Below are 56,577 nucleotides of genomic sequence, written 5' to 3'. Positions count from 1 at the left end.
GGCCGCCCCCGCCCCCCCCCTGGGGCGCGCGGTTGGGGGGGGGGTGGGGCGCCCCGGGCGATGGGCCGCAAAGCGGCCCCAGTGTTTTCCCCGATATAACCGAGACCAAGCAATGCCGCTGTCCAACATCCAGATCCTGCACGAAGACGCCGCCATCCTGGTGATCAACAAACCGACCCTGTTGCTGTCGGTACCCGGCCGCGCCGAGGACAACAAGGACTGCCTGATCACCCGCCTGCAGGAAAACGGCTACCCCGACGCCTTGATCGTGCACCGCCTGGACTGGGAAACTTCCGGCATCATCCTGCTGGCCCGGGATGCCGACAGCCATCGCGAGCTTTCGCGCCAGTTCCACGACCGCGAAACCGAAAAGGCCTACACCGCGCTGTGCTGGGGCCAGCCGGCGCTGGACAGCGGCAGCATCGACCTGCCGCTGCGCTACGACCCGCCGACCAAGCCACGGCATGTGGTGGACCACGAGCAGGGCAAGCATGCGCTGACCTTCTGGCGCATCGTCGAGCGCTGCGGTGACTACTGCCGGGTAGAGCTGACACCGATTACCGGGCGTTCGCACCAGTTGCGCGTGCACATGCTGTCGATCGGGCACCCGCTGCTGGGCGACCGGCTGTATGCCAACCCCGAGGCATTGGCTGCCCACGAGCGGCTGTGTCTGCATGCCTCGATGCTGAGCTTTACCCACCCGGTGTCCGGGGAGCGGATGAAGTTCGAGTGCCCTGCGCCTTTCTGAATTTGTACAGCCTGTACCGGCCTCTTCGCGGGCGAGCCTGCGAAGAGGCAGACACAATTTGTCGACCTAATACGCTAAACTCGCGCCACTGCTGTCTGGAGTGAGCTATGCGCGACGCACTGAATTCTGGCCTTATCGACTTCCTCAAGGCCTCCCCCACGCCCTTCCACGCCACCGCCAGCCTGGCCCAGCGCCTGGAAGCTGCCGGCTACCAGCGCCTGGACGAGCGCGACAGCTGGGCCACAGTGCCTGGCGGTCGCTACTACGTCACCCGTAACGACTCGTCGATCATCGCCATCAAGCTGGGCAAGCAGGCACCGTTGCTGAACGGTATCCGCATGGTCGGCGCCCACACCGACAGCCCGTGCCTGCGGGTCAAGCCGCAGCCCGAGCTGCAGCGCCAGGGCTTCCTGCAACTGGGCGTCGAAGTGTATGGCGGCGCCCTGCTGGCGCCCTGGTTCGACCGCGACCTGTCGCTGGCCGGCCGGGTCACCTACCGCCGTGACGGCAAGGTCGAAAGCCAGCTGATCGACTTCAAGCTGCCGATCGCAGTCATCCCCAACCTGGCAATCCATCTCAACCGCACCGCCAACGAAGGCTGGGCGATCAACCCGCAGAACGAGCTGCCGCCTATCCTGGCCCAGGTAGCGGGTGACGAGCGCATCGACTTCCGCGCCCTGCTCACCGAGCAACTGGCCCGCGAGCACGAGCTGATCGCCGATGTGGTGCTGGATTACGAGTTGAGCTTCTACGACACCCAGGACGCCGCGCTGGTCGGCCTGAACGGCGACTTCATCGCCGGTGCGCGCCTGGACAACCTGTTGTCGTGCTACGCCGGCCTGCAGGCCCTGCTGGCCGCCGACAACGACGAAACCTGCGTTCTGGTGTGCAACGACCATGAAGAAGTCGGCAGCTGCTCGGCCTGTGGCGCCGACGGCCCGATGCTGGAGCAGACCCTGCAACGCCTGCTGCCGGATGGCGACGCCTACGTGCGCACCATCCAGCGCTCGCTGATGGTGTCGGCCGACAACGCCCACGGCGTGCACCCCAACTACGCTGACAAGCACGACGGCAACCACGGGCCCAAGCTCAACGCCGGGCCGGTAATCAAGGTGAACAACAACCAGCGCTACGCTACCAACAGCGAAACCGCCGGGTTCTTCCGCCACCTGTGCATGGCCGAGGAAGTGCCGGTGCAGAGCTTCGTGGTACGCAGCGACATGGGCTGTGGCTCGACCATCGGGCCGATCGCGGCCAGCCACCTGGGCGTGCGTACGGTGGATATCGGCTTGCCGACCTTTGCCATGCATTCGATTCGCGAGCTGTGCGGCAGCCATGACCTGGCGCACCTGGTGAAGGTGCTGAGCGCCTTCTACCGTTGCCGCGAGTTGCCTTGATGCCTTGATGCAAGCAGGCCTGGCCTCTTCGCGGGCTCGCCCGCTCCCACAAGATCATCACAGCATTCAAGGTCTGTGCAGTAACTGTGGGAGCGGGCATGCCCGCGAAGAGGCCGGGCCTGCTCAAGGTCAATCCCGCTTCGCCTGCTACCCGCTATGCTTGTTACATGGCCCCTCTGCAAAAGGATTGCTGTCCATGTCCCCGTTCCTGTCCCTGTTCGTGCCGGTGTTCCTGTTCCTGATGCTGCTGACCATCGGTTTCAGCCTGCGCGAACGCAATATCGGCGTTGTGATGATGTGGGTCGGCACACTGGGTATCTTTGGCCTCACCTGCTGGAAAATCCTGGAGCAACTGCCGTCGTGAACCTCTACACTCGGCCAATCGTTTGACCTGAGGTAGTTTTGCCAGTGCCTGCCCTCCTGCGTTGCCTGCTCCTGCTGCTGTTTCTGTTTGTCACCCCGCTACAGGCTGCGGGCCTGCCAGGTCTGCTTGGTGGCAGCGCGCCCGCGCAGCCAGAGGCCAGCGAACCGCTGGGCAAGTCGCTGGACGAGGTGATCAAGAACCTGGAAAACGACCAGCAGCGCGCCAAGCTGCTGGCCGACCTGAAAAAGCTGCGCGACGCCACCAGGCAATCGCAACCCACCGTCGAGCAGGGCGTGCTCGGCCTGATCGGTGGCGCCCTGCATGACTTCGAAAAACAGTTCAGCGGCGATGCCAGCCCGTTCCATCGCTGGGCCGCGGAAATCGAACAGGCCCAGGCCGAATTGACCGAGTTGATGGTGCCAGTGCACCAGTGGCCGGCCATTCTGTTCGGCTTTGCCGCCGTCATTGCCGTCTGGAGCGTGCTGGCCTACGCCTTCAACTGGGTCGGCCACCGGGTACGCCTGCGCTTTGGCCTGAGCGAAGAATTGCCGCAACACCCGCGCACCTGGGACCTGGTGCGCTTTGCCCTGCGCAAGCTGGGCCCGTGGCTGGTGGCGCTGGTGTTCACCGTGTACCTGAGCTTCGTGCTACCGCCATCGCTGGGCAAGTCCCTGGCCATGGTGCTGGCCTACGCACTGGTGGTCGGCACCTGCTTCTCGGCCATCTGCGTGATCGCCTTCTCGCTGCTCGACGGCCCCCACCGCCACCGCGCCCTGTACATCCTGCGCCACCAGGCATTCCGCCCGCTGTGGCTGATCGGCAGCTTCGCCGCGTTTGGCGAAGCGATGAGCGACCCGCGCCTGATGGTTGCCCTCGGCACCCACCTGGCCCACGCCCTGGCCACCCTGGCCAACGTAATTGCAGCGCTGTGCACCGGGCTGTTCATCCTGCGCTTCCGCCGCCCGATCGCCCACCTGATCCGCAACCAGCCGCTGTCACGGCGCCTGACCCGGCGCACCCTCAGCGACACCATCGAGATCCTCGGCAGCTTCTGGTTCGTGCCAGCACTGATCCTGGTGGCGATTTCGCTGTTCGCTACCTTCATCTCGGCCGGCGACACCAGCACCGCCCTGCGCCAGTCGCTGATGTGCACGGTGCTGGTGGTGGTTTGCATGGTGCTCAATGGCCTGGTACGCCGTCACGCCGCCAACCCCAAGCGCGCCAACAAGCGCCAGGCTGTGTACGCCGAGCGCCTGCGCAACTTCGGTTACCTGCTGGTGCACCTGTTCATCTGGCTGGTATTCATCGAGCTGGGGCTGCGCGTGTGGGGCCTGTCGATGATCAGCTTCGCCGAAGGCGAAGGCCACGACATAAGCGTGCGCCTGCTGGGCCTGGCCGGTACGCTGATCGTCGCCTGGCTGGTGTGGATCCTTGCCGACACCGCCGTGCACCACGCACTGGTGCGTTCGCGCCGGGGCCTGGCCAACGCCCGCGCGCAAACCATGATGCCGCTGATCCGCAACGTGATGTTCGTGGTCATCTTCATCATCGCGGTGATCGTCGCCCTGGCCAACATGGGCATGAACGTCACCCCACTGCTGGCGGGCGCCGGTGTGATAGGCCTGGCCATCGGTTTTGGTGCACAGTCACTGGTGGCCGACCTGATCACCGGGTTGTTCATCATCATCGAAGACTCGCTGGCCATCGACGACTACGTGGATGTGGGCGGGCACCTGGGCACGGTGGAGGGGCTGACCATCCGTACCGTGCGCCTGCGTGACATCGACGGCATCGTGCATACCATCCCGTTCAGCGAAATCAAGAGCATCAAGAACTACTCCCGAGAGTTCGGCTACGCGATCTTCCGCGTGGCGATCCCGCACAGCATGAACATCGACCAGGCGATCACGCTGATTCGCGAAGTGGGGCAGAAGCTGCGCAACGACCCGCTGATGCGCCGCAACATCTGGTCGCCGCTGGAGCTGCAGGGGGTGGAGAGCTTCGAGTCGGGGTCGGCGATCTTGCGGGCGCGGTTCAAGACTGCGCCGATCAAGCAGTGGGAAGTGTCGCGGGCGTTCAACCTGGCGCTGAAGCGGCAGCTGGATGAGGCCGGGCTGGATTTGGCGACGCCGCGGTTGTCAGTGCAGGTAGTGACTGCCAGTTCCTCCAGTTAGGGCCTCTTCGCGGGTGAACCCGCTCCCACAAGTACTATGCAAAGGCTGAAACCTGTGCGATCCCTGTGGGAGCGGGTTTACCCGCGAAGAAGCCAACATTTCATCCAGCCTGGGCGCGGATGCGGATGGCATCATGCCGCCAATACTCCAGGTCACAGTCGATCAGGTGCCCATGCTGGTCACTGTTGACACGGGTGATATGCAACCCCGGGCTTCCCGTCGACACCTTCAAGGCACTGGCCGCCTCCACCGGCAACGCCGTCGGCAAGATCTCGAAGCACACCTGCCCATACTGGATGCCATACACCCGTCCATAAATCTCGGTCAGCGACTGGGCCAGGTCCTGTTCGAGTATCTCCGGGAAGTACCGGGGGTTGAGGTAGTGCTCGGCATACAGCACCGCCCGCCCATCGATCCGCCGTAACCGGCAGATACGTACCACGCTGGACAACGCAGGCAACTGCAAGCGCGCACAGATGGCCGCCGAGGCCGGCTGCAGCCGCGCCGACAACAGTTCGGTACTGGGCACCCGCCCCTGGTCGCGGACCATGGCATGGAAGTGGCTGCGCTCGATCAGGTCGTAGGTCAACCGTTCGGGCGCGACGAACCAGCCGCGACGCTCTTCGCGGTAGATCAGCCCCTGCGCTTCCAGCTGCACCAGCGCCTCACGCAGGGTAATGCGCGTGGTATCGAACACATCGCTGAGCTTGCGCTCGGCCGGCAGCTTGCCGCCCGGCGCCAGCAGGCCGTGCTCGATCTGCTCCTGCAGGGCGTGACAGATGGCTGTTACCGCACGCGGTGGCATCGACTGCATCAAAGGTTACCTATCTGGACTAGTCCAGCCCCAGAACAGGGCACTTGGAGAATAGTGCAAGCCTAGGCAGGGCTGATGAACATCCTGTGACAAAGGCTCTCGCCAGACACTGCCAGAAACGCGCCAAGCCAGCAGAACCGGGGCGGCTCCGTGGTCTACGCTGTAGCTTCAGAGCCTTCACCGGCCCTTCCTTACATCAAACTGTCACGCAAGCAGCCTACCTTGGCTCAAGGTTTGCTGACCTAGACCAACGGTCACCAGTCAACGGCTTCACTCATAACAACCATCGCTAAAGGCACCCACCCAAGGAGCTTCGGATGAAAAAGTTGTTCATGGCGTCACTGCTCGGTTCGGCCATCGCTCTGTGTACCACGGCCATGGCCGCCGACACCGACCTCAAGGCCCTGGAAGAAGCCGCCCGCAAGGAAGGCAACGTCAACAGCGTGGGCATGCCAGATGCCTGGGCCAACTGGAAAGGCACCTGGGAAGACCTGGCCAGCAAGTACGGCCTCAAGCACAGCGACACCGACATGAGCTCGGCCCAGGAAATCGCCAAGTTCGAAGCCGAGAAGGACAACGCCAGCGCCGACATCGGCGACGTGGGTGCCGCCTTCGGCCCGATCGCCGTGAGCAAGGGTGTGAGCCAGCCGTACAAGCCGAGCACCTGGGATCAGGTGCCGGAATGGGCCAAAGACAAGGACGGCCACTGGGCGCAGGCCTATACCGGCACCATCGCCTTCATCATCAACAAGGACCTGGTCAAGGAAGGCGAGCGGCCAACGACCTGGCACGACCTGGAAAAAGGCAAGTACAAGGTTGCCATCGGTGACGTCGGCACCGCTGCCCAGGCCGCCAACGGCGTGCTGGCAGCGGCTATCGCCTACAAGGGTGACGAGAGCAACCTGGCACCGGGCCTGCAACTGTTCACCAAGCTGGCCCAGCAGAAGCGCCTGTCGCTGGCCAACCCGACCATCCAGACCCTGGAAAAGGGCGAGGTAGAGGTGGGCGTGGTGTGGGACTTCAACGGCCTGAGCTACCGTGAACAGATCGACCCCAAGCGTTTCGAAGTGCTGATCCCGTCGGATGGCTCGGTGATCTCCGGCTATACCACCATCATCAACAAGTACGCCAAGCACCCGAATGCGGCCAAGCTGACGCGTGAATACATCTTCAGCGACGCCGGGCAGATCAACCTGGCCAAAGGGCATGCGCGGCCGATCCGTGCCGAGCACCTGAAGCTGCCGGCCGATGTGCAGGCCAAGCTGCTGCCCAACGAACAGTACAAGGCTGCACTGCCGATCAAGAATGCCGAGGCCTGGGAAGCGAGCTCGAAGAAACTGCCGCAGATGTGGCAGGAGCAGGTGATCATCGAGATGGAGTAAGGGGCTATCTTCTGTAGCGCCTGAACAGGCCTCATCGCCGGCAAGCCAGCTCCCACAGGTACCCCACTGGGTCTGAATCCTGTGGTAGACCTGTGGGAGCTGGCTTGCCGGCGATGAAGGCAACGCGGTTTATGACTGGAGCCACCATGCAACACAACGTCATCCTGGTCCTGCTCGACGGCCTCAACTACCAGGTCGCCCACCACGCCATGGGCCACCTGCACGCCTACGTCGAGGCCGACCGTGCCGCGCTGTACCGCGTGGAATGCGAACTGCCGTCGCTGTCGCGGCCGCTGTACGAGTGCATCCTCACCGGTGTGCCGCCGATCGACAGCGGCATCGTGCACAACAACGTCAACCGCCTGTCCAACCAGCGCAGCGTGTTCCACTACGCTCGCGAGGCCAACCTGGGCACTGCGGCGGCGGCCTATCACTGGATGAGCGAGCTGTACAACCGCTCGCCCTTCGACCCGCAGCGCGACCGCCATACCCACGCACCGAAGCTGCCGATCCAGCACGGGCTGTTCTACTGGGACGACCGTTACCCCGATTCGCACCTGCTGGCCGATGGCGAATACCTGCGTCGCCGCCATGCACCCAACTTCCTGTTGGTGCACCCGATGAGCATCGACGATGTCGGCCACCACCACGGCCTGGACAGCAGCCAGTACCGCAACGCCGCGCGCAGCGCCGACATCCTGCTGGCCGATTACCTGCCGGGCTGGCTTGAAGAGGGCTACCAGGTACTGGTCACTGCCGACCACGGCATGAACAACGATCGCTCGCACAATGGCCTGCTGACCGAGGAGCGCGAAGTGCCGCTGTTCGTCTTCGGCGATGCCTTCAGCCTCGACCCTGCGGCCAAACCGCTGCAGACCGAGTTGTGCGGGACCATCTGCGAGCTGCTCGGCGCGCCGCATGACAAGAGCGTCTGCCGGGAGCTGCTGAAGTGACCACACCCAAGAGCAGCAGCGCCCGCGGCCGCTACCTGGCCCTGCTCTGCCTGCTACCGTTCGCCGTGTTCTTCGTCATCTTCCAGATCGCCCCGCTGGCTTGGGTGGCGATCAACAGCCTGCAATCGGAAGCAGGTTGGGGCGTGGACAATTTCAGCAAGGTATTTGCCTCGAAGTTCTACCTGCAGGCCCTGCAACGCAGCCTGGAGATCAGCTTCTGGTCGAGCCTGTTCGGCATCGTCATCGCCACCCTCGGCGCCTATTCGCTACGCCAGGTGGACTCGAAGCTGCGCGACTTCGTCAGCGCCTTCGCCAACATGACCAGCAACTTCGCCGGGGTGCCGCTGGCCTTCGCCTTCATCATCCTGCTCGGTTTCAACGGCGCGCTGACCCTGCTGCTGAAGCAGGTCGGCCTGCTGGAGGACTTCAGCATCTATTCCAAGAGCGGGCTGATCCTGGTGTACACCTACTTCCAGATCCCGCTTGGCGTGTTGCTGCTGTACCCCGCGTTCGACGCCCTGCGTGAAGACTGGCGCGAGTCGGCCGCACTGCTGGGCGCCAACCACTGGCAATTCTGGCGGCACATCGGCCTGCCGGTGCTGACCCCGGCCCTGCTGGGCACCTTCGTCATCCTGTTGGCCAACGCCCTCGGTGCCTATGCCACCGTGTACGCGCTGACCACCGGCAACTTCAACGTACTGCCGATCCGCATCGCCGGCCTTGTGGCCGGTGACATAAGCCTCGATCCCAACCTGGCCAGCGCCCTGGCGATGGTACTGGTGGGGCTGATGACGCTGGTCACGGTGGTGCATCAATGGCTGCTGAAAAGGAGCTACCATGCGCGCTGACGCCCGCTCCGGCGGCTGGTACCACCGCGCCGTGGTCTACCTGCTGTTCCTCATCCTGCTGCTGCCGCTGGCCGGCACCCTGCTCTACTCGCTGGCCACCAGCTGGTCGGCCAGCCTGTTGCCCAGCGGCCTGACCTTCAAGTGGTACATCGCGCTGTGGAGCGAGCCGCGTTTCCTGGCTGCCTTCGGCCAGTCGCTGCTGGTGTGCGTGGGCGCACTGCTGCTGTCGGTGGTGCTGATCCTGCCGCTGCTGTTCGTGGTGCACTACCACTTTCCAAGGCTCGACGCGCTGATGAACATCCTCATCCTGCTGCCCTTCGCGGTGCCGCCGGTGGTGTCGTCGGTGGGGCTGCTGCAGCTTTATGGCAGCGGGCCCATGGCCATGGTCGGCACGCCTTGGATCCTGATCGGCTGTTACTTCACCATCGCCCTGCCCTTCATGTACCGGGCCATCACCAACAACCTGCAGGCGATCAACCTGCGCGACCTGATGGATGCCGCCCAACTGCTGGGCGCCAGCACCTGGCAGGCGGCGCTGCTGGTGGTGCTGCCGAACCTGCGCAAGGGCCTGATGGTGGCACTGCTGCTGTCGTTCTCGTTCCTGTTCGGCGAGTTCGTGTTCGCCAACCTGCTGGTCGGCACCCGCTACGAGACCCTGCAGGTGTACCTGAACAACATGCGCAACAGCAGCGGCCACTTCAACAGCGCGCTGGTGATCTCGTACTTCGCCTTCGTGCTGGTACTGACCTGGGTCGCCAACCGCCTGAACAAGGACAAGACCTGACATGAGCTTCGTCAGCGTACAGAAACTGCAAAAAAGCTACGCCGGCAGCCCGGTGTTCGAGAACATCGACTGCCGTATCGAACGCGGCGAGTTCGTTACCTTGCTTGGCCCGTCCGGTTGCGGCAAATCCACGCTGCTGCGCTGCATCGCCGGGCTGACCCCGGTGGACAGTGGTCAGATCCTGCTTGACGGCCACGACATCGTGCCGTTGAGCCCGCAAAAGCGTGGCATTGGCATGGTGTTCCAGAGCTATGCACTTTTCCCCAACATGACCGTGGAGCAGAACGTCGCTTTCGGCCTGCGCATGCAGAAGGTGAAGGCTGACGAAAGCCAGGCCCGGGTGCGCGAGGCGCTGGAGCTGGTGGAGCTGGGCAACTTCGCCGGGCGCTACCCGCACCAGTTGTCCGGCGGCCAGTGCCAGCGCGTGGCCCTGGCCCGCTCCCTGGTCACCCGCCCGCGCCTGCTGCTGCTCGACGAGCCGCTGTCGGCGCTGGATGCGCGTATCCGCAAGCACCTGCGCGAGCAGATCCGCGCCATCCAGCGCGAGCTGGGGCTGACCACCATCTTCGTCACCCACGACCAGGAAGAGGCGCTGACCATGTCCGACCGCATCTTCCTGATGAACCAGGGGCGCATCGTCCAGAGCGGCGATGCCGAAACCCTCTACACCGCGCCGGTGGACCTGTTTGCCGCCGGCTTCATCGGCAACTACAACCTGCTCGACGCCGACAGCGCCAGCCGCCTGCTGCAGCGCCCGGTGGCCAGCCGCCTGGCAATCCGCCCCGAGTCGATCACATTGGGCACCAATGGCGAACTGGATGCCGAGGTGCGCAGCCACAGCCTGCTGGGCAACGTGATCCGCTACCGCGTGCGGGTGCGCGAGGTGGAACTGGTGGTCGACGTGCTCAACCGCTCACCGTCCGACCTGCACGCAGACGGGCAACGGGTAAGCTTGTCGATCGACCCCACGGCGCTACGGGAAGTGGCCTAAGGAGAATCAACACCATGGCACTGGCAATTTTCGATCTGGACGAAACCCTGATCAACGGCGACTGCGCGTCGCTGTGGAGCGAGCAGATGGCCCGGCTGGGCTGGGTCGACGGCAAGGACTTCCTGCGCCGCGACCATGAGTTGATGGAGGCCTATGGCAAGGGCCACCTGCGGATGGAGGAGTACATGGCCTTCAGCCTGGAGCCGATTGCCGGGCGTACCCTGGAAGAGGTCGAGCACCTGGTGGAGCCGTGGGTCGAAGAGGTGATCGAGCCGATCATCTACGGCGACGCCTGCCGCTGCATTGCCGAGCACCGCAAGCGTGGGGATCGCATCCTGATCATTTCGGCGTCGGGTACGCACCTGGTCGGGCCGATTGCGGCGCGGCTGGGAGTGGACGAGTACCTGGCGATCGAACTGGAGGCGGTGAACGGGGTTTATACCGGCAAGACCCATGGGGTGCTGACCTATCGCGAAGGGAAGATCACGCGGTTGCTGGAGTGGCTTGACCAGGAGCAGGAGAACCTGGAGGGGGCGAGTTTCTATTCTGATTCGCGGAACGATTTGCCGTTGTTGCTGAAGGTGGATCATCCGCATGTGGTGAACCCCGATGCGGTGTTGCGGGAGCATGCCGAGATCAACAAGTGGCCGATCCTGAGCTGGACTTGAGGGCCATGGGGGCGCTTTGCGCCCCTTTCGCGACACAAGGCCGCTCCTACAGGAGATCGCATTACCTTGTAGGAGCGGCCTTGTGTCGCGAGGGGCTGCAAAGCAGCCCCGGCAATCTCAAGCCAGGCCTGGGTCGATCACCATCACCAGCTTGCCCGACACCTGGTTGGTCTCAAGCTCGGCATACGCCGCCTGGGCGAACTCCACCGGGTAGGTATCCACCAGCTGCGGCGACAGGCGCCCTTCGGCAAACAGCGGCCACACCTGCAGCTGCAAATCGCGCAGCAGCTCGGCCTTGAAGCCGTCATCGCGGTTGCGCAGCGTAGAGCCGGTAATCTCCAGGCGCTTGCCCAGTACCTGTGCCAGGTCCAGCTCGAACTTGCGCCCGCCCATCAGGCCGATGATCACCCAGCGCCCGTCACGCGCCAGCAACTTGAGGTTGAGCTCGCCGTAACTGGCACCCACCGGGTCGAGAATCACATCGAACGGGCCGAAACCTTCCAGCGCTTCCAGGTTTTCGTTACGTACCACACCACCGGCGGCGCCCAGCGCCTCGCAGTAGGCCAGGCGGTCCTGCGAACCGACGCTGACCCACACCGGGCTACCGAATGCCTTGCACAGCTGGATGGCGGCCGAGCCAACGCCGCTGGCGCCAGCATGTACCAGCACCTTCTCGCCAGCTTTCACGCCACCGAGCTGGAAGATGTTCAGCCAGGCAGTGGCGTACACCTCCGGCAACCCCGCCGCCTCGTGCAGGCTCAGGCCTTCGGGCACAGGCAGCACGTGGCGGGCATCCACCACCACTTCCTCGGCCATGGCGCCGCTGGCCAGCAGCGCGCAAACACGGTCACCCACCCGCCAGTCGGCACCGGCGCCGACTTCTTCGATCACGCCGGAACACTCCAGGCCCATGTATGGGCTGGCGCCTGGCGGTGGTGGGTACAAACCTTTCATCTGCAGCAGATCGGCGCGGTTCAGCCCCGCAGCAGCCACGCGAATGCGCACTTGGCCCGCGTCACAGGTCGGGCGTTCGGCCTCGACCCAGGCCACATGTCCGTCAACGCCTTGCAATGCCTTCACAGTGCCTCCATAGTTGAATCATATGACCGAGCCTGGGAACGCCAAGTCCCCAGGCTTTTTGCAGTATGCATCCGGTTTTTTGCAACCGGTGAACAGAAAAGACGGCCTACTATGCGTGATCAATTGTCTCCACGTCGAATCAGCATGAAGCATTTCCTCCCAAGCACCGCCCTGGCGCTGATGGTCGGCCTGGGCAGCCTCACGCTCGGCGGCAATGCGGCGGCCGCCAACAAGTGGGACAGCCTGCAGCCGGACCGCGACGAGATCGTAGCCAGCCTCAACGTGGTGGAATTGCTCAAGCGCCACCACTACAGCAAGCCGCCGCTGGACGACGCCCGTTCGGTCATCATCTATGACAGCTACATCAAGCTGCTGGACCCGGCGCGCAGCTACTTCACCGCCGCCGACATCGCCGAATTCGACAAATGGAAAACGCAATTCGACGATTTCCTCAAGAGCGGTAACCTGGACCCGGGCTTCACCATCTACAAACGCTATCTGGACCGTGTCAAGCAACGTCTGGACTTCGCCTTGGCCGAGCTGAACAAGGGCGTGGACAAGATCGACTTCAACGCCAAGGAAACCTTGCTGATCGACCGCAAGGACGCCCCGTGGATGAAGAACCAGGCCGAGCTCGACGATTTGTGGCGCAAACGCGTCAAGGATGAAGTGCTGCGCCAGAAGATCGCCGGCAAGGAACCCAAGCAGATCCAGGAAACCCTGACCAAGCGCTACAAGAACCAGCTGTCGCGCCTGGACCAGACCCGTGCCGAGGACATCTTCCAGGCCTACATCAATACCTTCGCCCAGTCCTACGACCCGCACACCAACTATCTGTCGCCGGATAACGCGGAAAACTTCGACATCAACATGAGCCTGTCGCTGGAAGGTATCGGCGCAGTGCTGCAAAGCGACAACGACCAGGTCAAGATCGTGCGCCTGGTGCCGGCAGGCCCGGCGGCCAAGACCAAGCAGGTGGCACCGGCCGACAAGATCATCGGTGTGGCCCAGGGCAACAAGGAAATGGTCGACGTGGTCGGCTGGCGCCTGGACGAAGTGGTGAAACTGATTCGCGGCCCGAAAGGCTCGGTGGTGCGCCTGGAGATCATCCCGGCCAGCAACGCCCCTAGCGACCAGACCAGCAAGATAGTGTCGATAACCCGCGAGGCGGTGAAGCTCGAAGAGCAGGCAGCGAAGAAGTCGGTGCTCAAGCTCAAGCAGGACGGGCGTGACTACAAGCTGGGCATCATCGAAATCCCGGCCTTCTACCTCGACTTCAAGGCCTATCGCGCCGGTGACCCGGAGTACAAGAGCACCACGCGCGACGTGAAGAAGCTGCTCACCGAACTGCAGAAGGAAAAAGTAGACGGCGTGGTCATCGACCTGCGCAACAACGGCGGCGGCTCGCTGCAGGAAGCTACCGAGCTGACCAGCCTGTTCATCGAGAAAGGCCCGACCGTGCTGGTGCGCAACAGCGACGGCCGTGTCGACGTGCTGGAAGACGAAAACCCGGGGGCATTCTACAAGGGCCCTCTGGCGCTGCTGGTCAACCGCCTGTCGGCCTCGGCTTCGGAGATTTTCGCTGGTGCCATGCAGGACTACCACCGTGCGCTGATCATCGGTGGCCAGACCTTCGGCAAAGGCACCGTGCAGACCATCCAGCCACTCAACCATGGCGAGCTGAAGCTTACCCTGGCCAAGTTCTACCGGGTTTCCGGGCAGAGCACCCAGCACCAAGGCGTACTGCCGGACATCGATTACCCGTCGATCATCGACACCAAGGAAATCGGCGAAAGCGCCCTGCCCGAGGCCATGCCATGGGACACCATTCGCCCGGTGGTCAAGCCGGTAGCCGACCCGTTCAAGCCGTTCCTGGCCCAGCTCAAGGCGCAGCATGAAGCGCGCAGCGACAAGGATGCGGAATTCACCTACATCCGCGACCGCCTGGCCCTGACCCAAAAGCTGATGAACGAGAAGACCGTCAGCCTCAACGAACAGGACCGCCGTGCACGCCACGACGAAATCGAGGCCAAGCAACTGGCGCTGGAGAACATTCGCCGCAAGGCCAAGGGTGAAGAGCCGCTGAAAGAACTGAAGAAAGAGGACGAGGACGCGCTGCCGACCGAGGATGAAAACACCAAGCCAGAGGACGATGCCTATCTGTCGGAAACCGGCCGCATCCTGATCGACTACCTGAGTGCAAGCACCAAGGTGGCCAAGAAGTAAGGCACTGTGGCAATGATGGCAAATTAGTCACACATGTCATCAAACAGTCATCGCGCTGTCGTGAAATAGAGGGGCCGGGCGTGGAAACGCCCGGCCCTTTCATTTTCAGGAATACGTCATGACCGTCGCCGAACAGCTCAGTGCCTTGAGTGCCATCCTGGCTCAACGCAGTATTCACAGCCTGTTCCAGCCGATCATGTGCCTGAGCGAGCAACGGGTTTTCGGCCATGAAGCATTGAGTCGCGGGCCGTCCAACAGCCCGCTGCACGCACCGCTGAACCTGTTTACCATCGCCCGCCAGGCCGGCCGCCTGACCGAGCTGGAGGCTGCCTGCCGGGAAAGCGCCTGCCGGCGTTTCAGTGAACAGCAGTTGCAGGGCAAGCTGTTTCTCAACATCTCGCCGGAATCGCTGCTCGAGCCGCACTACCCCTCCGGACAAACCCTTAAACTGCTCGAACAGGTCGGCCTGCCGCCCAGCCGGGTAGTGATCGAGCTGACCGAACATACCCCGACCGACGACTTCCAGCTGCTGTCCAATGCCCTGCACCACTACCGGGACATGGGCTTCTCGATTGCCATCGACGATCTGGGGGCCGGTTATTCGAGCCTGCGCCTGTGGTCGGAGCTGCGCCCCGAATACGTGAAGATCGACCGCCATTTCATCGACGGCATCCACCGCGACCCGCTCAAGCGTGAATTCGTCGGTTCGATATTGCAGATTGCCCGAGCGTCGAAGGCGCAGGTGATTGCCGAAGGTATCGAGCTGGTGGAAGAGCTGGCGGTATTGCTGGAGATGGGCGTGGACCTGGTGCAGGGCTACCTGCTTGGGCGGCCGCAGGAGCTGGGGGCGCGCGAAAGCCGGCCACTACCAGCGCTGATGAACGCTCCGCAAGCCGAACAGCCGACGGTTGGGCTCAATGCCACGATTGGGCAGTTGCTGGAGTTGTTTGGCCGGCACCGGCACCTGGAGGTATTGGAGGTGGTGGATGCCGATGGCAGGGCTTGCGGGCTGATCCACAGGGATGCTTTGCCCGTTGTTCCGGCCTCTTTGCGGGTAAACCCACAGGTAGAACACAAGGCTCAAGACCTGTGGTGAACCTGTGGGAGCGGGTTTACCCGCGAAGAGGCCGGAACAGGCAACGAATCAGGCTGTTTCAGGGTAGCTGTACTCAAACACCCGGACGACTTCGGAGGCATGCCACGACGCCGCCTCCATACCATCCACGGGCCCGGAGAAACGCCCCAGGCGCTCCACGCACTCGAAAAAACCGGTACGCGGCAAACGGCTGGCACCTTGGCTGATTACCAGCGAGCTGCGCAATGGCTGCTCGGCGCGGGCATCCAGCACCGCCAGGTACTCCAGCGCGGCTGTGAGCGTCTGCATGGCCGGGCTGGGCAACTGCAAGCGCTCGATCAGCGCTCGATACGTCAGCAAGTGACGTTGACGACGGGCCAGGTCAAGCTCGCCCAGCAGGTTATCCCAGTGCTGACGGCTGATCCTGACCTGGCTCATGATGGCTCGCTCCAGCCAGCCACCCCCAGATGCCAGGCCAGAGCACGGCGGATAGCAGCATCTGGCTGGCGTTCGCCCGATTCGATCATGGCCAGGTACGCCGGGCTTACCCCGACATTGCGCGCCAGTTGCTCAGGGGCAATGCCCTTGGCCTGGCGAATCTGTGCCACTTCGCTGAAGGCCGGCAATGGCGCACTGGCCACATCGCCCTGCGCTTCACTGGCAAGCACCTCGGCTGGTGCCTGCCCAGCGGCCTTGAGCAGTGCCTGGTACTGTTCCCAGGGAACGACGGCGTACTCGGGTTGACCGTCCCGGCTGATGACCTGAATACCCATTACAAACCCCTTTAAAAAGGATTACAGCATGTAATCCGTAGGCATAACCCTTATGCCAATTATATTACCAACTCTGGGGTCTGTGCAGTTGCGCTGCGGTTGCGGCCGGTTTCACTGGGTGTTGCGTTCCAACCGCAGGGCTTCAGGGGTGGCCGGCAGGCGCTCGACCACGCGCAGCCGTTCGGGCGCCTGGGAGTCACGCCAGGCCTTGAAGCGTGCCAGTTCGTCGGCCACGGTCTTCAGCACCCAACCCAGCACCGCGATGTCGTCGAGGAAACCCACGCCCAGCAGCCAGTCTGGGATAGCGTCGATGGGGCTGACGAAATACAGCAGCCCAGCGACGACAGTGACCAGCGCCTTGGGGCTGATGGCGCGGTACTCGCCGCGCCACCAGGCCAGGCATAGCGACTGCAGCAGCTTCACATCTTCACGCAACTGGCCAATGCGCGGGCCTTTGCGGGCGACCGCAAACAGCAAGGCCGGCAACCGGCCACGGCTGAGCAGGCGCTCGGCCAAGGGCAGGAAACGGGCGAAATTCCAGGGTGCGCTCATGAAGCCTCCAAGAGGAAAAGGTTATCCACATTTATTGTGGATAACCTTGTGAACAGGGCGACGTTTCCGACCCCAGGTGCCTGCCAGGCAAGGGCCCCGGTCAGATCGGGCGTTTTTTACACAGTCATTTCATACCGTGGGGTGCGTACGCCGCAAACGGTTTGCGCCAAAAGCATCCTGCTTCCTGACGCTGCATTTCCTCGGACAGTATCAGCAGTTGCAGGTTCGTCCAACCACCCGGCACAAACGAAAACGCCCCGTCAGGACGGGGCGTTTTGCGTGGGCCAGCCAGTGTTACTTGGCAGGCGCTTCGGCCGGGGCCTCGGCAGGAGCTTCCGCTTCCGGCTCGGCGCCTTGCAGCTGGGCCGGATCCTTGATGGCGATCAGTTCCAGGTCGAATACCAGTACCGAGTTGGCCGGGATCAGCGGGCTAGGGCTCTGCGCACCGTAGGCCAGTTCAGCCGGGATGAACAGCTTGTACTTCTCGCCGACGTGCATCAGCTGCAGGCCTTCGACCCAACCCGGGATCACGCCGCTGACAGGCAGGTCGATCGGGCTGCCGCGCTCGACGGAGCTGTCGAACACCTTGCCATCGATCAGCTTGCCTTCGTAGTGGACGGTAACCACGTCGGTCGCCTTGGGCTGCGGGCCGTCGGCCTTCTTGACCACTTCGTACTGCAGGCCCGAGGCAGTGGTGACCACGCCTGGCTTCTTGGCGTTTTCCTCGAGGAACTTCTTGCCGGCGGAGGCGGCTTCTTCGCTGGCCTTGGCCAGGCGCTCTTCGGCACGCTTCTGCAGCGCGGTGAAGGCCTCAACCAGCTCTTCATCCTTGATGCGCTGTTCCTTCTTGCCAACGGCGTCTTCGATGCCGAGGGCTACTGCTTTCGAATCAAGGTCTTCCATGCCTTCCTGAGCCAGGCTCTTGCCCATGTTCAGGCCGATACCGTAGGAGGCTTTCTGTGCCGGAGTCTTCAGCTCGGGGCTGCTGGTCTGTTGATCACAGCCAGCCAGTACCAGGCCAACCAGGGCAACCGCAGCCGCCAAACGATGCTGTTTCATGTAATTTCCTTGTTCATGCGCCATAAGGGCAATCAGGGTAGAAGCCGCGAGCTTATCAGGCGCCCCCAACCCATGGCTACCGGCATAAGAGCCAGTAAAGCCGGATTAGTTCCACAACCTTGCACTCGGCAGAAAAGCCATAATTGCAACGACAGATCATTCGTTACGCTTTGTGTCGACCAAGATATACCATAACGCTATCATCTGCCGCTTTCAGGATACTGGCCCGGATGTGGCCAAGCTATCTAGAACAGGCTTCAGGGATGCACAATGAGATGGGACGGAGCAGTAACCTTCGGTGACTACTGGTTGGGCTACACCGGCAAAAGCGACCAGACCGAAGCCCATGCCCATGTCGCCATCCAGCTGTGCATCGGCCTGCGCTACGACATCACCGTGGAGTTCGGCAAGCAGGTCCTCACCGCGCCTGGGGTTCTGATAGGGCCATCGGTCGACCACCGTTCACTGCCCAACCCGGACCGCGTCGCCTTCCTCTACTTGTATCCGGATGCGCCACTTGGCCGCGCGCTCAAAGCCCTGCTCGACGACAGCGGCAAGGCGGCTGTCAGCCAGGATATCGTCGATTGCGTGCGCCAGGCCGCCAACTTCCACGAGGTGGTGGCAGCCCTGGAGCTCAAACTGGTCCCCCCCGAAAGCTTCGACCCACGCCTGTCCAATGCCCTGAACCTGCTGCGCCAGGACTGGGCCGGCATTGGTGCGGTCTCGCGTGCAGCCAGCGCGGTGGGTCTTTCCAGCCCACGCCTGCGCTTTTTCGCCACGCGACAGATGGGCGTGCCCCTGTCGCAATGGATCATCTGGCGCAAACTCGAACGCGCCTGCCACGCCCTTGCACATGAAGCCAGCCTCAGCGATGCCGCTGTCGCCGGCGGCTTCGCTGACCAGGCCCACCTCACCCGCACGATGCGACGGATGGTCGGCATGTCGCCCAGCCGCGTCGCCATGGTGCTGCGCAATACAAGCGATTCATTCAAGAATCCACAGTTCTAAATCGCCATCATCCCCTCCAGCCCGCGCCAACCGGGGTCTCCACCATCAGGCGCAGGGCCACTTGCCGGCCATGTGATCACAGGTCGGCTTTTTTAATCGTTCCGGTTCCTTGGCCCCCTTGCGGCGGCCAGGCAGACGGGCGCTATGGCACATGCCAGTTCATCAACCTAGCGAGCAAGGAGTGCTAGCCCATGTCAGGACCCTCGCGGCTGACCGTTTTCCTTACCGGCGGTGCCGGCGTACTGGGTGATACCCTGATCGGCCAACTGGCCGAGCGCTATCACCTGGTCTGCCTGACCCGTCGCAGCAGCATCCGCCATCCAGGGGTAGAAACCCTGCGCGGTGATATCTGCCAACCGCGCCTGGGCCTGTCCGACGCGGACTACCTGGCACTGACCAGGCGCGTCGACTGGGTCATCCATTGCGCGGCTATCACCCGCCTGGATGGCCACGCCGAAGCGGTGTTCTCGGTCAACTACCAAGGCACCGAACAAGTGCTGGAGTTTGTCCGCGACGCCGATGTGCCGCTGTACCACATCAGCACCGCTTTCACCCACCCGTGCGACTATCACCCCGGCGTGATGCCTTCGACCCCGTACGAAGTGGTCAAGCGCCAGGCCGAAAGCCTGGTTCGCGATGCAGGCGTGCCGGTGTCGATTTTCCGCCCGTCGATCATCATCGGCGACAGCCACAGTGGCCACATGCCCATGCTTCAGGGTTTTCACCTGACCATGGGGCTGATGATGTCCGGCTACCTGCCGATCATCCCGTGCCCGGAGAACGGACGAGTCGATGTGATCGCCCGTGATGTTGCCGCGGCCGGCATCGCCAGCGCACTGGACCAGCGCCTGATCGGCGACGACTACTTCCTCAGCAACGGCCCGCAGGCGCTCGATATCCGCACCCTGCTCGACCTGATGTGCGCGGAAATGCAGGACCAGGGCAAGCCGTTCCAGCGCCCGCGCTGCATGAACCCGGATATCTACGAACGCCTGGTGCGCCCGGTGTTCCTGCCAGCCCTGGAGGAGAACATCCGCGCAGCCCTCGGCCGCGCCACCCAGCTGTGCCGCTACGCCAGCCTGCTGCAGCCATTGCCAAGCTCGCTGGAGCAGCTGTTGCCAGCCCGGCGCCTGGCCATGCGTTCGCCGCGCCAGGAGCTGGCACTGACGCTGGCCCGCCTGTCCCCCAAGCTTTCGGCCATGCAACGCATGCTGAGAACACCGGCCTCAGGTGAGCGCCACGGCGAACTGGCCATGGAGGCCTGAGACGATGAACAGCTTCACTCCCCTGCCTGAAGGGCTGGACGCCGAGCACGTACGCGCCCAGTACCGTGACCATGTCAATGCCGGCTATGCCCGCCTTGCGTCGATGATGAACCTGCCGATCGAGGTAGCCGGCGAAGGCGTCTACCTGTTCGACATGGACGGCAACCGCTATCTGGATGCCGGCGGCTACGGCGTGTTCCTGCTCGGGCATTCGCACCCGCAGGTGGTTGAAAAGGTCAGCCACCAGCTGCACAGCCACCCGATGGCCAGCAAGCTCATGCTCAACCCGTTCCAGGCCCAGGCCGCTGCGGCCTTGGCCGCGGTATGCCCGGCGCCCCTGCAGTATGTGTACTTCTGCAACTCCGGTACCGAAGCCACCGAGGCGGCGCTGAAACTGGCCTGGCTAAACGGTTGCCAACAGGTGATCTCGACCCAGGGTGGATACCACGGCAAGACCCTGGGTTCGCTGGCGGTCACTGGCCGGACGCTGTATCGCTCACCCTTTGCCGACCGCCTGGGCGACAGCCACTTCGTACCGTTCGGTGATGCCGATGCCCTGCGCCAGCAGTTGCAGGCGCAGCCCGAACGCGCCTGCGTCATCCTCGAGCCGGTACAGGCCGAGGCCGGGGTGATAGTACCTCCAGCCGGCTACCTGCAGCAGGTGCGCCAACTCTGCGACCAGTACGGCGCTGTGCTGATTGCCGACGAGATCCAGTCGGGCATGGGCCGTACCGGGCGCTGGTGGGCCTGCGAGCACGAGGGCGTGGTACCGGACATCCTGCTGGTCGGCAAAAGCCTCTCCGGCGGCTGCGTGCCAGTAAGTGCCATGGTTTGCACTGCCGACATGCAGGCACCGCTCAATCGCAACCCGCTGATGCACACCTCCACCTTCGGCGCCAACCCGCTGGCCATGGCTGCGGTAATGGCGACCTTGCAGGTGATGCAGCACGAACAGCTGGTACCCCGTGCCGAAGCCTTGGGGCAACGCCTGCGCCAGGGCCTGCAGAACGTGCTGCGGCAACACCCTTGCGGCACCCAGGTGCAACTGCGTAGCACCGGGCTGTTGCTGGGGGTCGAGTTCGCCGATGCCGGCCTGGCGGCCAACATGGTCATGCACCTGATCGACCAACGCATCGTGGTCAACCACTCCCTCAACGATCACCGGGTGATCCGCCTGACGCCGCCTGCCCTGTACAGCGACAGCGACGTTGAATGGCTGCTCGGCGGTTTCGCCCGCGCCCTTGCCCGTACCTTTGAATAGGACACCGAAATGAACGAAGTCAGCCTGAACGCCCATGTACCCAGCCAGAGCGCCGAACAGGTCTACGCCGCCATCAGTAACTTCAGCGCCTATCCACAGTTTTGCGAGTCGGTGCGCAACATCGAAATCGAAGCCGTGCATGAACATGAGGTGCTGAGCAACTGGGAGGTGAACTTCCACAGCGGCATCCTCAAATGGCAGGAGCGTGATGTGTTCGACCCGGCCAACCTGCATATCCATTTCCGCCAGACCGCTGGTGATATCGACCACTTTTCCGGCTCGTGGCAAGTCAGCGAAACCGCCGAAGGCGCCAGCATTGCCTTCCGTTCGAACTTCGACCTGGGTCTGCCGATGCTGGCCGACATGCTTGACCCGGTCGCCCGGCAAGCGATCCGCGACAACATCAGCGCCATCATCCATGGCCTGTTCCCGAACAGCCAGATCAAGGATTGAGCCATGCCCCTGTCACTCCTGCACAACGCCAGGCAGACCTTGCAACGCTTTGCCCCGGACTTTGCCAAACTGCTGACGGAGTTGCCCTTCGAACAGCGCGAAGCCGCTGACAGCCCGGTTGTGGACTGGTTCAAGCATACCGGCCCGGTTGCCTTGCTGGTGCCGAAGGCTGGTGGTGGCCTGGGCGCCAGCGCATGCGAGGCGCTGCAGGTGCAGCTGGCCCTCGGTGCGTTGTCACCTTCACTGGCCGTGGCCAGCACCATGCATCAGTTTTCCGTGGCCAGCCTGGTTGCCGTCGCCGCCCGGGGCGCAGGTGCCGAAGGCCTGCTGTTGTCGGCCATTGCCAAGCAGCGTCTGCTGCTGGCCTCTGGCTTCGCCGAAGGCGTACCGGGAGGCGGCATCCTGGATGCCGGCATGGAAGCCGTGCAGCTGGCTGACGGAGTCCGCCTGAGCGGCAGCAAGCAACCGTGCAGCCTGAGCAGCTCGATGGACCTGCTGACTGCCAGCTACAGCCGCACCAGCGAGGACGGCGAGGAGCTGATGATCGCGCTCATCCCCGCCTCCGCCCCCGGCATCAGCCGCCACCCGTTCTGGGGCAACAGCGCGCTGGCCGCCGCACAGAGCCAGGAGCTGCGCCTGGAGGACGTCTACGTCAGCGACAAGATGATCTTCTCCGCCGGGCTGAAATCGCAGCTTGGCGATGTGCAGACCATCGGTTTCATCTGGTTCGAGCTGTTGATCAGCGCCAGCTACCTGGGCGCCTGCATGGGCCTGGTCGAGCGGGCGATCGACGAGCGCCGCTGGAGCGACCAGCAGCGCGTGCAGCTGGCCTGCCAGCTGCAACTGTGCCTGAGTGCGCTGGAAGGCCTGGCGCACGAGGTGGAACACCTGCAAGGCAACGCCGACGACCTGCTGGCGCGCCTGCTGCTGACCCGCTACGGCATCGAACAGCAACTGGCCAGCGCGTCCGACCTGGCCCACCAGATGCTCGGCGGCCTGTCGTTCATCCGCTCGAACCAGGGCTGCGACTGGCTGGCCAGTACCCGCGGCCTGCAGTTCCACCCGCCCGGACGCTTCAGCATGACGGCCAACCTCGACCGCTACCTGCAAGGCGCCACCTTCAGCATTGCCAATGGAGTCACCCCGTGAAACTGCACAACAAGATCGTCGTCATTACCGGCGCGGCACGCGGCCTGGGCCTGGAAACCGCACGCAAACTCAAGCATCAAGGGGCAACCGTTATCGGCATCGACCGGCTCGAGCCGCATGGGGCACTGAACTTCGATGCCTACTACCTGCTCGACCTGTGCGACCGCGAACGCCTGGACGAAGCTGCTGCCTCCATCCTGGAGCGCTTCGGCGACATCGACATCCTGATCAACAATGCCGGGGTGCTGACCCTGGAACGGGGCGAAACAGGGGTGAACGATGATGTGCGTCGCGCACTGGAAGTCAACCTGCTGGCTCCGTGGCAACTGACCTCGCGGTTCTTGCCGGCATTGCTGCGCAAGCGTGGCAAGGTGGTCAACGTGTCTTCGCTGTTCGCGCTGGTCAACGCCCCGTACGTGGCCGCCTACGCCACCAGCAAGCGAGCCTTGAGCGCCTATTCGGATGTGCTGCGCATGCAGTACCCCGGGCAACTGGATGTGGTCACGGTGTTCCCCGGGTTCATCGACACGGCCATTCACGACCCGGCCGAACGGGTCGGTCTGTCGGTGAAGCGCCTGGTCAGCTTCAAGCGCGGCGAGCGCGTGCTGCTGTCGCTTGAGGAAAAACTCGATGACGCCAGCAATGGCCTGGTGCGTGCCTGCACCCGCCACGACCTGCGCAACCGCGGCCTGACCTTCCTCGGCAGCGTGGCCATGTACACCGCACGCTGGCTGCCAAGCCTGGTGGATGCCTTCATCGGCCTGCGCTTGCGCAGCCTGAGCAAGGCCGGGCAGCTGTCGCTCAAACCCGAACTGATCGACTGAGGCCAGGCCGATGACGCAACTGGCACTGGACAAGCCCCTGCTGCGCCCTGAGCGAAGCCTGCTGACGCCGTCAGCGCTGGAAACCACCCTGGTGATCGGCTACGCGTTGCTGCTGTTCGCCGCACCGCTGGCACTGCTTGTGGCCATCGTCGACCGCGCCCCCCAGGCATGGCCGCTGGCTTTGCCATTGCTGCTGCTGGCGGGCTACGGCCTGTTTCTGCAGGGCATCCTGGGCCACGAGGGTTTCCACTTCAACCTCAGCGACAACCGCCTGTACAGCTGCATGCTGGCGGTGGCGCTGAGCTCGATGCTCACGGGCTTCTGCGTCACCGGCTACTTCGTCGACCACTGGCAGCACCATCGCTACAACGGTAGCCCCCAGGACCCGGACTGGCGCCTGTTGCGGCGCTATCGCCTGGCCGCCACCCGGTTGCTGGTGTCACGCCTGCATGCCACCGCCTGGTATCTGCTGCAAACCGTGCGCCTGGCCCTGCCCGGCGCCAAGGTCAGCGGCACATTGCCACTGCCCGACCGGCAGATCCGTTTGCTGGCCAGAGCCAACCTGGCCTGCCAGCTGCTGTGGCCGGCACTGTGGCTGCTGCTGGCGGCAAAGTGGCCACCGCTGCTGCCTGCCGTGGCGGGCTGCCTGCTGCTGGCCTTGTTGATTTCTGCCCTGAACGCCTACCAGGAGCATGCCTTCGAAACCGATGTAGCGCTGCCGGTGGCCCGCTCGCGTACCGCAGCACTGAGCACCCTGCTGCACCTGGGCTCCAACTACCACCTGGAGCACCACCTGTATCCGCGCGTGCCGTGCTGGCGCCTGCCTCGCCTGCACCGCCAACTGCTCGCCAGCGGTTGGTACGAAGGCCGACAGGCGCTGATCGAACCGCGTTTCTTCGGAGCCTTGCGCTACTGCAAGGCACGTTTCCCCTATGCCGGCGCCTGGCAGACGATGCCACCGCCAGGTAGCCCCGGGCTGTGATGTACGCCTGGCGAGCCCCAAAACTCAAGGAGCCGAGTATGTCTTTTGACGTCGATGAACTGATTGAAAACGAACGCCGCACCCTGCTGGCACACCCACTGTTCGCCCGCATCAGCACTCTGGATGATGTACGCCTGCTGATGGAGAACCACGTCTTTGCCGTGTGGGACTTCATGACGCTGCTCAAGCGCATCCAGCGCGACCTGACCTGCGTCTCCCTGCCCTGGCTGCCACCCAGGCATATCCTTGCCGCGCGGCTGATCAACGAGATCGTCACCGGCGAGGAAACCGACGAACACCCCGACGGCGGCTTCATCAGCCATCTGGAGCTGTACCTTGGCGCAATGGACGAGATCGGCGCCGATACCGGCCCGTTCCGCCAGTTCCAGGCACTGCTGCAAGCAGGCGTGCCCCTTGCCCAGGCGTTGACCAATGTCGACATTCCGCTGCCGGCCAAGGTGTTCGTCAGCAAGACCCTGGAAGTTGCCCTGCACGGCTCGACCGAGCAGGTGCTGGCGTATTTCTTCTTCGGCCGCGAAGACATCATCCCGGACATGTTCGGCGGCCTGCTGCAACGCTGGGCCATCGATGAAGCCAGCGTGCCGATGCTGACCTACTACCTCAAGCGCCACATCGAAATGGACGGCGACGATCACGGCCCGGCAGCCAAACGCATCATCGCCGAGATCGTCAGCGAACCGGCGCAACAGCAGACCCTGGCGAAAAGCGCCGCCGACGCGCTGGTAGCCCGCACCGTGCTGTGGGATGGCGTGCTGGAGCAACTGCATCAGCGCGCGGCAGCACAGGCCACGTGCGCGCCAGCAACCAGCTGAGCATCATCCCTTGCCTGCGCCCGACGCAGGCAAGGGGTTCTGGCCCCCAACGACATGGACGAGAGCGTGTGACATGGTGAAAGGCAAGTACGCCAAGTTGGCAGTATCGGTGCTGGTCATCGCAGGCCTGGCAGCACTCGGGCTGCAGCGCTGGCAATACGCACGGCAGTACGTCAGCACCGACAATGCCGAAGTGGAAGGCGTGATCATCCCTATCAGGGCGCGGCTGAGCGGCGTGGTGGTGGACGTGCCTGTGCACGAAAACACGCGCGTGAACAAAGGGGACCTGCTGTTCCAGGTGCGCGATGACGAATATCAGCAGCGGGTTGAACAGGCGCGGGCCAATTACCTGAGCGCGCTGGTGGCCACCGGGCAAGGCGGCATGCCCGGCCTGGTGGACAGCCAGGTCCGCAGTGCAGCTGCGCGCAGTCAGGCAGCACAGGCCACCATCGGTCAGTTGGCGGCCAATGTCGAACAGGCCCGCAGCGACTATCAACGCACCCGGCGCCTGGCCGACCAGGGCGTTGTAAGTACCCAGGACCTGGAAGCCGCCCGCGCACGCTTCAGCGCCCTGAGCCACCAGCTGCAGGCGGCCCGCGACAACTCCACCGCAGCCCGCGAAGGTACCCTGGCCAACCAGGCCGCGCTGAAAGTTGAAGAGTACCGGATCAAGGCCGCTGAGTCGGCCCTGGCACTGGCCCGCATCGAACTGCAGGACACCCGGCAGGCATCCCCGCAGGGTGGGGTGATCGTGCACAAGGATGTGCAGCCCGGGCAATTCGTGGTGGCCGGTCAAAAACTCTTGAGCCTGGTCAGTACAGAACACATGTGGGTAGTGGCCAACTTCAAGGAAACCCAGATCGGCAGGGTTCGTGTCGGCCAATCTGCACGCATCAGCGTCGATGCCTTTCCGGGGCAGCAGCTGGAGGGCGTGGTACATAGCCTGGTGCCGGCCACTGGCGCGCGTTTCTCGCTGCTGCCACAGGAGAACGCCAGCGGCAACTTCACCAAGGTGGTGCAACGCATCCAGGCGCGCATCGAGTTCCGCCAGCTGCCCAAAGACATGCAACAGGCGCTCAGCCAGGGCATGAGCGTGTTCGTCGAGGTCGATACCCGCGACAGCGGGCAGCCGCTATGAAGTCGCCGTGGCTGGTGGCAGTGACAGTCACCCTGATCTCGATGATGGAGCTGCTCGACGTCACCATCGTCAACGTCGCCATCCCCAGCCTGATGGGCGGTTTCGGGGCGTCGGTGGACGAAATTTCCTGGGTTTCGACCGGCTACATCGTCGCCAACGTGGTGATCCTGCCGGCCAGCGGCTGGCTGTCTGCCTGGTTTGGCCGGCGCCGCTACTACCTGGTGTCATCGGCGCTGTTCGTGCTGGCCTCGCTCGGTTGCGCGCTGTCGCAGGAGCTGTGGCAGATGGTGCTGTGGCGAGTGGTGCAGGGCCTGGCCGGGGGCGGCTTGCTGGGCATCTCGCAGGCGATCATCTACGACGTGTTCCCCAAGGAAAAGGTCAGCGCCGGCCTGGCCTTGTACGGCGTCGGGGTGATGATGGGGCCAACCCTCGGCCCCTCGGTCGGCGGCTACCTGATCGACGAGTTCTCTTGGCACTGGATCTTCCTGATCAACCTGCCGATCGGCGCGCTGGCCCTGCTGCTGGCATGGCTGTGCGTAGGCGATTCACCCAACGAGCGACGCCCGCAAAGCATCGACTATCCGGGCTTCGTGCTGCTCGCAATCGGCGTCGGCAGCTTGCAGATCCTGCTGGAGCGTGGCGAACACTGGGACTGGCTTGAGTCAGACCTGAGCCTGCTGTGCCTGGCACTGGCGCTGCTCGGCCTGATCGGGTTCTGCTACTGGGAGCGGCGGGTGGCCAACCCGATCGTCAACCTCGCGCTGTTCAGCAACCGCGAGTTTCTTCTGGGATCGATCTGCGCCTTCTGCGTCGGTTTCGGCCTGTACAGCACGCTGTTCATGGTGCCTCTGCTGCTGCAGACGCTGCTTGAGCAAAGCGCCTACCAAAGTGGCCTTGTGATCTTCCCCGGTGCCCTGGCCAGTGCGGTCAGTACCCTGGTGATCGGCAAGCTGTCGCAGGAAAACCGCATCGATGAGCGCTACTTCATCTGCGTGGGCATCCTGGTCTACGGCTACGCCATGTACCTGCATACCCAGTTCACCCTGCAAAGCAACCCCGACACCCTGTACTGGCCATTGATCATCCGTGGCTTCGGGCTGGGCATGATCTTCGTGCCACTGACCAACCTGGCCATGCGCCAACTGCCGGCGCAGCTGATCTCGGTGGGCTCCGGCGTGCTCAACCTGATGCGCCAGTTGGGCGGCAGCGTGGGCATCGCCATCGCCGCCACCCTGCTCACGCGTTTCTCCTGGGCACGCTACCGGCAACTATCCGAGCACGTCGACGAAAACAGCCTGCTTGCCAGCGGCTGGGACCTGGCCAACCTCGACCCGCGACGGCTCTCCACCGACCTGCTCGGTGCAGACCAGGCCAACGCCGTACTGGCCTTCATGCAGGCCCGGGAGCAGGCACAGATGCTCGGTTTCAGCATGCTCTTCGGCCTGCTCGGTGCGGTGATGCTGATCGGCGTGCCCATGGTGCTGCTGATGCGCAACTCCCGCCTACCCAAGCCCTCACTTGCAAAGGAGTCCGTGACGTGTTCGGACAAAGCACACGAACCTGCCTAGCCGTGCTGGCGCTGGCACTGGCTTGCGCCAGCACGGTCCAGGCCAGCGACCTGTACCAGACCTACCAGCAAGCCCTGGGGCATGACCTGGCCTACGCTGCGGCGCAGCAACGTCAACAGGCAGCGGCGCAGAAGGCACCACAGGCGCTGGCCAAATTGCTGCCGCATCTGTCCCTGGAAAGCGGCGCAGCCTGGGTCGACCGCGAACACAGCGGCCCTGCACACCGCAACCGCGACAACTCCAATGCCTACGCGCTGGTATTGATACAGCCCCTGCTGCGCTGGCAGAACGTCGTCGGCCATGAACAGGGCAAGGCCTTGGCCACCGCCGGTGAAATCGACCTGCTCGCTGCGCGCCAGGACCTGATGCTGCGCGTGGCCGACGCCTACTTCGAACTGTTGCTGGCCGAAGACCAGTTGGCTACCAGCCGCCAGCAGGTGCACACCCTCGGCCAGCAACTGGACAAGGCACAGCGCTTGCGCCGCGAAGGATCGGGTACCGAGAACGAGGTGCAGCGCATCCAGGCCCGTTACGACCTCGCGCAGGCCGAGCAGATTGCCGCCGACAATGCCCTGCGCCTCAACCAGCAGGCGCTGGCCAGGCTGACTGGCAGTATGCCGGGCGAGCTGGCCAGGCCTGATGACCTGGTCTCCTTCAGTGGCCCGCAACCGGCCCGGCTGGATGCCTGGACCGACCAGGCCCGCCAGCACAATCTGAAGGTGCAGGCAGCCGAAGTACGCCAGCTGATCGCCGAACAGGAAGTGGACAAACAACGGGCCGGCCATCTGCCAACCCTCGACCTGGTGGCCGCGCACGGCCGCTTTGCCTCCGTGGGAGGCAGCCTGTACGACGTGACCGTACCCGAGGAGAAGTACACCCAGACCGTGGTCGGTGTGCAGCTCAGCGTTCCCCTGTACGCCGGTGGCGGCACCCAAAGCCGCACGCGCGAGGCACGTGCCCTGCAGGGCGCCGCCGAGAGCGAGCTGGAAGATGCGCGACGCGAGGCAGATTTCATGGCCCGTCAGGCCTACCTCAACCTCACCGGTGGCATCAGCCAGTACCAGGCCCTGCAACAGGCCTTGCGTTCCAGCCAGAGCGATCTGCGCATTACCACGCACGCCTACGAGGCCGGCGCACGGATAAGCAACGATGTGCTGGATGCCGAGCAGCAGTTGACTCGCACGCGCCTGCAACTGGCCCGCCAGCGCTATGCCATCCTGCAGGCACAGTTACGCCTGATGGCGGCCAGCGGCAGCCTGAGCGACGACAGCCTCAAGGCCCTCAGTGCCCTGTTGACGGAGCGGGTTCAAGGGTAGGCACCCTCTCGGTACTGCCCTGCCACCTCGCGCAGTACCTCGCATACCCACTGCCCCGGCAGGCTCTGTGGCAAGGCGGCATTGCGGCAGATACCGACCGAGCCGCCGGGCTCGCGCACGCCCAGGTCGAGTTCGACCAACTCGCCACGGCGAAGGTCCAGCAGCACGGCATCGCGTGGTGCCACCCACAGCGCATCACTGCCCAGCAGGTAGCGTCGGCTCAGGGCCAGTGACAGGGTTTCCAGGCGCTGGGCCGGCATCTGGATGCCACATTGCACGAACAGGCTGTCGGCATGCTGGCGGATGGTGGTGCCAGCAGGCGGCAATACCAACGGGTAACGGCCCACCTGCGCCCGCTCCACCGGCGTGCCGGCCAGCAGCGGGTGGCCGGGCCGTACCACCAGGCTCATCGACTCGCTGTACAGGTGCTCGAACGACAGCCCCTGGATCTGCGGGCTATCGGTCATGCGCCCGACCACCAGTTCCAGTTCGCCCAGGCGCAACTGGCCGAGCAACTGCGCGCTGACCCCAGTGACCACACTGATCACCAGCGCCTCATGCCGCTGGTGCAGGCGGCACAGCACTTCGGGCATGAGCAGGCCTTCGACCGTGGACAACACGCCGATGCGAACTTGCGACGGCGCCCGCGCCTCGCCACGCAGGCTGCTGACGCCATCGCGCAGGGCCTGCACGCTGGGCCCGGCATAGCGCATGAAACGCGTGCCGGCCGGGGTCAGCTCGACGCCCTGGCGGCTGCGCGCGAACAGGCGCGTTTCCAGCAGGTCTTCGAGTTCCTTGAGGGTCTTGGAGATGGCCGGCTGACTGATTGCCAGGATGTCGGCAGCCCTGGCCAGGCTGCCCTGCCGGGCAATCTCCAGGAAGCACAGCAGGTGGCGGTACTTGATGCGGGTGTCGAGGTTCATGGGCTCAAGCTTACCGCATGCAGATAGCCTGTACCGGCCCTTTCGCGGGTGAACCCGCTCCCACAGCGATCTCCACAGTTCTCCAGACCTGTGCAGTACCTGTGGGAGCGGGCGTGCCCGCGAAGAGGCCGGTGCAGGCGGCAGATGACTATCAGGCAACAGCCAACTCCACCGCCTCCCCATTCAACCGCACCGGCCACACCCGCAGGCGCTGCCCGCTATCCTCCAGACACTCCCCGCTCTCCAGGCTGAAGTGCTGCTTGTACAACGGCGCCGCCACCACCAGCTCGCCCTGCACACTGCCCACCAGCCCGCGGCCGATGATGTTGGCGCCGGACCGCGGGTCGCGGTTGTCCACCGCGTACAGCGGCTGCGCCTGCCCCGGCAGGTAGAACAACGCCACCTGGGCCCCGTCGAGCCAAACCACCACCCCGGAATCGGCCACCAGGTCATCCGCCTGGCACACCGCCTGCCAGTTCTCGTGGGTCTTTACAGCAGCATTGGACAGGTTCATCAGACAGCCTCCTCGACGGTTGGGATCAGGTGCAGCGGCGCAGCAGGCCGGCGCTGTTCGCGTTCGCGCACGAAATGCACGTCCGGGTCGGCGCGGCGGTCGTTGACGAACGTACGGAAGCGCTTGAGCTTCTCGGGGTCGTTGAGGGCGTTGGCCCACTCGCATTCATACTGGTCGACCACATGCTGCATCTGCGCTTCCAGCTCGCTGGCCAGGCCCAGGCTGTCATCGATGATCACCTGCTTCAGGTAGTCCAGCCCACCTTCCAGGTTCTCGCGCCACACCGAGGTGCGCTGCAGTTTGTCGGCGGTGCGGATATAGAACATCAGCACGCGGTCGATCAGGCGCACCAGGGTCTCGTCGTCGAGGTCGGTGGCGAACAGCTCGGCGTGCCGCGGGCGCATGCCGCCATTGCCGCACACGTACAGGTTCCAGCCCTTGTCGGTGGCGATCACGCCGATGTCCTTGCTCTGTGCCTCGGCGCATTCGCGAGTGCAACCGGACACCGCGAACTTGAGCTTGTGCGGGCTGCGCAGGCCTTTGTAGCGGTCTTCCAGGCGCAGGGCCATGTCGACGCTGTCCTGCACGCCGTAACGGCACCAGGTGCTGCCAACGCACGATTTCACCGTGCGGGTCGACTTGCCGTAGGCATGGCCGGTTTCGAAGCCGGCCTCGATCAGCTCGCCCCAGATCAGCGGCAGCTCGTGCAACTGGGCGCCAAACAGGTCGATGCGCTGGCCGCCGGTGATCTTGGTGTACAGGTCGTACTTTTTCGCCACCTGGCCGATCACGATGAGCTTGTCGGGGGTGATCTCACCACCGGGGATGCGCGGCACCACCGAGTAGGTACCGTTCTTCTGCATGTTGGCCATGAAGGTGTCGTTGGTGTCCTGCAGCGGCACCAGCGCCGGGTCCATGATCGGCTGGTTCCAGCACGAGGCGAGGATACTGCCCACCGCCGGCTTGCAGATGTCGCAGCCAACGTGGCCCTTGCCGTGGCGTTCGAGCAGTTCGTTGAAGGTGCGGATACCCTCCACCCGTACCAGACCGTACAGTTCCTGGCGAGTGTAGGCGAAGTGCTCGCACAGGCTCTTGTCCACCGCCACGCCGCGGGCGGTCAGCTCATGCTCGAACACCTGCTTGAGCAGTGCCGCGCAACCACCACAACCGGTAGCTGCTTTCGTGCAGCCCTTGACTGCGGCAAGGTCGCCGCAGCCGCTGTCGATGGCGGCGCAGACCGCGCCCTTGCTGACGTTGTGGCACGAGCAGATGGTCGCACTGTCGGGCAGCGCATCGGCGCCCAGGGCCGGTGCACCACCGCCTTGCGGCAGGATCAGTGCCGCGGGGTCGGCTGGCAGGGCGATACCGTTCTGGGCGTATTGCAGCAGGGTGTCGTAGTAGCTGTTGTCGCCGACCAGCACCGCACCGAGCACGTGCTTGCCGCTGGCATCCACCACCAGCCGGCGGTAGGCGCTGTTGGCTTCGTCGATGAAGCGGTAGCTGCGTGCGCCAGGGGTAGCGCCATGGGCATCGCCGATGGAGCCGACATCCACGCCCAGCAACTTGAGCTTGGTCGACATGTTGGCACCGGTGAATTCGCCAGTGCTTTCCCCCATCAGCAATGCCGCCAGGTTGCGCGCCATGCTGTAGCCCGGGGCGACCAGACCGAACACGCTGCCGTTCCACGAGGCGCACTCGCCGATGGCAAAGATGCGTGGGTCGCTGCTGCGGCAATGGTTGTCGATCACCACGCCACCACGCGCGGCGATGTCCAGGCCACAGGCACGGCCCAGGGCATCCTGCGGGCGGATACCCGCGGAGAACACGATCAGGTCGGTTTCCAGGTGCTCGCCGCCATCGAAGTTCATGCGGTAGCGGTAGTCTTCACCCGCACTGATCGACTGGGTGGCACGCGACAGATGCACGCCAACACCCAGCGCTTCGATCTGTGCCTTGAGCGCGGCACCGCCCTCGCCGTCCAGCTGCACCGGCATCAACCGTGGGGCGAACTCCACCACGTGGGCTTCCAGGCCCAGCGACTTGAGGGCGTTGGCTGCTTCCAGGCCAAGCAGGCCACCGCCCACTACCACGCCACGGCGGGCACTGGCTGCGGCAGCGCGGATGGCGTCGAGGTCGTCGAGGGTGCGGTAGACAAGGCGGGCATTGCCGCTGGAACCTTCGATCGGCGGCACGAAGGGGTAGGAACCTGTGGCCAGCACCAGTTGGTCGTAGCCGTAGCGGCCCTCGGCGGTGACCACTTCGCCGCACTCACGGTCGATTTCCAGCACCGCTTCGCCGAGGTGCAGGTGCACCCCGTTGCTGCCGTAAAAGTCCTGCCCGCACAGGGCCAGGGTTTCGGCACAGCTGCCGCCGAAATACTCGGACAGGTGCACGCGGTCATAGGCGCGTTGGCGCTCTTCGCCGAACACATGCACTTCGAAGCGCTGCAGGGCGCCGCGGCTGACCAGTTGTTCGACACAATGGTGGCCGACCATGCCGTTGCCGACGATGACCAGTCGCTCTCGTTGCCCGCTGCTCGCTGTTGCCTTCATAAGCCGATCCTCGATCAAAAAAAAAAGCGCCTGGAGCCGAAGCTCCAGGCGCCTTTGCCTGTATTCATCACGGAAGGGGCCCGGGTTGATCGCCGTTGATCAGTGGGCTTTGTTGTAACTGGGATAAAGCAGGGAGTGTGCCAACTGGGTTGCCTGTGCCGGCCTCCTCGCGGGTGAACCCGCTCCCACAGGGGATCTCAACATCTTTCAGACCTGTGCAGTGCCTGTGGGAGCGGGTTCACCCGCGAAGAGGCCGGCACAGGTCATGCACATTCACAGTGCACAACACCCCATCCCGGTGCACATCAATACACATCCCGCCGATACCGCTTGGCCCTGCCCAGCGCTTCGACATAAGCCGCAGCAGCCCCTGCATCCATGCCGCCATGCTCGGCGACGATCGCCCGCAACGCCGCATCCACATCCTTGGCCATGCGCTGCGCATCGCCACACACGTAGAAGTACGCCCCCGCCTCCAGCCACTGCCACAACTGCGCGCCCTGTTCGAGCATGCGCTGCTGCACATAGACCTTCTCGGCCTGGTCGCGTGAAAACGCCGTGTCCAGACGCAGGTGCCCTGCAGCCTGCCAGGCCTGCAGCTGCTCCTGGTAATAGAAATCGGTGGCCGCGTACTGCTCGCCGAAGAACAGCCAGTTGGCCCCTTTCGCCCCACGTGCCTCTCGCTCTTCGAGAAAGGCCCTGAACGGCGCAATGCCGGTGCCGGGGCCAACCATGATCACCGGCACGCTGTCATCCTCGGGCAGGCGAAAGTGCTTCGACACTTGCGGGAAAATGGCCACTTTCAGCGCCTGCGCACGGTCGGCAAGGAAGCTTGAACACACCCCTTTTCGCGCTCCATAGCGCACCGTGGAAACGGTCAGGTGCACCTGCTGCGGGTGTGCCAGCGGGCTGGAGCTGATCGAATACAGGCGCGGCTGCAACGGTTTGAGCAGCTCCAGCCAGCTGGCCAGCGGCAGCTTTTGGGGGAAGGCGCGCAGCACATCGACCAGTTGCCGCCCCCACAACCAGTCCTGCAGCTCGGCCTTGCACTCGGGCTGCAGCAGGCGCTGCAGGTCCGGGGCATTGCCGGCGAAGGCCAGCAGCTGCTGCGTGGTGACCCTGGCAATCTCCAGGTGCGCTTGCAGGGCTTCGGTCAGCGGCATGGCGGGTTGGCCTTTCAGCTGAACCATGGTCTGGCCATCGAGCTGCATCAACACCAGCAGTTCGTCGACCAGGGCCGGACAGTTGCGCGGCCACACGCCCAAGGCATCACCGGCGGCATAGGTAAAACCGCTGCCGCTCAGGTCGAACACCAGTTGACGGGTTTCCTTGCTGGCACCCGGGCCGTTGAGCAGGCGGTTTTCCAGCAAGGTGGCAGCCCAGGGTTGCTGCTTGCCATAGGTCGCCACGGGCGCAGGCTCGGTGACCGCTTGCAGTGCAGCAGCGCTGCCTAGCGTAGGCAGCAGCGCATCCAGCCAGGCGGCGAAGGCGTCGTCGAAGTCCGGCTCGCAGTCCACCCGCTGCAGCAGGCGCCGCCCGCCCAGCTCGGCCAGGCGTTGGTCGAGCTTGCGGCCAAAGCCGCAGAACTGGTCGTAACTGGAGTCGCCCAGGGCCAGCACGGCAAAAGGCAGTTCGGCGCAGTGGGCGCCCTCCTCGCCCTGCAAGGCTTGCCAGAACGCCGCTGCGCTGTCGGGCGCGTCGCCATCGCCAAAGGTGCTGGCGATCAGCACCACGCTGGCGGCGCCCTGCAGTTGGCGCGGGCTGACCGCTTCCATGCAACTGAGCTGCACGTCGAGGCCGGCACCGCGCAGGCGCTCGGCACAGCGTTCGGCCAACAGCTCGCCGTTGCCGGTTTGCGAAGCCCACAGCACCTGGTGCCGTGGTGCTATCAACGCTGCATCGGGCAGCACCGCCGGCTGGGCGAACAGCCCGGCCAGCAAGCCATCGATGAACAGCCGGCGGTTGGCGGCCAGCGGCGCACTGGCCGGCAGGCAGGGCACGCCCTCGGCGCGCGCCTGGTCCAGGCCTAGCAGGAAGCCTTGCAGATAATGGCGCTCTTCCTCGGCCAGCACCGGGGCTGGCAGGGTGTCCAGGCCAAGCAGACGGGACAGGGTGGCGGTCGGCATGCGGGCAGGCTCCGGATTGGCAGTGTTCAGATCAAGGGCTTCGATGCGCTCACCGGCAACCCGCTCCAGGGTCACGGCACAATGCTTGAACGCCGGCTGCAACGACAGCGGGTCGACCGCATCGCAGGTCACGGCGTTGATCGCCAGTTGCTCGCCGACCAGGTCGTTCCAGTGGAACGGGGCAAAGCAGTTGCCAGGCATGACCCGGTCGCTGATCCGCGCGGGTAGCACGGCCTGCCCGCGGCGCGAGCGAATGGCCACCTGGTCCTTTTCGGCGATGCCTAGCCGGGCAGCATCTTCGCGGTGGATTTCCACGAAGGGGCCGGGCTCCAGCTTGTTCAGCGCCGGTACCTTGCCGGTCTTGGTCAGGGTGTGCCACTGGTGCTGCACGCGGCCTGTATTCAGCACCATGGGGTAATCGGCATCCGGCAGTTCCGCTGCTGGCAACCAGGGCCGGGCCAAGAAGCGGGCCTTGCCGCTGGCGGTCGGGAAGGCCAACACCGGGCACTCGCCCTGGGCATGGTGCAACAGCGTCTGGCTGCTGCCGTCGTTGCGATAGCGCAGCGGGCTGCGCGGGTTGTCACGGCCCGGGGCGCAGGGCCACTGGCGCGGCTGCTCGCGCAGTTCGGCATAGCCGATGCCACGTAGGTCGTAGCCGGTGGTTGGGTTGTGAAAGCGGCGAATCTCCTCGTACACAGCTTCCGCATCGGGGTAGTCGAAGGCGTCGGCGTAGCCCATGGCACAGGCGACCCGGGCGATGATCTGCCAGTCTGGCAGGCTCTGCCCGGGCGGCTCGACGGCGCGCGGCATGAGAGTGAGGTTGCGCTCGCTGTTGATCATCACGCCCTCGCCTTCGGCCCACAGCGCAGCCGGTAGCAGGATGTCGGCGTAGCGGTTGGTCTCGGTGTCGAGGAAGGCATCCTGGGTAATCACCAGTTCGGCCTGACGCAGGCCGTCGATCACCTGCTGCCGGTTGGCGACACTGGCCACCGGGTTGCTGCAGATGACCCAGCAGGCCTTTACCGCACCGCTTTTCATCTGCTCGAACAGCGCCACCGTGCCATCGCCGCCTTCGCTGCGCAGGCTGCCCGGAGGCAGTTGCCACTGCTGCTCGACGAAGGCGCGGTCTTGCGCCACCAGCGCCGAGCGCTGGCCAGGCAGGCCAGGGCCCATGTAGCCCATCTCGCGGCCCCCCATGGCATTGGGTTGGCCGGTCAGCGAAAACGGCCCGCTGCCGGGGCGGCAGATGGCGCCAGTGGCCAGGTGCAGGTTGCAGATCGCATTGGTGTGCCAGGTGCCGTGGATGCTCTGGTTCAGGCCCATGGTCCAGCAGCTCATCCAGTTGCTGGCGCTGCCGATCCATTCGGCTGCCCTGATGATGTCGGCCTCGGCCAGCCCGGTTATTGCGGCCACCCGGTCAGGGGTGTAGTCATCGAGAAAGGCCGGCAGGTCGTCCCAGCCTTCGGTGTGGCGGGCGATGAAGTCGGGGTCGGTGTGGCCGTTACGCAGCAGCAGGTGCAGCAGGCCGTTGAGCAAGGCCATGTCGCTACCGGGGCGCACCTGCAGAAACAGGTCGGCCTTGTCGGCGGTGGCGCTGCGCCGCGGGTCGACGACGATCAGCTTGGCCCCCGCCTTGACCCGGTCGAGCAGGCGCAGGAACAGGATCGGGTGACAGTCGGCCATGTTGGCGCCAATCACCAGGAATACGTCGGCGTGCTCGAAGTCCTGGTAGCTGCCGGGCGGGCCATCGGCACCGAGCGACAGCTTGTAGCCGCTGCCGGCACTGGCCATGCACAGGCGCGAGTTGGACTCGATGTGGCGGGTGCGGATAAAGCCCTTGGCCAGCTTGTTGGCCAGGTACTGGGCCTCCAGCGACATCTGCCCGGACACGTAGAGCGCCACGGCGTCGGGGCCGTGCTGATCGATGATGCCGCGCAAGCGCGCAGCGGCGGCGGCGATGGCCTGGTCGATGCCGGTACGCGCTGGCTGCTGGCTGCGCTGCTGGCGCACATAGGCATCATTCATGCGCCCGGCGGCGGTCAGCGGCAGGTGTGCGGTGAGGCCTTTGGTGCACAGGCGGCCGAAATTGCTGGGGTGCTGCTTGTCGCCGCTGATCTTGCCAACCTTGCCATCGGCAACGCTCATGACAATGCCGCAACCGACGCCGCAGTAGGGGCAGACGCTGCGCACTTCGCTGTTGGCCATGGGCGGGCTCCTGTAGGGAACGCAAAAAGGCGCCGGCTGCCCTGCTTGCTAGGCAAGCGGGGCAACACGGCGCCTTTGTCGTGAAGTTTTGCGGGCTGTCGACGTTGATAGCCCTGGATGGAGGTGAAACAGCAATTTATGGGCCAGCTGTGCGCCCCTTTCGCGGGCATGCCCGCTCCCACAGGGATATCACAAGGCCTGAGAGCGGTGCTGCACCTATGGGAGCGGGCGTGCCCGCGAAGAGGCCGGTACAGGCTATGCACCATGCAATGGCAACCCCACACCCCATGGCGCTATGCTGGGGCACATTCCAGCACGAGCCACTGCCCTCCGCCCATGTCCCAGGTGATTATCAAGACCCCCACCCAACTCGACCTGATGCGCCGCGCCGGCCAGCTGCTTGCCCAGGTGTTCGCCGACCTCGACAGCTTCATCCGCCCCGGCGTGACTACCATGCAGATCAACGACCGCGCCGAGGCGTTCATCGTCGGCACGCTCAAGGCTCGCCCGGCGAGCAAGGGCCAGTATGGCTTCCCCTATTCGCTCAACACCTCGGTGGACCATGTGGTGTGCCATGGAATGCCCAAGGTCGGTGAAGTGCTGAAAGAAGGCTCGATCATCAACGTCGACATCACCCTGGAACAAGGCGGCTATATCGCCGACTCGTCGAAGATGTACAGCATCGGGCCGATCAGCGATGAGGCGCAGCGCCTGATCGACACCACCTATGGCGCGCTATGGAAAGGCATCGAACAGGTACGCCCCGGGGCTACGCTGGGTGATATCGGCCATGCCATCCAGACCCATGCCGAAGCGGCGGGCTACAGCGTCGTGCGTGAGTATTGCGGGCATGGCATTGGCCAGCAGATGCATGAAGGGCCCGAGGTGCTGCACATTGGCCAGCGCGGGATGGGCCTGAAGTTGGAGCCGGGGATGGTGTTTACCATCGAACCGATGATCAACCAGGGCGGACGCGGGACGCGCACGCTGAAGGATGGCTGGACGGTGATTACCCGCGACCACAGCTTGTCGGCGCAGTGGGAGCATACCGTGGCGGTGACCGAGGATGGGGTCGAGGTGCTGACCTTACGGGAAGAAGAGCGTCGCCGCTGAAATTGCTACAGATCCTCTGTGGGAGCGGGTTCACCCGCGAACACCGGCAAAGCCGGTGCCATGCACCGTGTCGCATTCTTCGTGGGTAAACCCGCTCCCACAGGGGCCAGGCAGCGCCTGTTGGTTTTTTGCTCAATGCAGAAACAAAAAAAGCGACCCTAAGGTCGCTTTCTCTGTTACTTCCGGGTGTTCAGTAGGCCCTGGAAGTGGAATATGGCGCAGCGGACGGGACTCGAACCCGCGACCCCCGGCGTGACAGGCCGGTATTCTAACCGACTGAACTACCGCTGCGCTAAACATCGAGTGGTGGGTGATGACGGGATCGAACCGCCGACCCTCTGCTTGTAAGGCAGATGCTCTCCCGGCTGAGCTAATCACCCATGTCTCTCGGTGTGGCGCGCATTCTACGGGCGACTTTCCGCTCTGGCAAGCACTTATCAAACTTTTTGCAAATTTCTCGAAAACACCAAATCACAGGCACAAAAAAAGCGACCCTGAGGTCGCTTTCTCTGTTACTTCCGGGTGTTCAGTAGGCCCTGGAAGTGGAATATGGCGCAGCGGACGGGACTCGAACCCGCGACCCCCGGCGTGACAGGCCGGTATTCTAACCGACTGAACTACCGCTGCGCTAAACATCGAGTGGTGGGTGATGACGGGATCGAACCGCCGACCCTCTGCTTGTAAGGCAGATGCTCTCCCGGCTGAGCTAATCACCCTTCGTCTCGGTGTGGCGCGCATTCTACGGACGGCCCCGTACCCTGGCAAGCACTTTTTAAACTTTTTTCAAAAAAAACCTCAGGTCTTTCAAAGACCTAGCGTTGCCACGTGCATCTTTACATCCAGCCACAGCTACTGGCACTCCGACAGGGTTGGCCTGAGAGCACCGCTCGGAGAATAATGCCCGCCTTATGCATTAAGGAGAGATTGCCCCTCATGTGGTTCAAGAACCTGCTGACCTACCGCCTGACCCAGGAAGTCCCGTTCGAGCCTGAAGCGCTGGAAGCGGCCCTGGCCAGCAAGCCGGCCCGCCCCTGCGCCAGCCAGGAGCTGACCACCTATGGTTTCGTCGCGCCATTCGGCAAGGGCGAAGACGCTCCCCTGGTGCATGTCAGCGGCGAGTACCTGCTGATTGCCGCGCGCAAGGAAGAACGCATCCTGCCCAGCAGCGTGGTCAACGACGCGGTGAAGGAAAAGGTGGAAGAGATCGAGACCGAGCAGATGCGCAAGGTCTATAAAAAGGAACGCGACCAGATCAAGGACGAGATCATCCAGGCCTTCCTGCCGCGCGCGTTCATCCGCCGCTCGATGATCTTCGCCGCCATTGCCCCGCGCCTGGGCGTGATTCTGGTCAACTCGGCCAGCGCCAAGCGTGCCGAAGACCTGTTGTCGACCCTGCGTGAAGTGATGGGCTCGCTGCCGGTGCGCCCGGCCACCGTGAAAATCGCACCGGTTGCCACCATGACCGAGTGGGTCAAGTCGCAGGAAGCTGCCGAAGGCTTCTATGTGCTGGACGAATGCGAACTGCGCGACACCGCCGAAGATGGCGGTATCGTGCGCTGCAAGCGCCAGGACCTGACCGGCGAGGAAATCCAGCTGCACTTGAGCACCGGCAAGGTGGTTACCCAGCTGGCCCTGGCCTGGCAGGACAAGCTGTCGTTCATTCTGGATGACAAGATGGTGATCAAGCGCCTGAAGTTCGAAGAGCTGCTGCAGGAGCAGGCCGAGCAGGATGGTGGCGATGAGGCTGCCCAGCAGTTCGATGCCAGCTTCCAGCTCATGATGATGACCTTTGCCGAATTCCTGCCGGTGCTGTTCGAGGCGCTGGGTGGGGAAGAGATTCCGCAAGGGGTCTGACTGGTTTTGAAATGCCGGTGCTGGCCTTGAAGTGATTTTTGGCAGTGCCGGCCCTTTCGCGGGTGAACCCGCTCCCACAGGTACTGCACAAGATTCGAAGCCTGTGCGGTTCCTGTGGGAGCGGGTTCACCCGCGAAAGGGCCAGTGAAATCAATAACGCTATAAACAGAAAAGGACTTGCCCCATGCGTGCCCTCGCCGCCCTCAGCCGCTTCGTCGGCAATACCTTCGCCCTGTGGGTGCTGGTGTTCGCCGTACTGGCCTTCCTGCAACCGCAATGGTTCATCGCCTTGAAGGTGGCCATCGTGCCGCTGCTGGGCCTGGTGATGTTCGGCATGGGCCTCACCCTCAAGCTCGATGACTTCGCCGCCCTCGCCCGCCAGCCCTGGCGAGTGATGCTGGGGGTGGTCGCGCACTTCGTGATCATGCCGGGCATGGCCTGGCTGTTGTGCCAGCTGTTCCACCTGCCGCCGGAAATTGCCGTGGGCGTGATTCTGGTTGGCTGCTGCCCGAGCGGGACAGCGTCGAACGTGATGGTCTGGCTGTCCCGCGGCGACCTGGCGCTGGCGGTGGCAATTGCCGCGGTGACCACCCTGCTCGCGCCGCTGCTGACCCCTGCGCTGATCTGGTTCCTGGCCTCGGCCTGGCTGCCGGTGTCCTTCATGGACATGTTCTGGTCGATCCTGCAACTGGTGATGCTGCCGATCGTGCTCGGCGTACTGGCCCAGCGGCTGCTTGGCGCGCGGGTGCAGGCGGCGGTGCAGGTGCTGCCGCTGGTGTCGGTGGTGAGTATCGTGATGATCGTGTGCGCGGTGGTGGCGGCCAGCCAGGCGAAAATCGCCGAGTCGGGGCTGCTGATAATGGCGGTGGTGATATTGCACAACAGCTTCGGCTACTTGCTGGGGTACCTGACCGGCAAGCTGTGCAAACTGCCATTGGCACAGCGCAAATCGCTGGCGCTGGAGGTGGGTATGCAGAATTCCGGGCTGGGCGCGGCACTGGCGGCGGCGCATTTTTCGCCGCTGGCGGCGGTGCCGAGTGCGTTGTTCAGCGTTTGGCACAATATTTCCGGGGCGCTGCTGTCGACCTGGTTCCGGCGCATGGGGGAACCTGTGGCAGAAGCTGAAGGTGGGGAGCCGGCCAGGCATTGATGTTGCCTGCACTGGCACTTTCGCGGGCACGCCCGCTCCCACAGAGATCTCCACAATCTTCAGACCTGTGCAGTACCTGTGGGAGCGGGCGTGCCCGCGAAAGGACCGGCACAGGCTTGCCCCTAGGGCTGCAGGTGTGCACCATGTATCCACTGTGAGGACGACCTCACGACGCACCGCGTGACCATTCCGGGGACGGCCCCATCATTCACAACGATGGAGATACACAATGTCCTGGGTCATCCTGTTCTTCGCCGGCCTGTTCGAGGTCGGCTGGGCCGTCGGCCTGAAATACACCGATGGCTTCAGCAAGCCACTGCCCACCGTCCTCACCGTCGCCGCCATGGCCATCAGCCTGGGCCTGCTGGGCCTGGCCATGAAAGAGCTGCCGCTGGGTACCGCCTATGCCATCTGGACCGGTGTTGGCGCTGTCGGCACGGTGATCGCCGGCATCATCCTGTTCGGCGAGTCCATGGCCCTGGTACGCCTGGTCAGCGTGGCGCTGATCGTTACCGGCCTGGTCGGCCTGAAAGTCAGCGCCAGCTAACCCCCCCCTTAGCGCAGGTTGCCGCGCAGGCGGCTGACCTGCTCACGCAAGGCTTCTGGCTGCGCCGCCTCCATCGGGATGGCGGCGCCTGCCACGATGGTCACCCGCGACCACAGGCGCTTGAAAAAGCCCTTGGCCGGGTCACGACTGAAGAAGCTGCCCCACAAACCCTGCAAGGCCAACGGAATGACCGGCACCGGGGTTTCTTCGAGGATGCGGTTGACGCCGCCCTTGAACACATCGATCTCGCCATCCCCGGTCAGCTTGCCTTCAGGGAAGATGCATACCAGCTCGCCATCGGCCAGGTACTCGGCAATACGCGCGAAAGCACATTCGTAGATGGCCAGGTCTTCGTTGCGCCCGGCAATCGGGATGGCGCCTGCGGTGCGGAACACAAAGTTGAGTACCGGCAGGTTGTAGATCTTGTAGTACATGACGAAGCGGATCGGCCGGCGGATCGCCCCACCCAGCAGCAGCGCATCGACAAACGACACGTGGTTGCACACCAGCAGCGCCGCGCCTTCGTCGGGGATGCGTTCGAGGTCGCGGTGCTGAACCCGGTACATCGAATGGCTGAGCAGCCAGATCAGGAAGCGCATGGTGAACTCGGGCACGATCCTGAAGATATAGGCGTTGACCGCGATGTTGAGCAGCGACACCACCAGGAACAGTTGCGGGATGGTCAGCTCGGCCAGGCCCAGCAGGATGATGGTGAGCACTGCCGACACCACCATGAACAGGGCGTTGAGGATGTTGTTGGCAGCGATCACCCGAGCGCGCTGGTCTTCGGCGGTGCGGGCCTGGATGAGTGCGTACAGCGGAACGATGTAGAAGCCGCCGAACACTCCAAGGCCGACGATCGACAGAAGGATCCACCAGGCCTGGCCCATGCCCAACAGCGCCAGCCAGTCATGCGGTGCCGCCGCAGCCGGCACATCGCCGGAGTGCCACCACCAAAGCAGGCCGAACAGGCTCAGCCCGAACGAGCCGAACGGCACCAGGCCGATTTCCACCTTGCGCCCGCTCAGGCGCTCGCACAGCAGCGAACCCAGGGCGATCCCCACAGAGAACAGGGTCAGCACCAGGGTCACCACGGTGCCATCACCGTGCAGCCAGTCCTTGGCATAGGCAGGGATCTGCGTGAGGTAGATGGCACCGACGAACCAGAACCACGAGTTGCCGACGATCGAGCGCGACACCGCCGGCGGCTGCCCAAGGCCCATGCGCAGGATCGCCCACGACTGCCTGAAGATGTTCCAGTCCAGCGACATTTGCGGCGAAGCGGCAGCGGCCCGCGGGATCCAGCGGCTGGCCAGGTAGCCGAGCACGGCGGTGCCGACCACGCCACCGGCCACCACGGTGGCATAGCTGTCGGCCGACATCATCACCCCGGCACCGATGGTGCCGGCAAGGATGGCCAGGAAGGTACCGGTTTCCACCAGCCCGTTGCCGCCGACCAGTTCTTCCTCGCGCAGTGCCTGCGGCAGGATCGAGTACTTCACCGGGCCGAACAGCGCCGAGTGGGTCCCCATGCCGAACAGCGCCACCAGCATCAGCGCCAGGTGGTTGGTGATGAAGCCGAGCGCGCCTACTGCCATGATCGCGATCTCGGCCAGCTTGATGGCCCGGATCAGCGCATCCTTGGCGAACTTCTCGCCAAACTGCCCGCCCAGCGCAGAGAACAGGAAGAACGGCAGGATGAACAGCAGGGCGCACAGGTTGACCCAGATCGAACGGTCACCCTCGCCCAGGCTGAGCTTGAACAGGATCGCCAGGATCAGCGACTGCTTGAACAGGTTGTCGTTGAAGGCACCCAGCGACTGGGTGATGAAAAACGGCAGGAAACGCCGCTTGCCGAGCAAGGTGAATTGCGAGGAGTGACTCATCGTCCTTGGTCCTGAGGGCTTTTCAATTGGAGGCGCGCCGGGCGCGACAAGCCACAAATCTGCATGGGAAATGCGCTGGCTGGCAAGCGCTCAAGGAGTTTGCAGGACTGTACCGGCTCTTTCGCGGGCACGCCCGCTCCCACACGGATATCACATCGCCGCACCTGTGGGAGCGGGCGTGCCCGCGAAAGGCCTGCGCAGCAAGCCTCTGTTGGCATATGCTGGCGCCCGGCAAAACAGAACAACAAGGATGTGGTCATGCTCGCCGCCATAAAACGCTACCCGCACACCGTACGCCTGCTGCTCACCACCACCTTCACCCTTACCGTCGCTCGCGCCCTTACCCTGCCCTACCTGGTGGTGTACCTGGCCGACAACTTCCAGCTGCCAATCAGCCAGATCGGCCTGCTGATCGGTGGTGCGCTGATCATCGCCTCGCTGCTGAGCCTGTATGGCGGCCACCTGGTGGATACCTTGCGCAACCACACACTGGTCAGCGCCAGCACCCTGCTGTTTGCCGCGGCCTTCATCGGCGCGGTCGTCAGCAATTCGGCGCTGCTGTTCTTTCTCTGCCTGGTACTGATCAACCTGGCCCTGGCAGTGGTCGACATCGCCGCCAAGGCGGGCTTCTGCGCGTTGCTGCCGGTGGAGGAACGGGCCGAGGTGTTCGCCATCAAGTACACCCTCAGCAACGTCGGCTACGCCGCCGGCCCGCTGCTGGGCGTGGCCATGCTGGAGCTGAACGACCATATGCCGTTCATCGCCTCCGCCCTGCTCGGCCTGGCTATGTGCCTGGCCTACTGGCGCCTGGGTGACCGCAGCCTGCAAGCCAATGCGCCGGACAAGCCCGGGGCCGGCTTTGGCCAGGTGGCGCTGGGGCTGGCCCGTGACCGGCGGCTGGTATGCTTCACCCTGGGCGGGGTGCTGAGCGCGGTGGTATTCGGCCAGTTCACCGCCTACCTGTCGCAGTACCTGGTGGTGACCAGCAGCCCGGCCGAGGCGGCGCGCCTGATCGGTTACCTGGTGACCACCAACGCAGTGACGGTGATTGCCCTGCAGTACCTGATCGGTCGCCGCATCAGCCGCCAGCGCCTGATCCCCTGGTTGCTGGCCGGCATGGGCCTGTTCATCGCCGGGCTGCTGGGCTTTGCCCTGGCCGGTTCGGCGCTGGCGTGGTGCCTGGCGATGCTGGTGTTCACCCTGGGCGAGATCATCGTGATCCCGGCCGAGTACATGTTCATCGACCTGATCGCGCCGGAGCACTTGCGTGGGGTGTATTACGGTGCGCAGAACCTGTCCAACCTCGGCGCGGCGCTGGGGCCGGTGATGGTGGGGTTTGCCCTGGTGCATCTGTGGCCAGGGGCGATCTTCTACCTGCTGGTGTTGTCGGTGATACTGGCGGGGGTGTTTTATTGGCTGGGTACCCGCAAAGGATGATGTCTGCTCTGCTGGTCTCCTCGCGGGTGAACCCGCTCCCACAGGAACAGCGCCCCTTTCGAAGCCTGTGCAGTAACTGTGGGAGCGGGTTCACCCGCGAAAGGGCCGGCACAGGTTAAAGAGAACCCTGCGACCACCTGCCACTGCGACCATCGTCTGCGCTGACGAAGCGGCACCTGCGTGCCAGACTGATTGATCGGGACCGCGTTATCTTTTTGCTTCGGAGTATTCATGTCGTTGTCCAGCGGGCTGATCGCCGTGGTCGCCCTGGCCTATATGGCCATCATGTTCGCCATCGCCTTCTACGGCGACCGCCGCAGCACGCCGTTGCCGCCGAAGCTGCGTGCCTGGGTGTACAGCCTGTCGCTGGCCGTGTACTGCACCAGCTGGACCTTCTTCGGCGCGGTCGGCCAGGCCGCCGAACAGCTCTGGGCATTCCTGCCGATCTACCTTGGCCCGGTGCTGCTGCTGATCTTCGCGCCCTGGGTGCTGCAGAAGATGGTGCTGATCAGCAAGCAGCAGAACATCACCTCGATCGCCGACTTCATCGCCGCGCGCTACGGCAAGTCACAGTCCCTGGCAGTGGTCGTGGCGCTGATCTGCCTGATCGGTGTGCTGCCGTACATCGCTTTGCAGCTCAAGGGGATCGTGCTGGGCGTTAACCTGCTGATCGGCGCCAATGCCGACGCTACCGGCACCCGCGTGCAGGACACCGCGCTGGTGGTGTCGCTGGTACTGGCACTGTTCGCCATCGTCTTCGGTACCCGTAGCCTGGACGTGACCGAACACCACCGTGGCATGGTCCTGGCGATTGCCTTCGAATCGCTGATCAAGCTGCTGGCCTTCCTCGCCGTAGGCATCTTCATCGTCTTCAACCTGTATGACGGCTTCGACGACCTGTTCAGCCAGGCCCGCCAGTCGATCCACCTGCAGGACTATTGGCAGGAAACCATCAACTGGCCGTCGATGGTGGTGCAGACCGCCGTGGCGATGATGGCGATCATCTGCCTGCCACGGCAATTCCACGTCACCGTGGTGGAAAACATCGAACCCCAGGACATGCGCCTGGCACGCTGGGTATTCCCGATGTACCTGGCGCTCGCCGCGCTGTTCGTGGTGCCGATCGCGCTGGCCGGGCAGATGCTGCTGCCGGGCACGGTAATCTCCGATTCGTTCGTCATCAGCCTGCCGCTGGCCGAGGCACACCCGAGCCTGGCCCTGCTGGCATTCATCGGTGGAGCCTCGGCGGCCACCGGCATGGTCATCGTCGAGGCCGTGGCGCTGTCGACCATGGTCTCCAACGACATGCTGCTGCCCTGGCTGCTGCGCCGTACCAACGCCGAGCGGCCGTTCGAGGCGTTCCGCCACTGGATGCTCTCGGTACGCCGGGTGACCATCGTGGTGATCCTGCTGCTGGCGTATGTCAGCTATCGTCTGCTGGGCTCCACCGCCAGCCTGGCGACCATCGGCCAGATCGCCTTTGCCGCCGTGACCCAGCTGACCCCGGCCATGCTCGGTGCACTGTACTGGAAACAGGCCAACCGCCGCGGTGTGTTCGCCGGCCTGGCCGCAGGTATTTTCCTGTGGTTCTACACCTTGGTGCTGCCGATTGCCGCGCACAGCGTGGGCTGGTCGCTGCAGCTGTTCCCAGGGTTGGCGTGGCTGCACGGCAACCCGCTGAACCTGCCGATCAGCCCGCTTACCCAGGGCGTGGTGCTGTCGCTGGCGGGCAACTTCACCCTGTTCGCCTGGGTTTCGGTGCTGTCGCGCACGCGGGTGTCCGAGCATTGGCAGGCAGGCCGCTTCATCGGCCAGCAGACCAGCGCCAGGCCCAGCAGCAAGCCGCTGCTGGCGGTGCAGATCGACGACCTGCTGACCCTGGCCTCGCGCTTTGTCGGCGAAGAACGCGCCCGGCAGAGCTTCATCCGCTTCGCCTACCGCCAGGGCAAGGGCTTCAACCCCAACCAGAACGCCGATGGCGACTGGATCGAACACACCGAACGCCTGCTGGCCGGCGTGCTCGGCACCTCGTCGACCCGCGCCGTGGTCAAGGCCGCCATCGAAGGCCGCGACATGCAGCTGGAAGACGTGGTGCGTATTGCCGACGAAGCCAGCGAGGTGCTGCAGTTCAACCGCGCCCTGCTGCAAGGGGCCATCGAGAACATCAACCAGGGCATCAGCGTGGTCGACCAGAACCTGCACCTGGTGGCCTGGAACCGCCGTTACCTGGAACTGTTCAACTACCCCGACGGGCTGATCAGCGTGGGCCGGCCGATCGCCGACATCATCCGCTACAACGCCGAGCGTGGCCTGTGCGGCCCGGGCGAGGCGCAGGTGCATGTGGCGCGGCGCCTGCACTGGATGCGCCAGGGCCGTGCGCACTCTTCCGAGCGCTTGTTCCCCAATGGCCGGGTGATCGAACTGATCGGCAACCCGATGCCGGGCGGCGGTTTCGTCATGAGCTTCACCGACATCACCCCGTTCCGCGAGGCCGAGCAGGCCCTGCGCGATGCCAACGAAAGCTTGGAACAACGGGTGGCGGAACGCACTCAAGAGCTGTCGCAGCTAAACCAGGCGTTGTCCGAAGCCAAGAGCCGTGCCGAAGCGGTGAGCCAGTCCAAGACCCGTTTCCTGGCTGCGGTAAGCCATGACCTGATGCAGCCGCTGAACGCCGCCCGGCTGTTCTCCGCTGCCTTGTCGCAGCAAGCCGAGGGCATGAATGAAGAGGCCCGGCAACTGGTGCAGCACATGGACAGCTCGCTGCGCTCGGCTGAAGAGCTGATCAGCGACCTGCTGGATATCTCGCGCCTGGAAAACGGCAAGATCACCCCGGATACCAAGCCCTTTGCCCTCAACGAACTGTTCGACACCCTGGGCGCCGAATTCAAGGTGCTGGCCGCCGAGAAGGGCCTTGAGTTCCGCCTGCGCGGCAGTCGCCTGCGGGTGGACAGCGACATGAAACTGCTGCGCCGGGTGCTGCAGAACTTCCTGACCAACGCCCTGCGCTATGGCAAGAGCCCGATCCTGCTGGGCGCACGGCGCCAGGGTGAACAGTTGTGGCTTGAGGTGTGGGACCGTGGCCCGGGCATCGCCGACGACAAGCTGCAGGTGATCTTCCAGGAGTTCAAGCGCCTGGACAGCCACCAGACCCGCGCCGAGAAGGGGCTGGGCCTGGGCCTGGCGATCGCCGACGGCCTGTGCCGTGTGCTGGGACACAAGCTGGAGGTGCGCTCATGGCCGGGCAAGGGCACGGTGTTCCGCGTCAGCGTACCGATTGCCCGGCAGGCCGCCACGGCGCCCACCGCCCCGGTGGAACAGGTCGGCCAGCCACTTGCCGGGCTGCAGGTGCTCTGCGTGGACAACGAAGACAGCATCCTGATCGGCATGAACAGCCTGCTCAGCCGCTGGGGTTGCCAGGTGTGGACCGCGCGCAACCGTGCCGAATGCGAAGCCCTGCTGACCAAGGGCATGCGCCCGCACCTTGCACTGGTGGACTACCACCTGGACGACGGCGAGACCGGTACAGGGCTGATGGGCTGGCTACGCGCGCGCCTGGGTGAGCCGGTGCCGGGCGTGGTAATCAGTGCCGACGGCAGCAAGGAAACCATCGCCATGGTGCATGCCTCTGGCCTGGACTACCTGGCCAAGCCGGTCAAGCCGGCGGCCCTGCGCGCCATGCTCAATCGCCATCTGAGCCTGGTTCAGTAAGCGCTTCGTCCGGCAACGCCTCGTCGGAAAGCGCCCGCTCCAGCAGGTCGGCCGGCAGGCTCTTGCTGGCGCGGGCGCCCAGCAGCTTCAGCTGTTCGCTGCGGCTGACCAGGTTGCCGCGCCCTTCACACAGCTTGTTGCGCGCGGCGGCATAGGCCTTGTCCACCTGCTGCAGGCGGCTGCCCAACTCGTCCAGGTCCTGGATGAACAGCACGAACTTGTCGTACAGCCAGCCGGCGCGCTCGGCGATCTCGCGGGCGTTCTGGCCCTGGCGTTCCTGCTTCCACAGGCTGTCGATCACCCGCAAGGTGGCTAGCAAGGTGGTCGGGCTGACGATCACTATCTGCCGGTCGAAGGCTTCCTGGAACAGGTTCGGCTCCGCCTGCAGGGCTGCCGAGAAGGCGGCCTCGATCGGCACGAACAGCAGCACGAAATCCAGGCTGTGCAGGCCCTCGAGGCGGTTGTAGTCCTTGCTCGACAGGCCTTTGACGTGGCTGCGCAGTGACTGCACATGCTGCTTGAGCGCGGCCTCGTCGTTGCCGGCGACGAACTGCTGGTAGGCGGTGAGGCTGACCTTGGCATCCACCACTACCTGCTTGTCGCCGGGCAGCATGATCAGCACATCAGGCTGGAAGCGCTCGCCATCGGCGCTCTTGAGGCTGACCTGGGTCTGGTATTCGCGGCCCTTTTCCAGGCCGGCATGCTCCAGTACCCGCTCCAGGATCAGCTCCCCCCAGTTGCCCTGGGTTTTCTGGCCCTTCAGCGCCTGGGTCAGGTTGGTAGCTTCGTCGGACAGGCGCAGGTTGAGTTGCTGCAGGCGCTCCAGCTCCTTGCCCAGCGAGAAGCGCTCGCGGGCTTCCTGCTGGTAGCTTTCCTCCACACGTTTTTCGAAGGCCTGGATGCGCTCCTTGAGCGGGTCGAGCAACTGGCCGAGGTGCTGCTGGCTGGTCTGGGCGAAGCGCTGCTCGCGCTCGTCGAAGATCTTGGTAGCCATGTCGGCGAATTGAGCGCGCAGTGTGTCGCGGGCTTCCTGCAGGTCTTCCAGACGCTGTTGGTGGCTTTCCTGCTGCTCGCGCAGTTCGGCGTCCAGGCGTGCGGTCTGGGCCTCCAGGCGGCGCAGTTCGGCTTCGCGGTTGGCACGCTCGAGGTTCCAGGCGTGGGCGGCGTCACGGGCGTTGTCGCGGTCGATCTGCAGCAGTTCCAGCTCACGGCCCAGGGCGGCCAGCTGGGTCTGCTTGACGGTGTTGGCTTCGCTGAGGTCGCTGACCTCGTCGCGGCTGGCGTCCAGTTGCGCCTGCAGGCCGGCCAGGGCCAGTTGGGCAGCATTGAGGCGCTCTTCGAGCAAGGCCTGCTCGCCTTGCCGCGCGCCCTGGCGGCGCTGCACCTGCATGACCCAACCCAGGCAAGGTACTGCACCTGCCACCAAGCCCAGCAGAATGCTGGCCAGATCCACTGTCATGCTTACCCCGAATGATCCTGGATGAATGCATCGCAGCTTATCAGCCTGAGCGGTGTGTTGCCTGCTCCGGCCTTTTCGCGGGTTCACCCACGAAGAGGCCACTGCTGGCAATATACCTCAGGCATGGAACCACTGCCTCAAAAGCCGCCGCGCCTCCTGCGACCCCTGTCCCGCCGCCAGCTCCAGCCAGTACCGAGCCTGCTCCGGCTCGCTGTGCTGGCACAGCCGCGCAAACTCCAGCTGCGCACGCCGGTCACCAGCACGGGCGGCCTGGCGCAGCAGTTCATGGCCAATACGCCGGTCACGGGCATTGCCGCAATCGCGGCACAACATCTGCCCCAGGCGGCTTTGCGCCACGACCACGCCCTGACGCGCCGGCTGTTTCAACAGGCGCCCGGCAAGGTGCTTGACCTGCGGCTTGTCACCCAGGCGCGGGTTATCGAGCAGCCACAAAGCCACTTTGAGGGAGAACCGTTTGGGGGGAGGCGCAGGCATTGATGCAGCGGGGCTGGCGAGGGGTTTACCGCGAAACTTCATGAGCAACAGGTTTGGCAACTCGAAAGGCGCGCCACTCTACCCTTTTTCTTGCGCCTTGGCCTTTCTATTTCCGGAGGATTGAAAAAATTTTCAATGATCTTTTCTTGACGTTTTCAAGAGGATGACCAATAGGTCTTTCGGAGCACGTCGATTGTCGGACAGTACAATGTAGTGCTGGCACGCCCGTCCTAGAGCAAGCGCCGGGGACAATCCACAGTTCCTGTGGATAACTCGGTGGACAACCCCCTCCCATCCCCCGCAAACCCCTATGAACTGGGGCTTTCGCTCAAACTGACGATTTTTTCACCAGCTAAAAATAGTGTTTTTTTTCATTGACTTAACCGCCCAGTCAAGGCATTGGCGAGGCTGCCGCAGCGTGCTGCGAGGCAGTTGCAAGCAATGCTCCGAATGTGAACAAGTGCACCATAAACCTTCATTTGAGTGCACGAAATCGGTACATCAGCCTGGATGCGGGCCTTTTGCTCCCTCTTCCCAGCAGGGCAAATACGCGCCATACTGCCCGGCTAAGCTGAACAAACATGAAATGCTTGCCAAGCACCGGTATTTCCGCTAAGGTGCGTCTCGTTAGTACCAAGCTGAAAGTCAATTCTGGCCTGAAGCGTCCTTGCAGAACCGCTCCTCCCAAGGGTGGCGCTGCTGAAACTAGGACCGGCCCATTCGATGATTCACTCGCAAGCCACGCGCTGCTCAAGCACGAATCACGTGACAGATTGATCAGGATCCCATACCGACGGCCTAGAACCTTGGCCCCGGCGTGCTGCCTGCCTTCCGAAGTACCTACCAGTCAGCCCATGCGCCCACCTTTGAATGCGCTCCCTCTGGCTGCCCTGTTCCAGTCAGGTTCGTTCGTCCCTTAATAAAGGCGTCACTGGAACGTTTCTATCATGCACGGATCATAACCCCCGTGTTTAAAGCAGGAACATCCAACAATATGCAAACTCATCATCAGATTCAGGCTGCCATTGGCACCCTCTCCCAGGCCTTCTCGCCGTTGAAGTGCCTCATCGTTGCCCCACGCAAGGGCAGCTTCAGCTTCACCCTGGTAGACGAACACGGCGTCGCTTGCCACACCGAGCGCCTGTACCCTGAACAGTACAGCCGCAGTGAACCGCTGCAGGCGGTCATCGCCCGAACCCGCCAGTCGCTCACCGCGTGAGCGGCGAATACTGCGGTATTCAAGCGCTGAATCATCCCATCGCAAGCCTGCCTGAACGTTCATGGCGTAATTGCCTTAAGGCATATAGCCCGGTACGTCAGGCAGCAATCGATTTAAAAACAGCCCTTTACACCACGATTATCACACTACACTTCAACTCGAGCGGTGCTTGCCGCTTCCGGCGGGCCTGATCACTTACCAGCTGCCAAGCTCCAGCGCCCGTCCGGCCCTTAACTGCTCGAGGGCATCATGGGTATCGCGGCGAATGAATTGTGTCAGTATGTGATCCGACCTACCCTGGTCTACCTGAACCGTCACTGCGCCAGCGCCGAAGCCTTGTTGCTGGGCATCGCCGCCAGCCAGTCGGCCCTGGGGTCGGCCTTGCACGACCGTCGTGGGCATGGCCTGTACCGTATCGGCGAACACCGTCACCAGGCGATCTGGGACGACTACCTTGCCCGTGACCCCGACCTGGCAAGCCTGGTCCGCGGCTTGGCCAGCCAGCATGCCTTCCTGGGCGGCCCGCACCTGGAACTCACCGTAAACCTGCGCTATTCCACCGCAATTGCCTGGATGCTCGTTGAAGAGCAGGCCACGCCACTGCCTGCCGCCGACGACCTTCTCGCACTGGCGCGGATCTGGCGGCAGATTTTCAACCCCCAAGGTCGCCTGCGCGACTTCACCCACGCCTGGCATACCTGCATAGATCAGAGATTGCCGCAGGCATCTTAGGACGCGTCCTACAACGCACCCGGAAAAAAGGGAATTTTGGTCGGATTGTCCTACAAAACTGCTCTATCTCCCGCGATTGAGGCTATAGCGCGGCGCGTGAATTGTTGGTAGCTTTTCGCCCCGGAGATCCCAAGGAGTTTTCTAATAATGAAAAAAGTAATGCTCAAAGCCTCCCTCGGCGTAGCCGTCGCACTCGCTTCCAGCCAACTGCTCGCGAGCGGCTTCGCGCTGAACGAACAGAGCATCAGCAGCATGGGGACAGGTTTCGCGGGACGTTCTTCCTCTGCCGAAGATGCCAGCACCGTTTTTGGCAACCCGGCCGGCATGTCCCGCCTCAAGCGCGAACAGTTCACCGTGGGCGGCGCAGCCGTCATCGCCAAGACCGACATCTCGGGCCCGGGCAGCAATCTCGGGGGGGAAACCGATGGTGATATGGTGCCTGTCGTTGGCGTACCCATGGGTTACTACGTCAAACCGATCGACGACCACTGGAGCGTCGGCTTTGGTGTCTACGTACCGTTCGGCCTGGTAACCGACTATGGCAGCGATGACGCCGCACGTTACTGGGGCAAGAAGAGCCACGTACAGGTTGTCACATTCCAGCCGACCGTCAGCTACGCATTCAACGACAAGGTCTCGATCGGTTTTGGCCCGACCATCAACCGCATCGAGGGGGAACTGGGCTCGAACCTGATCAACCCGTTCACCCCGGGTCGTAATGACGGCGAAGTGAAGATCAAGGGTGACGATACTGCCGTCGGCTACAACATCGGTATCCTGGTACAAGCCACCGACCGCACCCGCGTCGGCCTGACTTACCACTCGATGGTCGACTACAAGCTCGAGGGCAAGACCCGTGTCAGCACCCCGCTGATCGGGCCGTTCAACGGCAACAAGTTCGACGCTACGCTGAAAATCAAGACACCAGAATCGGTCGACCTCTCGGTTACCCATGAACTGGACGACCAGTGGACCCTGTACGCAGGTAGCACCTGGACGCGTTGGAGCCGCCTGAAAGACATTACCGTGCAGAACGATGTTCCGGCACCACTGGCAGGTTCGGCGTTCCAGACCATCACCGAAGAGCAGAACTGGCATGATACCTGGGCTCATGCCATCGGTGCATCGTACAAGGTCAACAAGGAGTGGGTGCTGCGTACCGGCTTCACTGTCGACCAGGCGCCCACCAACAACCACGACCGCTCGCCGCGTATCCCGACTGGCGACCGCCGGATATTCAGCCTGGGTGCAGGCTGGAGCCCGAACGACGACATGACCATCGACGTCGCTTACTCCTACCTGTGGGAAGAGGACGTCAAGGTGAATCTGGCCAGCGCGACCAAGGGCAGCTACCGGGCCAAGTACGAGAACAGTGCTCACGGTATCGGTGCATCCCTTACCTACCGCTTCTGATTCGTACGCGCTATATGAAAAACCGCCCTCGTGGCGGTTTTTTCATGCCTGCACCTGCCAGCTGTCGCCCAGGCATTCGCGCAGGTAGTCCATGAACACACGCACCTTGGTGGTCATGGCGAAGCGGTCGGCCAGGCAAAGGTAGATATCCATCGGTTCGGTCTGGGCATAGGCCTGGCCGCTATCGCTGTATTCGAACAACGGCACCAGCGCCCCGGTGGCCAAATGCGGCCGTACGATGAACTCGGCCAGGCGGGTGATGCCGCCATCGTGCAGTGCCATCTGGGTCAGGGCGTCTATGTCGTCGCTGATCAATACGCTGCCGAACTCTGCCTCGAACCGCAGCCCGTCGCGCATGAACCCCCAACGCAGGAAGCGCCCATCCACCGGGTAGCGGAACACCAGGCAGCGGTGCTCACGCAAGGCCTCGGGCGTGGCCGGCACGCCGGCGCTTTGCAGGTAACCGGGCGAGGCACAGCAAATGAACGGGATACGGGCGATATGCCGGGCCAACAATTGGTCTTCGAGTTGCGGAGCAATGCGCAGGCTCACGTCCACATCCTCCCGGGCGTGGTTGACCCGGCGATCAGTCGTTATCAACTCTATCGAAAGCAGTGGGTAGCGGGCACTGAACGCGGGTATCAATGGCGCCAGCACGTGACGACCGAAGGCGGACGTCGAAGCAATGCACAGCCGCCCTTGGGGCTCACTGTCGGGGGTGGTGACGGCCTGTTCGGCCAAGGCCAGGTCGCGCTCGATGTGCCTGACGCGTTCGTAATACTGGGTGCCAGCGGGTGTCAGCGCCATACTGCGGGTGGTGCGGCTGAGCAGGCGAACCTGCAAGCGGCCTTCCAGTCGCGCCAGGTTCTGGCTGACCGCGGCCGGGCTCAGGCCCAGATTGCGGGCCCCGGCGGCGATGCTGCCGGCTTCGACCACCTTGATGAAGCTGCGAATGGCGTTGAGCAGATCCATGCTGAGCCCTGGATTCGTAAGAATCTCTTTATAAAGAACTCAATGCGGCTGGTCTACAGTTGCTACCGGATGCGTTGCTAACCTGCGCCTCTACTTACCTTTCAGGAGTTCGCATGAGCAACCTGTCCCAGACGCGCAGCCGACGCAAATTGCACCCGGGCGCCACGCCCTATGTTTTTGCCTTCTACATGTCGTCCATCATGGCGCTATTGATGTGTTTCGTGATCACGGCGGCGAATGGGGGGATCAACCCTGAATACCTTGGCAAGGTGCTGAAGGCTTACCAGTTGGCGATGCCTGTGGCGTTCGTTTGTGTGTTGATGGTCAGGCCGGTGGTGGTGCGGTTGGTGGCGATTACGGTGCATTCAAAGTGAGAGTAACCTGAAACCCAGGCAATTCCCCTGCTCTTGCTCTTGCTCTTGCTCTTGCTCTTGCTCTTGCTCTTGATCTTGATCTTGATCTTGATCTTCGCGACTTCAGGAGGCCGAGCAGAGGGCTTGCGGAGGGAGGTGACGGGCATGGATGCCCGTCAAGCGCTGAGGCCCCATGGATGGGGCCTGCAGCGCGTACTCCCGGGAGCAAGACCG

The 56,577-nt window shown here is 63.8% G+C and carries 47 protein-coding genes and 4 tRNA genes; 33 read left to right on the top strand and 18 right to left on the bottom strand.

Annotated features, from left to right (window positions below; genetic code table 11):
* Window positions 1-112: 112 nt before the first annotated feature.
* From IRZ77_RS21050 to IRZ77_RS21035, 4 genes are all read left to right on the top strand, one after another.
* Window positions 113-748 (top strand): RluA family pseudouridine synthase, encoded by a 636-nt coding sequence (locus IRZ77_RS21050; protein WP_085601790.1) that lies wholly within the window; start codon window positions 113-115, stop codon window positions 746-748.
* 107 nt (window positions 749-855) lie between these two features.
* Window positions 856-2,145, top strand: coding sequence for a M18 family aminopeptidase (locus IRZ77_RS21045; protein WP_108481226.1), 1,290 nt, complete (start codon window positions 856-858; stop codon window positions 2,143-2,145).
* Window positions 2,146-2,341: 196 nt separating this feature from the next.
* Complete coding sequence (locus IRZ77_RS21040; RefSeq protein ID WP_173015136.1) at window positions 2,342-2,509, top strand: hypothetical protein; 168 nt, start codon at window positions 2,342-2,344, stop codon at window positions 2,507-2,509.
* A gap of 44 nt (window positions 2,510-2,553) precedes the next feature.
* Window positions 2,554-4,683: a mechanosensitive ion channel family protein gene (locus IRZ77_RS21035; protein ID WP_046616755.1), complete on the top strand. Its 2,130-nt coding sequence runs from the start codon at window positions 2,554-2,556 to the stop codon at window positions 4,681-4,683.
* A 100-nt stretch (window positions 4,684-4,783) separates the two neighbouring features.
* On the opposite strand, the gene IRZ77_RS21030 is transcribed toward IRZ77_RS21035, so the two are convergent.
* A complete protein-coding gene (locus IRZ77_RS21030; RefSeq protein ID WP_135001715.1) occupies window positions 4,784-5,497 on the bottom strand; it encodes a UTRA domain-containing protein in 714 nt (237 codons plus the stop codon).
* 317 nt (window positions 5,498-5,814) lie between these two features.
* Here IRZ77_RS21030 and IRZ77_RS21025 point away from each other — a divergent pair, with 317 nt between their 5' ends.
* The 6 genes from IRZ77_RS21025 (at window position 5,815) to IRZ77_RS21000 (ending at window position 11,123) form a co-directional block, all read left to right on the top strand.
* Entirely contained in the window at window positions 5,815-6,879 is a 1,065-nt protein-coding gene (locus tag IRZ77_RS21025) for an ABC transporter substrate-binding protein (RefSeq protein ID WP_196174347.1), read from the top strand.
* Between the two features lie 146 nt (window positions 6,880-7,025).
* Window positions 7,026-7,832: an alkaline phosphatase family protein gene (locus tag IRZ77_RS21020; protein ID WP_025338062.1), complete on the top strand. Its 807-nt coding sequence runs from the start codon at window positions 7,026-7,028 to the stop codon at window positions 7,830-7,832.
* Window positions 7,829-8,680, top strand: a complete 852-nt coding sequence (locus IRZ77_RS21015; RefSeq protein ID WP_046616725.1) for an ABC transporter permease — start codon at window positions 7,829-7,831, stop codon at window positions 8,678-8,680. The genes IRZ77_RS21020 and IRZ77_RS21015 overlap by 4 nt, the downstream gene beginning before the upstream one ends.
* On the top strand, window positions 8,670-9,464 hold the full coding sequence (locus IRZ77_RS21010) for an ABC transporter permease (RefSeq protein ID WP_013971414.1): 795 nt from the start codon (window positions 8,670-8,672) through the stop codon (window positions 9,462-9,464). The genes IRZ77_RS21015 and IRZ77_RS21010 overlap by 11 nt, the downstream gene beginning before the upstream one ends.
* A gap of 1 nt (window position 9,465) precedes the next feature.
* Complete coding sequence (locus tag IRZ77_RS21005; RefSeq protein WP_046616727.1) at window positions 9,466-10,455, top strand: ABC transporter ATP-binding protein; 990 nt, start codon at window positions 9,466-9,468, stop codon at window positions 10,453-10,455.
* Window positions 10,456-10,469: 14 nt separating this feature from the next.
* Window positions 10,470-11,123: an HAD family hydrolase gene (locus tag IRZ77_RS21000; RefSeq protein ID WP_046616728.1), complete on the top strand. Its 654-nt coding sequence runs from the start codon at window positions 10,470-10,472 to the stop codon at window positions 11,121-11,123.
* 117 nt (window positions 11,124-11,240) lie between these two features.
* On the opposite strand, the gene IRZ77_RS20995 is transcribed toward IRZ77_RS21000, so the two are convergent.
* Window positions 11,241-12,203, bottom strand: coding sequence for an NAD(P)H-quinone oxidoreductase (locus IRZ77_RS20995; RefSeq protein ID WP_046616730.1), 963 nt, complete (start codon window positions 12,201-12,203; stop codon window positions 11,241-11,243).
* Window positions 12,204-12,347: 144 nt separating this feature from the next.
* Here IRZ77_RS20995 and IRZ77_RS20990 point away from each other — a divergent pair, with 144 nt between their 5' ends.
* Together IRZ77_RS20990 and IRZ77_RS20985 are read left to right on the top strand one after the other, a co-directional pair.
* Window positions 12,348-14,429 carry a carboxy terminal-processing peptidase gene (locus tag IRZ77_RS20990; RefSeq protein ID WP_196174345.1) on the top strand — a complete coding sequence of 694 codons (2,082 nt, stop codon included), beginning with the start codon at window positions 12,348-12,350 and terminating at the stop codon, window positions 14,427-14,429.
* Between the two features lie 118 nt (window positions 14,430-14,547).
* Window positions 14,548-15,525 carry an EAL domain-containing protein gene (locus IRZ77_RS20985; RefSeq protein WP_196174343.1) on the top strand — a complete coding sequence of 326 codons (978 nt, stop codon included), beginning with the start codon at window positions 14,548-14,550 and terminating at the stop codon, window positions 15,523-15,525.
* A 48-nt stretch (window positions 15,526-15,573) separates the two neighbouring features.
* Here the strand turns inward: IRZ77_RS20985 and IRZ77_RS20980 are convergent, their stop codons facing one another.
* The 4 genes from IRZ77_RS20980 to IRZ77_RS20965 all read right to left on the bottom strand — a co-directional run bounded on the left by IRZ77_RS20980 (window position 15,574) and on the right by IRZ77_RS20965 (window position 17,888).
* On the bottom strand, window positions 15,574-15,942 hold the full coding sequence (locus IRZ77_RS20980; RefSeq protein WP_013971408.1) for a hypothetical protein: 369 nt from the start codon (window positions 15,940-15,942) through the stop codon (window positions 15,574-15,576).
* Window positions 15,939-16,277 (bottom strand): helix-turn-helix domain-containing protein, encoded by a 339-nt coding sequence (locus tag IRZ77_RS20975; RefSeq protein ID WP_003257349.1) that lies wholly within the window; start codon window positions 16,275-16,277, stop codon window positions 15,939-15,941. Before IRZ77_RS20975 ends, IRZ77_RS20980 begins: the two co-directional genes overlap by 4 nt.
* Window positions 16,278-16,388: 111 nt before the next feature.
* The gene (locus tag IRZ77_RS20970) at window positions 16,389-16,829 is read right to left on the bottom strand and encodes a YkvA family protein (RefSeq protein WP_085601795.1); all 441 of its coding nucleotides are present in this window, start codon (window positions 16,827-16,829) and stop codon (window positions 16,389-16,391) included.
* Window positions 16,830-17,123: 294 nt separating this feature from the next.
* Entirely contained in the window at window positions 17,124-17,888 is a 765-nt protein-coding gene (locus IRZ77_RS20965; protein ID WP_003257347.1) for an FKBP-type peptidyl-prolyl cis-trans isomerase, read from the bottom strand.
* 270 nt (window positions 17,889-18,158) lie between these two features.
* On the opposite strand from IRZ77_RS20965, the gene IRZ77_RS20960 reads away from it, so the two are divergent.
* The 11 genes from IRZ77_RS20960 (at window position 18,159) to IRZ77_RS20910 (ending at window position 29,685) form a co-directional block, all read left to right on the top strand.
* Window positions 18,159-18,896, top strand: coding sequence for an AraC family transcriptional regulator (locus tag IRZ77_RS20960; RefSeq protein WP_085601796.1), 738 nt, complete (start codon window positions 18,159-18,161; stop codon window positions 18,894-18,896).
* Window positions 18,897-19,087: 191 nt separating this feature from the next.
* Complete coding sequence (locus tag IRZ77_RS20955; protein ID WP_046616737.1) at window positions 19,088-20,161, top strand: SDR family oxidoreductase; 1,074 nt, start codon at window positions 19,088-19,090, stop codon at window positions 20,159-20,161.
* A gap of 4 nt (window positions 20,162-20,165) precedes the next feature.
* Window positions 20,166-21,422: an aspartate aminotransferase family protein gene (locus IRZ77_RS20950; RefSeq protein ID WP_153671638.1), complete on the top strand. Its 1,257-nt coding sequence runs from the start codon at window positions 20,166-20,168 to the stop codon at window positions 21,420-21,422.
* Window positions 21,423-21,431: 9 nt separating this feature from the next.
* Window positions 21,432-21,875, top strand: a complete 444-nt coding sequence (locus IRZ77_RS20945; RefSeq protein ID WP_046616739.1) for a type II toxin-antitoxin system RatA family toxin — start codon at window positions 21,432-21,434, stop codon at window positions 21,873-21,875.
* 3 nt (window positions 21,876-21,878) lie between these two features.
* Window positions 21,879-23,024: an acyl-CoA dehydrogenase family protein gene (locus IRZ77_RS20940; protein ID WP_085601799.1), complete on the top strand. Its 1,146-nt coding sequence runs from the start codon at window positions 21,879-21,881 to the stop codon at window positions 23,022-23,024.
* Window positions 23,021-23,848 (top strand): SDR family NAD(P)-dependent oxidoreductase, encoded by an 828-nt coding sequence (locus IRZ77_RS20935; protein WP_085601800.1) that lies wholly within the window; start codon window positions 23,021-23,023, stop codon window positions 23,846-23,848. The genes IRZ77_RS20940 and IRZ77_RS20935 overlap by 4 nt, the downstream gene beginning before the upstream one ends.
* 10 nt (window positions 23,849-23,858) lie before the next feature.
* Window positions 23,859-24,830 (top strand): fatty acid desaturase, encoded by a 972-nt coding sequence (locus IRZ77_RS20930; protein WP_046616741.1) that lies wholly within the window; start codon window positions 23,859-23,861, stop codon window positions 24,828-24,830.
* Window positions 24,831-24,868: 38 nt separating this feature from the next.
* Window positions 24,869-25,663: a DUF3050 domain-containing protein gene (locus IRZ77_RS20925; protein WP_046616742.1), complete on the top strand. Its 795-nt coding sequence runs from the start codon at window positions 24,869-24,871 to the stop codon at window positions 25,661-25,663.
* A gap of 73 nt (window positions 25,664-25,736) precedes the next feature.
* Window positions 25,737-26,801: an HlyD family secretion protein gene (locus IRZ77_RS20920; RefSeq protein WP_196174341.1), complete on the top strand. Its 1,065-nt coding sequence runs from the start codon at window positions 25,737-25,739 to the stop codon at window positions 26,799-26,801.
* Complete coding sequence (locus IRZ77_RS20915) at window positions 26,798-28,369, top strand: DHA2 family efflux MFS transporter permease subunit (protein ID WP_108481218.1); 1,572 nt, start codon at window positions 26,798-26,800, stop codon at window positions 28,367-28,369. Before IRZ77_RS20920 ends, IRZ77_RS20915 begins: the two co-directional genes overlap by 4 nt.
* Entirely contained in the window at window positions 28,339-29,685 is a 1,347-nt protein-coding gene (locus IRZ77_RS20910) for a TolC family outer membrane protein (protein ID WP_196174339.1), read from the top strand. The genes IRZ77_RS20915 and IRZ77_RS20910 overlap by 31 nt, the downstream gene beginning before the upstream one ends.
* On the opposite strand, the gene pcaQ is transcribed toward IRZ77_RS20910, so the two are convergent.
* From pcaQ to IRZ77_RS20890, 4 genes are all read right to left on the bottom strand, one after another.
* The gene (gene pcaQ, locus IRZ77_RS20905; protein ID WP_085601805.1) at window positions 29,676-30,608 is read right to left on the bottom strand and encodes a pca operon transcription factor PcaQ; all 933 of its coding nucleotides are present in this window, start codon (window positions 30,606-30,608) and stop codon (window positions 29,676-29,678) included. The two genes, IRZ77_RS20910 and pcaQ, sit on opposite strands and share 10 nt — an antisense overlap.
* A gap of 151 nt (window positions 30,609-30,759) precedes the next feature.
* On the bottom strand, window positions 30,760-31,122 hold the full coding sequence (gene nirD / locus IRZ77_RS20900) for a nitrite reductase small subunit NirD (RefSeq protein WP_196174337.1): 363 nt from the start codon (window positions 31,120-31,122) through the stop codon (window positions 30,760-30,762).
* A complete protein-coding gene (gene nirB / locus IRZ77_RS20895; protein WP_196174335.1) occupies window positions 31,122-33,674 on the bottom strand; it encodes a nitrite reductase large subunit NirB in 2,553 nt (850 codons plus the stop codon). The genes nirD and nirB overlap by 1 nt, the downstream gene beginning before the upstream one ends.
* Before the next feature lie 305 nt (window positions 33,675-33,979).
* On the bottom strand, window positions 33,980-38,005 hold the full coding sequence (locus IRZ77_RS20890) for a bifunctional nitrate reductase/sulfite reductase flavoprotein subunit alpha (RefSeq protein WP_196174333.1): 4,026 nt from the start codon (window positions 38,003-38,005) through the stop codon (window positions 33,980-33,982).
* Between the two features lie 264 nt (window positions 38,006-38,269).
* On the opposite strand from IRZ77_RS20890, the gene map reads away from it, so the two are divergent.
* Entirely contained in the window at window positions 38,270-39,118 is an 849-nt protein-coding gene (map, locus tag IRZ77_RS20885) for a type I methionyl aminopeptidase (RefSeq protein WP_196174331.1), read from the top strand.
* A 214-nt stretch (window positions 39,119-39,332) separates the two neighbouring features.
* Here the strand turns inward: map and IRZ77_RS20880 are convergent.
* The 4 genes from IRZ77_RS20880 to IRZ77_RS20865 all read right to left on the bottom strand — a co-directional run bounded on the left by IRZ77_RS20880 (window position 39,333) and on the right by IRZ77_RS20865 (window position 39,834).
* Window positions 39,333-39,409 (bottom strand) — tRNA-Asp (locus IRZ77_RS20880).
* A gap of 13 nt (window positions 39,410-39,422) precedes the next feature.
* Window positions 39,423-39,498: transfer RNA gene (locus tag IRZ77_RS20875), tRNA-Val, on the bottom strand.
* Between the two features lie 170 nt (window positions 39,499-39,668).
* Window positions 39,669-39,745: transfer RNA gene (locus IRZ77_RS20870), tRNA-Asp, on the bottom strand.
* Window positions 39,746-39,758: 13 nt separating this feature from the next.
* Window positions 39,759-39,834, bottom strand: a tRNA-Val gene (locus tag IRZ77_RS20865).
* A gap of 217 nt (window positions 39,835-40,051) precedes the next feature.
* Between IRZ77_RS20865 and rdgC the strand changes: the two genes are divergently transcribed.
* From rdgC to sugE, 3 genes are all read left to right on the top strand, one after another.
* Window positions 40,052-40,972 carry a recombination-associated protein RdgC gene (gene rdgC, locus IRZ77_RS20860; RefSeq protein ID WP_013971401.1) on the top strand — a complete coding sequence of 307 codons (921 nt, stop codon included), beginning with the start codon at window positions 40,052-40,054 and terminating at the stop codon, window positions 40,970-40,972.
* A gap of 184 nt (window positions 40,973-41,156) precedes the next feature.
* Window positions 41,157-42,122: a bile acid:sodium symporter family protein gene (locus tag IRZ77_RS20855; RefSeq protein WP_108481211.1), complete on the top strand. Its 966-nt coding sequence runs from the start codon at window positions 41,157-41,159 to the stop codon at window positions 42,120-42,122.
* A 229-nt stretch (window positions 42,123-42,351) separates the two neighbouring features.
* The gene (gene sugE, locus IRZ77_RS20850) at window positions 42,352-42,669 is read left to right on the top strand and encodes a quaternary ammonium compound efflux SMR transporter SugE (RefSeq protein ID WP_046617171.1); all 318 of its coding nucleotides are present in this window, start codon (window positions 42,352-42,354) and stop codon (window positions 42,667-42,669) included.
* A gap of 8 nt (window positions 42,670-42,677) precedes the next feature.
* On the opposite strand, the gene IRZ77_RS20845 is transcribed toward sugE, so the two are convergent.
* Window positions 42,678-44,555: an MFS transporter gene (locus tag IRZ77_RS20845; RefSeq protein WP_196174329.1), complete on the bottom strand. Its 1,878-nt coding sequence runs from the start codon at window positions 44,553-44,555 to the stop codon at window positions 42,678-42,680.
* Between the two features lie 258 nt (window positions 44,556-44,813).
* Between IRZ77_RS20845 and IRZ77_RS20840 the strand changes: the two genes are divergently transcribed.
* Entirely contained in the window at window positions 44,814-45,992 is a 1,179-nt protein-coding gene (locus tag IRZ77_RS20840) for an MFS transporter (RefSeq protein WP_046617169.1), read from the top strand.
* A 231-nt stretch (window positions 45,993-46,223) separates the two neighbouring features.
* Window positions 46,224-49,700 (top strand): hybrid sensor histidine kinase/response regulator, encoded by a 3,477-nt coding sequence (locus IRZ77_RS20835; protein ID WP_046617168.1) that lies wholly within the window; start codon window positions 46,224-46,226, stop codon window positions 49,698-49,700.
* Here the strand turns inward: IRZ77_RS20835 and rmuC are convergent.
* The gene (gene rmuC / locus IRZ77_RS20830) at window positions 49,672-51,045 is read right to left on the bottom strand and encodes a DNA recombination protein RmuC (RefSeq protein ID WP_161797643.1); all 1,374 of its coding nucleotides are present in this window, start codon (window positions 51,043-51,045) and stop codon (window positions 49,672-49,674) included. The genes IRZ77_RS20835 and rmuC overlap by 29 nt on opposite strands.
* 231 nt (window positions 51,046-51,276) lie before the next feature.
* A complete protein-coding gene (locus IRZ77_RS20825) occupies window positions 51,277-51,696 on the bottom strand; it encodes a tetratricopeptide repeat protein (RefSeq protein ID WP_046617173.1) in 420 nt (139 codons plus the stop codon).
* Between the two features lie 952 nt (window positions 51,697-52,648).
* Between IRZ77_RS20825 and IRZ77_RS20820 the strand changes: the two genes are divergently transcribed.
* From IRZ77_RS20820 to IRZ77_RS20810, 3 genes are all read left to right on the top strand, one after another.
* The gene (locus IRZ77_RS20820; RefSeq protein WP_003257337.1) at window positions 52,649-52,873 is read left to right on the top strand and encodes a hypothetical protein; all 225 of its coding nucleotides are present in this window, start codon (window positions 52,649-52,651) and stop codon (window positions 52,871-52,873) included.
* 249 nt (window positions 52,874-53,122) lie between these two features.
* Window positions 53,123-53,605: a hypothetical protein gene (locus tag IRZ77_RS20815; RefSeq protein ID WP_025338041.1), complete on the top strand. Its 483-nt coding sequence runs from the start codon at window positions 53,123-53,125 to the stop codon at window positions 53,603-53,605.
* Between the two features lie 147 nt (window positions 53,606-53,752).
* Window positions 53,753-55,018: an OmpP1/FadL family transporter gene (locus IRZ77_RS20810; RefSeq protein WP_046617166.1), complete on the top strand. Its 1,266-nt coding sequence runs from the start codon at window positions 53,753-53,755 to the stop codon at window positions 55,016-55,018.
* A gap of 42 nt (window positions 55,019-55,060) precedes the next feature.
* Here the strand turns inward: IRZ77_RS20810 and IRZ77_RS20805 are convergent, their stop codons facing one another.
* Window positions 55,061-55,990 carry a LysR family transcriptional regulator gene (locus tag IRZ77_RS20805; protein WP_196174327.1) on the bottom strand — a complete coding sequence of 310 codons (930 nt, stop codon included), beginning with the start codon at window positions 55,988-55,990 and terminating at the stop codon, window positions 55,061-55,063.
* 113 nt (window positions 55,991-56,103) lie between these two features.
* Between IRZ77_RS20805 and IRZ77_RS20800 the strand changes: the two genes are divergently transcribed.
* The gene (locus IRZ77_RS20800; RefSeq protein WP_196174325.1) at window positions 56,104-56,364 is read left to right on the top strand and encodes a DUF2798 domain-containing protein; all 261 of its coding nucleotides are present in this window, start codon (window positions 56,104-56,106) and stop codon (window positions 56,362-56,364) included.
* The last annotated feature ends 213 nt before the right edge of the window (window positions 56,365-56,577 follow it).

The organism is Pseudomonas pudica, assembly GCF_015680405.1.
In the GTDB taxonomy this organism is placed as follows: Bacteria; Pseudomonadota; Gammaproteobacteria; order Pseudomonadales; family Pseudomonadaceae; genus Aquipseudomonas; species Aquipseudomonas pudica.
This window is presented reverse-complemented; position numbering and strand designations above follow the sequence as displayed.

Bases quoted from the DNA above. Each gene is read 5' to 3' on its own strand.
- IRZ77_RS21050 (WP_085601790.1), top strand. From the start codon at position 113: ATGCCGCTGTCCAACATCCAGATCCTGCACGAAGACGCCGCCATCCTG.
- IRZ77_RS21045 (WP_108481226.1), top strand. From the start codon at position 856: ATGCGCGACGCACTGAATTCTGGCCTTATCGACTTCCTCAAGGCCTCC.
- IRZ77_RS21040 (WP_173015136.1), top strand. From the start codon at position 2,342: ATGTCCCCGTTCCTGTCCCTGTTCGTGCCGGTGTTCCTGTTCCTGATG.
- IRZ77_RS21030 (WP_135001715.1), bottom strand. From the start codon at position 5,497: ATGCAGTCGATGCCACCGCGTGCGGTAACAGCCATCTGTCACGCCCTG.
- IRZ77_RS21025 (WP_196174347.1), top strand. From the start codon at position 5,815: ATGAAAAAGTTGTTCATGGCGTCACTGCTCGGTTCGGCCATCGCTCTG.
- IRZ77_RS21020 (WP_025338062.1), top strand. From the start codon at position 7,026: ATGCAACACAACGTCATCCTGGTCCTGCTCGACGGCCTCAACTACCAG.
- IRZ77_RS21010 (WP_013971414.1), top strand. From the start codon at position 8,670: ATGCGCGCTGACGCCCGCTCCGGCGGCTGGTACCACCGCGCCGTGGTC.
- IRZ77_RS21005 (WP_046616727.1), top strand. From the start codon at position 9,466: ATGAGCTTCGTCAGCGTACAGAAACTGCAAAAAAGCTACGCCGGCAGC.
- IRZ77_RS21000 (WP_046616728.1), top strand. From the start codon at position 10,470: ATGGCACTGGCAATTTTCGATCTGGACGAAACCCTGATCAACGGCGAC.
- IRZ77_RS20990 (WP_196174345.1), top strand. From the start codon at position 12,348: ATGAAGCATTTCCTCCCAAGCACCGCCCTGGCGCTGATGGTCGGCCTG.
- IRZ77_RS20985 (WP_196174343.1), top strand. From the start codon at position 14,548: ATGACCGTCGCCGAACAGCTCAGTGCCTTGAGTGCCATCCTGGCTCAA.
- IRZ77_RS20980 (WP_013971408.1), bottom strand. From the start codon at position 15,942: ATGAGCCAGGTCAGGATCAGCCGTCAGCACTGGGATAACCTGCTGGGC.
- IRZ77_RS20975 (WP_003257349.1), bottom strand. From the start codon at position 16,277: ATGGGTATTCAGGTCATCAGCCGGGACGGTCAACCCGAGTACGCCGTC.
- IRZ77_RS20970 (WP_085601795.1), bottom strand. From the start codon at position 16,829: ATGAGCGCACCCTGGAATTTCGCCCGTTTCCTGCCCTTGGCCGAGCGC.
- IRZ77_RS20965 (WP_003257347.1), bottom strand. From the start codon at position 17,888: ATGAAACAGCATCGTTTGGCGGCTGCGGTTGCCCTGGTTGGCCTGGTA.
- IRZ77_RS20960 (WP_085601796.1), top strand. From the start codon at position 18,159: ATGAGATGGGACGGAGCAGTAACCTTCGGTGACTACTGGTTGGGCTAC.
- IRZ77_RS20955 (WP_046616737.1), top strand. From the start codon at position 19,088: ATGTCAGGACCCTCGCGGCTGACCGTTTTCCTTACCGGCGGTGCCGGC.
- IRZ77_RS20950 (WP_153671638.1), top strand. From the start codon at position 20,166: ATGAACAGCTTCACTCCCCTGCCTGAAGGGCTGGACGCCGAGCACGTA.
- IRZ77_RS20945 (WP_046616739.1), top strand. From the start codon at position 21,432: ATGAACGAAGTCAGCCTGAACGCCCATGTACCCAGCCAGAGCGCCGAA.
- IRZ77_RS20940 (WP_085601799.1), top strand. From the start codon at position 21,879: ATGCCCCTGTCACTCCTGCACAACGCCAGGCAGACCTTGCAACGCTTT.
- IRZ77_RS20930 (WP_046616741.1), top strand. From the start codon at position 23,859: ATGACGCAACTGGCACTGGACAAGCCCCTGCTGCGCCCTGAGCGAAGC.
- IRZ77_RS20925 (WP_046616742.1), top strand. From the start codon at position 24,869: ATGTCTTTTGACGTCGATGAACTGATTGAAAACGAACGCCGCACCCTG.
- IRZ77_RS20920 (WP_196174341.1), top strand. From the start codon at position 25,737: ATGGTGAAAGGCAAGTACGCCAAGTTGGCAGTATCGGTGCTGGTCATC.
- IRZ77_RS20915 (WP_108481218.1), top strand. From the start codon at position 26,798: ATGAAGTCGCCGTGGCTGGTGGCAGTGACAGTCACCCTGATCTCGATG.
- pcaQ (WP_085601805.1), bottom strand. From the start codon at position 30,608: ATGAACCTCGACACCCGCATCAAGTACCGCCACCTGCTGTGCTTCCTG.
- nirD (WP_196174337.1), bottom strand. From the start codon at position 31,122: ATGAACCTGTCCAATGCTGCTGTAAAGACCCACGAGAACTGGCAGGCG.
- nirB (WP_196174335.1), bottom strand. From the start codon at position 33,674: ATGAAGGCAACAGCGAGCAGCGGGCAACGAGAGCGACTGGTCATCGTC.
- IRZ77_RS20890 (WP_196174333.1), bottom strand. From the start codon at position 38,005: ATGGCCAACAGCGAAGTGCGCAGCGTCTGCCCCTACTGCGGCGTCGGT.
- map (WP_196174331.1), top strand. From the start codon at position 38,270: ATGCAATGGCAACCCCACACCCCATGGCGCTATGCTGGGGCACATTCC.
- rdgC (WP_013971401.1), top strand. From the start codon at position 40,052: ATGTGGTTCAAGAACCTGCTGACCTACCGCCTGACCCAGGAAGTCCCG.
- IRZ77_RS20855 (WP_108481211.1), top strand. From the start codon at position 41,157: ATGCGTGCCCTCGCCGCCCTCAGCCGCTTCGTCGGCAATACCTTCGCC.
- sugE (WP_046617171.1), top strand. From the start codon at position 42,352: ATGTCCTGGGTCATCCTGTTCTTCGCCGGCCTGTTCGAGGTCGGCTGG.
- IRZ77_RS20845 (WP_196174329.1), bottom strand. From the start codon at position 44,555: ATGAGTCACTCCTCGCAATTCACCTTGCTCGGCAAGCGGCGTTTCCTG.
- IRZ77_RS20840 (WP_046617169.1), top strand. From the start codon at position 44,814: ATGCTCGCCGCCATAAAACGCTACCCGCACACCGTACGCCTGCTGCTC.
- IRZ77_RS20835 (WP_046617168.1), top strand. From the start codon at position 46,224: ATGTCGTTGTCCAGCGGGCTGATCGCCGTGGTCGCCCTGGCCTATATG.
- IRZ77_RS20825 (WP_046617173.1), bottom strand. From the start codon at position 51,696: ATGAAGTTTCGCGGTAAACCCCTCGCCAGCCCCGCTGCATCAATGCCT.
- IRZ77_RS20820 (WP_003257337.1), top strand. From the start codon at position 52,649: ATGCAAACTCATCATCAGATTCAGGCTGCCATTGGCACCCTCTCCCAG.
- IRZ77_RS20815 (WP_025338041.1), top strand. From the start codon at position 53,123: ATGGGTATCGCGGCGAATGAATTGTGTCAGTATGTGATCCGACCTACC.
- IRZ77_RS20810 (WP_046617166.1), top strand. From the start codon at position 53,753: ATGAAAAAAGTAATGCTCAAAGCCTCCCTCGGCGTAGCCGTCGCACTC.
- IRZ77_RS20805 (WP_196174327.1), bottom strand. From the start codon at position 55,990: ATGGATCTGCTCAACGCCATTCGCAGCTTCATCAAGGTGGTCGAAGCC.
- IRZ77_RS20800 (WP_196174325.1), top strand. From the start codon at position 56,104: ATGAGCAACCTGTCCCAGACGCGCAGCCGACGCAAATTGCACCCGGGC.